General features: G+C 72.0%; 38 protein-coding genes. 18 read left to right on the forward strand and 20 right to left on the reverse strand.

What is annotated here, in order from left to right; all coding sequences use genetic code 11:
- The first annotated feature begins 172 nt into the window (after positions 1-172).
- The gene (locus LB823_RS17885; RefSeq protein WP_224649606.1) at positions 173-1,177 is read left to right on the forward strand and encodes a glycerophosphodiester phosphodiesterase family protein; all 1,005 of its coding nucleotides are present in this window, start codon (positions 173-175) and stop codon (positions 1,175-1,177) included.
- 13 nt (positions 1,178-1,190) lie between these two features.
- Here LB823_RS17885 and LB823_RS17890 read toward each other — a convergent pair whose 3' ends face one another.
- Positions 1,191-2,036 carry an alpha/beta fold hydrolase gene (locus LB823_RS17890; protein ID WP_224649689.1) on the reverse strand — a complete coding sequence of 282 codons (846 nt, stop codon included), beginning with the start codon at positions 2,034-2,036 and terminating at the stop codon, positions 1,191-1,193.
- Positions 2,037-2,095: 59 nt separating this feature from the next.
- Between LB823_RS17890 and LB823_RS17895 the strand changes: the two genes are divergently transcribed.
- Entirely contained in the window at positions 2,096-2,692 is a 597-nt protein-coding gene (locus LB823_RS17895) for a TetR/AcrR family transcriptional regulator (protein ID WP_224649691.1), read from the forward strand.
- 117 nt (positions 2,693-2,809) lie between these two features.
- Here the strand turns inward: LB823_RS17895 and LB823_RS17900 are convergent, their stop codons facing one another.
- Positions 2,810-4,141 (reverse strand): pitrilysin family protein, encoded by a 1,332-nt coding sequence (locus LB823_RS17900; RefSeq protein WP_224649694.1) that lies wholly within the window; start codon positions 4,139-4,141, stop codon positions 2,810-2,812.
- 3 nt (positions 4,142-4,144) lie between these two features.
- Positions 4,145-6,385: a polyribonucleotide nucleotidyltransferase gene (locus tag LB823_RS17905; RefSeq protein ID WP_224649608.1), complete on the reverse strand. Its 2,241-nt coding sequence runs from the start codon at positions 6,383-6,385 to the stop codon at positions 4,145-4,147.
- Between the two features lie 322 nt (positions 6,386-6,707).
- Here LB823_RS17905 and lysX point away from each other — a divergent pair, with 322 nt between their 5' ends.
- A complete protein-coding gene (gene lysX / locus LB823_RS17910) occupies positions 6,708-10,082 on the forward strand; it encodes a bifunctional lysylphosphatidylglycerol synthetase/lysine--tRNA ligase LysX (protein WP_224649610.1) in 3,375 nt (1,124 codons plus the stop codon).
- Between the two features lie 55 nt (positions 10,083-10,137).
- Positions 10,138-10,509 (forward strand): nitroreductase family deazaflavin-dependent oxidoreductase, encoded by a 372-nt coding sequence (locus LB823_RS17915; protein ID WP_224649613.1) that lies wholly within the window; start codon positions 10,138-10,140, stop codon positions 10,507-10,509.
- 181 nt (positions 10,510-10,690) lie between these two features.
- On the opposite strand, the gene LB823_RS17920 is transcribed toward LB823_RS17915, so the two are convergent.
- Positions 10,691-12,076 (reverse strand): serine hydrolase, encoded by a 1,386-nt coding sequence (locus tag LB823_RS17920; protein ID WP_224649616.1) that lies wholly within the window; start codon positions 12,074-12,076, stop codon positions 10,691-10,693.
- Positions 12,077-12,220: 144 nt separating this feature from the next.
- Between LB823_RS17920 and LB823_RS17925 the strand changes: the two genes are divergently transcribed.
- The gene (locus LB823_RS17925) at positions 12,221-12,970 is read left to right on the forward strand and encodes an SDR family NAD(P)-dependent oxidoreductase (RefSeq protein ID WP_224649618.1); all 750 of its coding nucleotides are present in this window, start codon (positions 12,221-12,223) and stop codon (positions 12,968-12,970) included.
- A 170-nt stretch (positions 12,971-13,140) separates the two neighbouring features.
- Here LB823_RS17925 and rpsO read toward each other — a convergent pair whose 3' ends face one another.
- Together rpsO and LB823_RS17935 are read right to left on the reverse strand one after the other, a co-directional pair.
- On the reverse strand, positions 13,141-13,410 hold the full coding sequence (gene rpsO / locus LB823_RS17930; RefSeq protein WP_224649620.1) for a 30S ribosomal protein S15: 270 nt from the start codon (positions 13,408-13,410) through the stop codon (positions 13,141-13,143).
- A gap of 90 nt (positions 13,411-13,500) precedes the next feature.
- Entirely contained in the window at positions 13,501-14,463 is a 963-nt protein-coding gene (locus LB823_RS17935; RefSeq protein WP_224649622.1) for a bifunctional riboflavin kinase/FAD synthetase, read from the reverse strand.
- Positions 14,464-14,497: 34 nt separating this feature from the next.
- On the opposite strand from LB823_RS17935, the gene LB823_RS17940 reads away from it, so the two are divergent.
- Entirely contained in the window at positions 14,498-15,196 is a 699-nt protein-coding gene (locus LB823_RS17940) for a metal-dependent transcriptional regulator (RefSeq protein WP_082791466.1), read from the forward strand.
- Here the strand turns inward: LB823_RS17940 and LB823_RS17945 are convergent.
- Positions 15,186-15,785 (reverse strand): TetR/AcrR family transcriptional regulator, encoded by a 600-nt coding sequence (locus tag LB823_RS17945; RefSeq protein ID WP_224649625.1) that lies wholly within the window; start codon positions 15,783-15,785, stop codon positions 15,186-15,188. The genes LB823_RS17940 and LB823_RS17945 overlap by 11 nt on opposite strands.
- 79 nt (positions 15,786-15,864) lie before the next feature.
- Here LB823_RS17945 and LB823_RS17950 point away from each other — a divergent pair, with 79 nt between their 5' ends.
- Both LB823_RS17950 and LB823_RS17955 read left to right on the forward strand, forming a co-directional pair.
- The gene (locus LB823_RS17950) at positions 15,865-16,620 is read left to right on the forward strand and encodes an SDR family oxidoreductase (RefSeq protein WP_224649627.1); all 756 of its coding nucleotides are present in this window, start codon (positions 15,865-15,867) and stop codon (positions 16,618-16,620) included.
- On the forward strand, positions 16,620-17,810 hold the full coding sequence (locus LB823_RS17955; RefSeq protein WP_224649696.1) for a Cmx/CmrA family chloramphenicol efflux MFS transporter: 1,191 nt from the start codon (positions 16,620-16,622) through the stop codon (positions 17,808-17,810). The genes LB823_RS17950 and LB823_RS17955 overlap by 1 nt, the downstream gene beginning before the upstream one ends.
- Here the strand turns inward: LB823_RS17955 and LB823_RS17960 are convergent.
- Genes LB823_RS17960 through LB823_RS17970 form a run of 3 tightly spaced genes read right to left on the reverse strand, consistent with a single transcriptional unit; the run spans position 17,797 to position 20,603 of the window.
- Entirely contained in the window at positions 17,797-18,465 is a 669-nt protein-coding gene (locus LB823_RS17960) for a DNA alkylation repair protein (RefSeq protein WP_224649629.1), read from the reverse strand. The two genes, LB823_RS17955 and LB823_RS17960, sit on opposite strands and share 14 nt — an antisense overlap.
- The gene (locus tag LB823_RS17965; protein ID WP_224649631.1) at positions 18,462-19,487 is read right to left on the reverse strand and encodes an ABC transporter substrate-binding protein; all 1,026 of its coding nucleotides are present in this window, start codon (positions 19,485-19,487) and stop codon (positions 18,462-18,464) included. Before LB823_RS17965 ends, LB823_RS17960 begins: the two co-directional genes overlap by 4 nt.
- 42 nt (positions 19,488-19,529) lie before the next feature.
- Positions 19,530-20,603 (reverse strand): citrate synthase, encoded by a 1,074-nt coding sequence (locus LB823_RS17970; protein WP_224649633.1) that lies wholly within the window; start codon positions 20,601-20,603, stop codon positions 19,530-19,532.
- A 54-nt stretch (positions 20,604-20,657) separates the two neighbouring features.
- Between LB823_RS17970 and LB823_RS17975 the strand changes: the two genes are divergently transcribed.
- From LB823_RS17975 to LB823_RS17995, 5 genes are all read left to right on the forward strand, one after another.
- The gene (locus LB823_RS17975) at positions 20,658-21,773 is read left to right on the forward strand and encodes a citrate/2-methylcitrate synthase (RefSeq protein WP_224649645.1); all 1,116 of its coding nucleotides are present in this window, start codon (positions 20,658-20,660) and stop codon (positions 21,771-21,773) included.
- A gap of 9 nt (positions 21,774-21,782) precedes the next feature.
- Positions 21,783-22,898: a GNAT family N-acetyltransferase gene (locus tag LB823_RS17980; RefSeq protein ID WP_224649648.1), complete on the forward strand. Its 1,116-nt coding sequence runs from the start codon at positions 21,783-21,785 to the stop codon at positions 22,896-22,898.
- 72 nt (positions 22,899-22,970) lie between these two features.
- The gene (locus tag LB823_RS17985; RefSeq protein ID WP_224649698.1) at positions 22,971-24,089 is read left to right on the forward strand and encodes a GNAT family N-acetyltransferase; all 1,119 of its coding nucleotides are present in this window, start codon (positions 22,971-22,973) and stop codon (positions 24,087-24,089) included.
- 104 nt (positions 24,090-24,193) lie between these two features.
- The gene (locus tag LB823_RS17990; protein WP_224649650.1) at positions 24,194-25,321 is read left to right on the forward strand and encodes a GNAT family N-acetyltransferase; all 1,128 of its coding nucleotides are present in this window, start codon (positions 24,194-24,196) and stop codon (positions 25,319-25,321) included.
- 128 nt (positions 25,322-25,449) lie between these two features.
- Positions 25,450-25,854 (forward strand): hypothetical protein, encoded by a 405-nt coding sequence (locus LB823_RS17995; protein WP_224649653.1) that lies wholly within the window; start codon positions 25,450-25,452, stop codon positions 25,852-25,854.
- A gap of 4 nt (positions 25,855-25,858) precedes the next feature.
- On the opposite strand, the gene truB is transcribed toward LB823_RS17995, so the two are convergent.
- Genes truB through LB823_RS18010 form a run of 3 tightly spaced genes read right to left on the reverse strand, consistent with a single transcriptional unit; the run spans position 25,859 to position 28,447 of the window.
- Positions 25,859-26,764 carry a tRNA pseudouridine(55) synthase TruB gene (truB, locus tag LB823_RS18000; protein WP_224649655.1) on the reverse strand — a complete coding sequence of 302 codons (906 nt, stop codon included), beginning with the start codon at positions 26,762-26,764 and terminating at the stop codon, positions 25,859-25,861.
- Between the two features lies 1 nt (position 26,765).
- Positions 26,766-27,434: a 4'-phosphopantetheinyl transferase superfamily protein gene (locus LB823_RS18005; RefSeq protein WP_308011468.1), complete on the reverse strand. Its 669-nt coding sequence runs from the start codon at positions 27,432-27,434 to the stop codon at positions 26,766-26,768.
- Positions 27,434-28,447 carry a metallophosphoesterase gene (locus LB823_RS18010; RefSeq protein WP_224649667.1) on the reverse strand — a complete coding sequence of 338 codons (1,014 nt, stop codon included), beginning with the start codon at positions 28,445-28,447 and terminating at the stop codon, positions 27,434-27,436. The genes LB823_RS18005 and LB823_RS18010 overlap by 1 nt, the downstream gene beginning before the upstream one ends.
- An 86-nt stretch (positions 28,448-28,533) precedes the next feature.
- Here LB823_RS18010 and LB823_RS18015 point away from each other — a divergent pair, with 86 nt between their 5' ends.
- The 3 genes from LB823_RS18015 to LB823_RS18025 all read left to right on the forward strand — a co-directional run bounded on the left by LB823_RS18015 (position 28,534) and on the right by LB823_RS18025 (position 32,151).
- On the forward strand, positions 28,534-29,475 hold the full coding sequence (locus LB823_RS18015) for an ABC transporter substrate-binding protein (RefSeq protein ID WP_224649669.1): 942 nt from the start codon (positions 28,534-28,536) through the stop codon (positions 29,473-29,475).
- Between the two features lie 70 nt (positions 29,476-29,545).
- Positions 29,546-30,358, forward strand: coding sequence for an ion transporter (locus LB823_RS18020; protein ID WP_224649671.1), 813 nt, complete (start codon positions 29,546-29,548; stop codon positions 30,356-30,358).
- A 95-nt stretch (positions 30,359-30,453) separates the two neighbouring features.
- A complete protein-coding gene (locus LB823_RS18025; RefSeq protein ID WP_374201349.1) occupies positions 30,454-32,151 on the forward strand; it encodes a cytosine permease in 1,698 nt (565 codons plus the stop codon).
- 15 nt (positions 32,152-32,166) lie between these two features.
- Here LB823_RS18025 and LB823_RS18030 read toward each other — a convergent pair whose 3' ends face one another.
- Positions 32,167-32,553: an HNH endonuclease gene (locus tag LB823_RS18030; protein ID WP_224649705.1), complete on the reverse strand. Its 387-nt coding sequence runs from the start codon at positions 32,551-32,553 to the stop codon at positions 32,167-32,169.
- Positions 32,554-32,681: 128 nt separating this feature from the next.
- On the opposite strand from LB823_RS18030, the gene LB823_RS18035 reads away from it, so the two are divergent.
- The gene (locus LB823_RS18035) at positions 32,682-32,966 is read left to right on the forward strand and encodes an FmdB family zinc ribbon protein (protein WP_224649674.1); all 285 of its coding nucleotides are present in this window, start codon (positions 32,682-32,684) and stop codon (positions 32,964-32,966) included.
- Positions 32,967-33,009: 43 nt separating this feature from the next.
- Entirely contained in the window at positions 33,010-34,266 is a 1,257-nt protein-coding gene (gene fmdA / locus LB823_RS18040) for a formamidase (protein WP_224649676.1), read from the forward strand.
- 103 nt (positions 34,267-34,369) lie between these two features.
- On the opposite strand, the gene LB823_RS18045 is transcribed toward fmdA, so the two are convergent.
- The 6 genes from LB823_RS18045 to infB all read right to left on the reverse strand — a co-directional run.
- Entirely contained in the window at positions 34,370-34,795 is a 426-nt protein-coding gene (locus LB823_RS18045; protein ID WP_224649678.1) for a hypothetical protein, read from the reverse strand.
- 41 nt (positions 34,796-34,836) lie between these two features.
- Positions 34,837-36,192 (reverse strand): MATE family efflux transporter, encoded by a 1,356-nt coding sequence (locus tag LB823_RS18050; protein WP_224649680.1) that lies wholly within the window; start codon positions 36,190-36,192, stop codon positions 34,837-34,839.
- Positions 36,193-36,214: 22 nt separating this feature from the next.
- Entirely contained in the window at positions 36,215-37,156 is a 942-nt protein-coding gene (locus LB823_RS18055; protein WP_224649682.1) for a bifunctional oligoribonuclease/PAP phosphatase NrnA, read from the reverse strand.
- Entirely contained in the window at positions 37,153-37,620 is a 468-nt protein-coding gene (gene rbfA / locus LB823_RS18060) for a 30S ribosome-binding factor RbfA (protein WP_224649685.1), read from the reverse strand. The genes LB823_RS18055 and rbfA overlap by 4 nt, the downstream gene beginning before the upstream one ends.
- Before the next feature lie 137 nt (positions 37,621-37,757).
- Positions 37,758-38,048: a DUF503 domain-containing protein gene (locus LB823_RS18065; protein WP_224649707.1), complete on the reverse strand. Its 291-nt coding sequence runs from the start codon at positions 38,046-38,048 to the stop codon at positions 37,758-37,760.
- A 27-nt stretch (positions 38,049-38,075) separates the two neighbouring features.
- Positions 38,076-40,703 (reverse strand): translation initiation factor IF-2 (gene infB, locus LB823_RS18070; protein ID WP_224649687.1); only part of this gene is annotated, 2,628 nt, incomplete at its 5' end.

Below are 40,703 nucleotides of genomic sequence, written 5' to 3' on the forward strand. Positions count from 1 at the left end.
GGTCCGTCCCCCGCGCTCCGGGGGCACCCGCCCCCGCCGGGCACACGGCGCCCGGCGCTCCTGCCGCACCGACCGCTCCTGCTTCACCGTCGCTCGCCTGACCGCGCCTCCGCGCGGCGGCGCGCACGCGCCCGTTCACCCGCGATTCATCGTGTGCGATTACGTTGCCGCCATGACCACCCGTTCCCGCATCCTGTCCCGCGCCGCCGCGCTCGCGGCGGCCGTCACCGTCGCCCTCGGCGGCGGGGCGGTCGCCGCCCCCGTGTGGGCGGCCCCGTCGGGCTCCTTCGACCTGCAGTCGCACCGCGGCGGGCGGGGCGAGCACACCGAGGAGTCGCTGTACGGCTTCGCGCGCTCGCTCGAACTCGGGGTGACCACGCTCGAGCTCGACGTCGTGCTCACCAAGGACGACGTGCCGCTGATCTGGCACGACCCGACGGTGCAGGCCGACAAGTGCACCGACACCGCGCCCGCGACGCCCGGGGACAAGCAGTTCCCGTACGTCGGCAAGACCATCCACGACCTCACCTACGCCCAGGTGCAGACGCTGGTGTGCGCCAAGAAGCTGGCGAAGTTCCCGACCGCGAAGGTGGTCGAGGGCAACCGCATCGCGACGCTGCCGCAGCTCTTCGACCTGACGGCGCAGTACCAGGGCAACCGCGTGCGGTTCAACATCGAGACCAAGATCGAGGCCGAGGAACGATCGAAGTCCGCGGAGCCCGCCGCCTTCGTCGCGCAGATCCTCGGTGCCGCGCGCCGGGCGGGCGTGCTCGACCGGATCGCGGTCCAGAGCTTCGACTGGCGTTCCCTGCCGCTGGTGCGGGCGCAGGCCCCGTCCGTGCCGCTCGTCGCGCTCTACGACGCGACGACCTGGAAGAAGGGCTCGGCGTGGCTCGGCCCCGTCGACTACGAGCGGTCCGGCGGCGACGTGGTCCGGGCCGTGAAGGCGGCGGGCTTCGACGTCCTCTCCCCCGACTTCGAGCTGTCCGACGCGAAGACCGTGGCCGCCGCCCACGCCGCCGGCCTGACGGTCATCCCGTGGACCGTCAACGAGGAGAAGGACATGCGCGCGCAGGTCGCGCTCGGTGTCGACGGCATCATCACCGACTACCCCACGCGCCTGCGCGGCGTGCTCGCTGCGGCCGGCAAGCCGCTCCCCCGGGCGTACGCGAAGTAGACGCGGCCGAGGGTCACGCCTGCGGCGACGTGGTCGGCGCGCCGAGGAAGACGGCGAGTTCGGCGGCGACGGCGTCCGGGCGGTCCATCATCGCGAGTACGTAGGAGTCCGGCAGCTCGACGAGCCGACCGCGCGGGAGCAGGTCGGCCAGCCGGCGGCCGTGCTCGCGCGGCATGACGATGCCGTCGGCGATCCAGAGGACGAGGGCGTCCCCGGTGAATCCGTGCAGCGCCTCGGTCTGCCGCGTCAGGACGGCGCGATCGAACGGCGCGCGGGCGTGTTTGAGCAGGTCGCGGCGGATCAGCGGGTCCTCGATCGCGGGCCGGGTCCAGGCCCGCATGGTCGCGTCCGGGATGTCGTGCGCCATGCGCCCGAACAGGATCGGCAGGCGCCGCACGGCGCCGATCCGCATGGCGCGCAACCCGAGAGTGAGGCCGGGGAGTCGGGCGGCGACGGTGGCCGCCTTGCCGGGGAGGCCGGGCGGGAAGTTGTCGAAGGTGGTGCTCGGCAGGATCACGAGGCGCCCGATCCGCTCGTCGCGGTCGAGCGCCGTCAGGAGCAATCCGCCGCCCCAATCGCTGTGCACGAGGGTGACCCCGCGCAGGTCGAGCGCCTCGAGGAAGTCCGCGATGAGGTGTGCGATCCCCTCGTTCGACAGGTCCGCGTCGGTATTCAGCGGGATCGGATGGGCGCCGAGCGGCAGGTCGGGCAGCAGGTAGCGGTGTCCCTCGGGAAGGAGCGGCAGCACGGCGTCCCACACCGTGTGGTCCATGAGCAGGCCGTGCAGCAGGACGACCGGCGGGCCGTCGCCGAACTCCTCGTAGTGGACCCGGCCCGCGGGGACGGAGACCTCCGGCATTCCCATCACCTCCATTGGAGCGAACGCTCTAGAGTGGATACTCTAGAATCTAGAGCGTGATGGTCGACCGGTCAATGCCCACCCGCGAGCGCCTCGTCGTCGCGATGGGCGAACTCCTGCGCCGCCAGGGCTACGGCGCGACCACCGTCAAGCAGCTGACCGAGGCCGCCGGCGCCACGATGGGCTCCCTCTACCATCACTTCCCGGGCGGAAAGCCCGAGGTCGCCGCGGCTGCGCTGCGCTCCTCCGGCGCGGCGTACATGGCCCTCCTACCCGCCCTGCTCGACGGTGCGCCCGACCTCGAGGACGCGATCCCGGGCGCGTTCGCGCTGGCCGCCGAGCACATCGCGGAGGCGGGCTGGATCACGATGTGCCCCGTGGGCACCGTCGCGGGCGAGGTCGCCGACTCCGAGCCCGAGGTCGCCGCCGCGGCGGCGGAGGTCTTCGCCGACTGGATCAGTGGCGGTACCGCGTACTTCGTGGCGCGCGGGCTCGACGACGTGGCGGCGCGCGAGTTGACGCTGGCGGTGCTGAGCTCGCTGGAGGGCGGGTTCATCCTCGCCCGGTCGCTGCGCAGTGCAGCTCCCCTGCTGGCGGCGGGTTCCGCACTGCGCGAGCACGTTCGGCGCATCGTCGTCGCCCCCGGAGCAGGCTAGCCGGCCCGAATCGGGTGCGGATGCCGCCGCGCACCCCGTGCGCCCGAGCGCACCCGGCGTAACGGGTGCGCTCGCGCATGTCGGGTGCGGACGGGTTCCCGCCCCCGTGCGCCCGGGTCAGCCCAGCCAGTTCCGGACCGGCGCGGGCACGCCCCGTCGGCCGCGGTGCGGACCGAGGACCGCGCCGCCGAAGGGCTGCGAGAGCAGATCCCGCGCGACGCGGTTCACGTCCGCTGCCGAGACCTTGTCGATCGTCGCGAGCGTGCGGGTGATGGTGCGCTGGTTCTGGTAGTTGATCTCGCTGCGGCCGATGCGGTGCATGCGGGACTGCGCGTCCTCCAGGCCCAGCACCAGCCCGCCGCGGAGCGAGCCCTTGGCGCGAGCCAGTTCCTCGTCGGTGAGGCCGTCGTCGCGGACGTCCTCGAGGACCTTCCGCGCGACCGTCGTCACCTCACCCAGACGGTCCGGGGAGCACCCGGCGTACACCGAGAACAGCCCCGTGTCGGCGTAGGTGTCGACGGCCGAATAGACCGTGTACGCGAGGCCGCGCTGCTCCCGGATCTCCTGGAACAGGCGCGAACTCAGACCCCCGCCGATCGCGGTGTTGAGCACGGACAGCGCCCATCGGTCCGGGTGGAACCGGCCGTACGCGCGGGTGCCCGCGACGAGGTGCGACTGCTCCCCGTCCCGGTTCACGACCTCGAGCGTCGGTGCACCCGGTCGGCGCCGGGCGCCTGTGCGGATCGGCGCGGAATCGGCGGCACCGTCGAGCCGGCCCGCGAAGGCCTTGCGCGCCAGCTTGACCACCTGCGCGTGCGTGACATTGCCGGCGACGGCCAGGACCATCTTCTCCGGCGTATAGCGACGGCGATGGAAGCCCCGCAAGCGAGCGGCGGTCATCGCGGACACCGATTCCTCGGTCCCCAGCACGGGCCGCGCCAGCGGGTGATCGCCCAACAGGGCCGCGGTGGCGGCCTCGTTGACCAGGTCCTCCGGATCGTCGTCGCGCATGGCGAGTTCCTCGAGCACGACCTCGCGCTCCACGTCCACGTCGGCGGGGCGGCACAGGCCGCCGAGGACCACGTCGGTCACCACGTCGACCGCGAGCTCGAGGTCGACGTCGAGCACGTGCGCGTAGTAGCAGGTGTGCTCCTTGCTGGTGAAGGCGTTGATCTCGCCGCCGACGGCGTCCACCTCGGCGGCGAGGGACGCCGCGTCGCGATGCGGCGTCGCCTTGAACAGCAGGTGCTCCAGGAAGTGCGCGGACCCGGCCGAAGTCGGGTGCTCGTCGCGCGATCCGACCGCGACCCACAGGCCCACGGCGGCGGACCGGGAACCGGGCACCGTCTCCGTGACCACCCGCAGGCCGCCGGGCAGGACGCTACGACGAACGGGGGCACCCGATCCGGATACCCCCGTCCGCGCAGCCCGTGATGTCAGGCTGCTCAGTTCCTACTCCTCGCCCGCAGGAGCGGCCTCGGCGGCCTTCTCCTCCACGACGGGGATCAGGCTGATCTTGCCGCGCTCGTCGATGTCGGCGATCTCGACCTGCAGCTTGCTGCCGACGTTGACCACGTCCTCGACCTTGTTCACGCGCTTGCCGCTGCCCAGCTTGCTGATGTGCACCAGGCCGTCGCGGCCGGGGACCAGCGAGACGAAGGCGCCGAACGCCGTGGTCTTGACCACGGTGCCCAGGAAGCGCTCGCCCACCTTCGGCAGCTGCGGGTTGGCGATGGCGTTGATCCGGTCGATCGCCGCCTGGGCCGACGGGCCGTCGGCCGCACCGACGAACACGGTGCCGTCGTCCTCGATCGAGATGTTGGCGCCGGTCTCCTCGGTGATGGAGTTGATCGTCTTGCCCTTGGGTCCGATGACCTCGCCGATCTTGTCGATCGGCACCTTGATCGTGGTGATCCGCGGGGCGTACACGCTCATCTCGTCGGGCGCGTCGATCGCCTCGGCCATGACCTCGAGGATCGTGGTGCGGGCGTCCTTCGCCTGGGCCAGCGCGCCGGCCAGGACCTGCGACGGGATGCCGTCCAGCTTGGTGTCCAGCTGCAGGGCGGTGACGAAGTCGGACGTACCGGCGACCTTGAAGTCCATGTCGCCGAAGGCGTCCTCGGCACCGAGGATGTCGGTCAGGGCCACGTAGCGGGCCTGACCGTCGACCTCGTCGGACACCAGGCCCATGGCGATGCCCGCGACGGGCGCCTTGAGCGGCACGCCGGCGTTGAGCAGCGACATCGTCGAGGCGCAGACCGAGCCCATCGACGTGGAACCGTTGGAGCTGAGGGCCTCCGAGACCTGACGGATGGCGTAGGGGAACTCCTCCACCGAGGGCAGCACCGGCACGAGGGCACGCTCGGCGAGCGCGCCGTGGCCGATTTCGCGGCGCTTCGGCGAGCCGACACGGCCGGTCTCACCGGTCGAGTACGGCGGGAAGTTGTAGTGGTGCATGTAGCGCTTCGACTTCTCGGGTCCGAGCGAGTCGATCTGCTGCGCCATCTTCACCATGTCCAGCGTGGTGACGCCCAGGATCTGGGTCTCGCCGCGCTCGAACAGGGCGCTGCCGTGGGCGCGCGGGATCACGGCGATCTCGGCGCTCAGCGAACGGATGTCGGTGATGCCACGACCGTCGATGCGGAAGTGGTCGGTGAGGATGCGCTGGCGCACCAGCTTCTTGGTCAGCGAGCGGAACGCCGCGCCGATCTCACCCTCCCGGCCCTCGAACTGCGGGCCGACGGCCTCAAGCACCTCGGCCTTGACGACGTCGGTGGCGTTGTCACGCTCCTGCTTGCCGGCGATCGACAGCGCGTCGTTGAGCTTCGCGGCGCCCGCGGCCTCGACGGCGGCGAAGACGTCGTCCTGGTACGGCGGGAACAGCGGGAACTCGCCGGTGGGCTTCGACGCCCCGGCGGCCAGCTGCTTCTGCGCCTCGCAGAGCACGGCGATGAAGGGCTTGGCGGCCTCGAGGCCCTCGGCCACGACGGTCTCGGTGGGCGCGGTGGCGCCGCCCGCGATGAGGTCGATGACGTTCTCGGTGGCCTCGGCCTCGACCATCATGATCGCGACGTCGGCATCCTTACCGGAGCCCGAGACGATGCGGCCCGCGACGACCATGTCGAAGACGGCGCCCTCGAGCTGCTCGACGGTCGGGAAGGCGACCCACTGGCCGTCGATGAGCGCGACGCGCACGCCGCCGACGGGGCCGGAGAAGGGCAGGCCCGCGATCTGGGTCGACGCCGAAGCGGCGTTGATCGCGACCACGTCGTACAGATCCTTGGGATCGAGCGACATGACGGTCACGACGACCTGGATCTCGTTGCGGAGGCCGGCGACGAAGGACGGGCGCAGCGGCCGGTCGATCAGGCGGCAGGCCAGGATCGCGTCGGTCGACGGGCGACCCTCGCGACGGAAGAACGAGCCGGGGATGCGACCCGCGGCGTACATGCGCTCCTCGACGTCGATCGTCAGCGGGAAGAAGTCGAAGTGCTCCTTCGGCTGCTTGCTGTGCGACGTGGCCGAGAGCAGCATCGTCTCGTCGTCGAGGTACGCGGCCACGGAGCCCGCGGCCTGCTGGGCGAACCGGCCGGTCTCGAACCGGATGGTGCGCGTGCCGAAGGAACCGTTGTCGATGACGGCGACCGCTTCGGTGATGTCGTCGTCGTACTCGACCTGAGTGTTGTCTGTCATGAAGAGTGAAGAAACCTTTCTTCGCGCGGACCGTCCCCACCTGGCGGCGCGCATGCTGCGCGCGGCCGGAGTCGTTCGACATGGCGGCGGGGCGCCGAGGGCGCGGTCATCGATCGAAGCCGCCGGACCCGCTCGTCGAGACGACGAGGTTTCCGGCAACCACTACCGAGGACCACCCCGCGGGGAGTGACACCGTGACGGCGCACCGCAGAAGTCGGGGACCGGTTCTACCGGCACCGACGTCGGACGGACCTGCACCAAGGCTATCATCGGGAGTCTTTTCCACGTGAGTCGCACACGCCGTGCACACCCCCCGAGGAGGATGTCCGTGTCGCAGAGCAGCCGGGAACGCGTGCAGGAGGCGACGGCGACGTGGCTGGCGCACATGATCACGGCCGCGGGAATCGTCTCCCTGCTCAGCGTGGTCATCCGCAGCGACCGGATCCTGCCCCTGGTGGCGGACCTCCTCGGCATCGTCGGCATCCCCTCGCACCCGAGCCTGCTGCTCGTCGCGGCGCTCACCGTGCTCCTGGGCGCGCTCCGCCGGCGCCTGCGCGCCGCGCACACGGTCGCCGTCATCATGATGTCGCTGCAGGTGCTGGTGAACATCGCGACGCTGGTGATCGTCGCGACCGACCAGCTCGACCCCGACGAGACGCGGCACCTCCCGCCCTTCATCGAGGCGTACGTGTCCGTGCGCTTCTCCCTGCCGGGCGCCGCGCTCACCGCGGCCATCAGCGCCGTCTGCCTCGCGCTGGTCATCGCCGCCCGCCCGCAGTACCCCGCGAAGCTCGCACGGGGTTCGCGCCGCGCCGCGTTCGGCGTCCTGGTCGGCGGCTTCGTCGGCGTCTACCTCGTGGTCGTCGCGCTCGCGTTCACTTTCCCGGGCCGAGGGTCGAATCGCCTCAACGGCACCGTCGAGATCCTCGTGTGGTCGCTCCGGTCCACGTTCGGCGTGGCGGTTCCGCGACGGATCGACGTCGCGCTCAACGGGCACTCCGGTCCGATGTGGCTCTACTCGCTGGCCGGCGTCCTGTCCGCGTCGGTGCTGATCCTCGCCCTCATGGCCTTCTGGCGGGCCGGGCGCGGCGACGAGCTGATGACCGAGCCCGAGGAACTCGAGGTGCGGCGGCTCCTGCTCGAGTACGGCGAGGACGACTCCCTGGGCTACTTCGCCACCCGGCGCGACAAGGCGGTGATCGCCTCCCCCGACCGGCGGGCCGTGGTGACCTGCCGCGCCGTCGGGCCCGTGTCGATGGCGAGCGCCGATCCGATCGGCCACCGCGACTCGTGGCCCGCCGCGGTCGCGGCGTGGATCGAGGACTGCCGCTCGCACAGCCTCTACCCCGCCGTGCTGGCGGCGAGCGCCGACGGCGCCACCGTCTACGAGGACGCCGGGCTGCGCACCCTGACCATCGGCGACGAGGCGATCATCCACGTCGACGCCTTCACCCTTAAGGGCCGGGACATGCGCGCGGTCCGCCAGGCCGTGACCCGCGTCGCCGGCGCGGGCTACACCCTCAAGGTCCGTCGGCACGGCGACCTGTCCGCCGCGGAGCTGGCCGAGGTGGCCGCGCTCGCCGAGCAGTGGCGCGGCGAGGAGACCGAGCGCGGATTCTCGATGGCCCTCAACCGGATCGGCGACCCCGTCGACGGCCGCTGCGTGCTCGTCTCCGCCCACAGCGCCGACGGGGTGGTGCGGGGCCTGCTCAGCTTCGTGCCGTGGGGCACGCGCGGCCTCTCCCTGGACCTGATGCGGCGCGACCGCGACGCCGAGAACGGCCTCAACGAGTTCATGGTCGCCAAGCTCATCGAGCACTGCGGCGAGATCGGGATCCGGCGGATCTCCCTGAACTTCGCGGTCTTCCGGTCCGTCTTCTCCGAGGCGGACCGCGTCGGAGCGGGGCCCGTCACCCGGATGGTCGACTCCGTGCTGAGCTTCGCGTCGAAGTTCTACCAGCTCGAATCCCTGTACCGCTCCAACGACAAGTACCGCCCGGACTGGGTGCCGCGGATCCTCTGCTACGACCCCTCGCTCAGCGCGGTTCGCGCCGGTATCGCCGTCGGCACCGCCGAGGGCTTCCTGCCGCAGATCGGCCCGAAGTTCCTGGCGGGACCGTCGATCCCGGACGAGTTCCCGCGCGACACCGAGTTCGTCGACCGGCTGCTCGCCGAGGAGGAGCGCCTCCTTCGTCGGGAGGCTCCGCCCGTCCGGCTCTCCGAGCAGCAGCGGGTGCGCCGGCGCAAGCTCCGCGCCCTGGAGGACGCCGGGATGCCCGGCTATCCCCCGTCGGTGCCCCGCACCACCTCGCTCGCGGCGGTCCGGGAGCAGGCGTCCGGCCTCGCGCCCGACGGTGCCGCCGGCACCGTCGTCTCGGTGACCGGGCGGGTGCGGGCGGTACGCGACTACGGCGGCGTCACCTTCGTCGACCTGCACGAGGACGGCGCCCACCTGCAGGTGATCGCCGAGCGCACCCGAACCCCGGACGACGCTCGGGCGCTGTGGCGCACGGCGATCGACATGGGCGACCTGGTGTCGGTGACCGGCGAGGTGATCCGCTCCCGCACCGGCGAGCCGTCCGTCCTGCTGGCGTCGTGGGCGATGGCCGGCAAGTGCCTCTCCCCCGTCCCCAAGACGCGCGCACGGCTCGGCGACGAGACCCGGGCGCGGAACCGCCCGCTGGAGCTCATCACCGACGACGGCGCCGTCGACCTGCTGTACCGGCGCTCGCGCGCGGTCGCCGCGATGCGCGCCGTGTTCATGGGCCGCGATTTCACCGAGGTCGAGACGCCGATGCTGCAGTCGGTGCACGGCGGCGCCGCGGCCCGCCCCTTCACCACGCACATCAACGCCTACGACATGGGGCTCTACCTGCGGATCGCGCCGGAGCTCTACCTCAAGCGCCTGGCCGTGGGCGGCATGGGCCGGATCTTCGAGCTGAACCGGAACTTCCGCAACGAGGGCGCCGACGCCACGCACAACCCGGAGTTCACCGCGCTCGAGGCCTACGAGGCGTATGGCGACTACACGACGATGCGGACGCTCACGCGCGAGGTGATCCTGGCCGCTGCCGTGGCGGTCAACGGGCGACCGGTCGCCGTGCGGCCCGACGGTGCCGGGGGCACGCGCGAGGTGGACCTCACGGCGGAATGGCCCGTCATCACGGTGCATTCCGCGGTCTCGACGGCCGCGGGCGTCGACCTGACGTCGGCGTCGACGCTCGAGGAGGTGTCCGCGGTGTGCGCGCGGCACCACGTGGCGGTGCCGCGCGGCGCGACCGCAGGCAAACTCGTGATGGAGCTGTACGAGGCGCTGGTCGAGAAGCAGACTGAGTTCCCGACATTCTACTGCGACTTCCCGGTCGAGGTCTCTCCGCTGGCGCGCAGGCACCGCGACGATCCGCGGCTCACGGAGCAGTGGGATCTGGTGGGCTTCGGCGCCGAGCTCGGCACCGCGTACACGGAGCTCACGGACCCGATCGATCAGCGCGAGCGGCTCACCAAACAGTCGATGGCCGCGGCCGCCGGCGATCCCGAGGCGATGGAGCTCGACGAGTCCTTCCTCGACGCCCTCTCCTACGCGATGCCGCCCACCGGCGGCCTGGGCATCGGCGTGGACCGCATCGTCATGCTGCTGGCGGGCGTGAACATCCGTGCGACACTGGCCTTCCCGTTCGTCAAACCGCAGGACCGCTGAGCGCTCAGACGGATTGGCCCTTGTCGCGGGCTGCTAGTGCGAGTTCGATGGACCCATGCAGCTGCCGCAGTCCCTCGCCAGGTTCAATCGCCGCGTCACGAACCCCGTCCAGCGCCTGTGGGCGGGCTGGGCACCGAGCTTCGCCATCATCGAGCACACCGGCCGCACGTCGGGGACGCCGTACCGGACGCCGGTCACCGCGTTCGCGACCGACGACGGGGTGGCGATCCTGCTGACCTACGGGCCCGATCGCGACTGGCTCAAGAACCTGCGCGCCGCCGGCGGGGGCCGAGTGATGCGCGGCGGCAAGACCCGCGCCGTCACCGCTCCGCGCGTGGTCTCGCGGGACGACGCGGCGAAGCTTGTGCGGAGCCGGACCTTCTCCCGCCTGCCCTTCGACGAGGCCGTCCTCCTGACCTACGCGTAGCGCGCCGCCCGCTCCCGCTACCGGTCTTCGCTCTTCATGCCGTTGCAACGTAATGAAGAGGAGGAACCGTTAGCGGAAGAGGGACTTGGTTGATCCGAGGATCGCACTGGACGTCAGCCGCGGGTTGCCGTGGCGCCGGCTGGCAGGCGTGAACGTCCGCGCATCGACGTCTTCCCGTCCGTCACACCGCACGCGAGCTGCGCCTCGGGGCCCACCGGACAGCGACCAGCAGGACCGCGAGGACTGCGGATTCGATCGCGACCACGGCGAGGAGGACTCCGACATCCGGCGCCCAGCGGGTGAGGACCGGCCGGGGATAGCCCAGTGCCGCGGGCCCGAACCACGCTGCAGCGCCGGCGAGCCCACAGATGCCGGCCCCGGCCGCTGTCATCATGCGAAAACGGCCCGCTGGAGCCGATCGCCGCCGCACGAGGCGCACCGCCGTCCATCCGACCGCAAGACCCCCGAGCCCGGCTCCAGCAGCGGCGCCGACGAGGACGAGGGACGGCCACGGCGCCGCGTGTGGCGGATCGCCCGCATCGCCGACGACGCCCTGCATGGCGTACCGCGCTACGTCCGCGAGTCGCTCCGCGTCGAGCTCCCCGTACCGGTTCGCGAGGAGGACCAGAGTGCGGCCCGATTCCGGGTACGCGGCGATGTGGGTGAAGTAGCCCGGTACGGCGCCGGAGTGCCACCACACCGTGCGGCCGGCGATCGTCTCGCGATAGAGGCCCGGTCCGTACTCGGCAGCGTGGCCGGTGGGCACCGTCGGGAAGCTCTGCCAGTTCGCGTCGCGTGCCAGCCACTGCGCGAACCGGGACAGGGCCTCGAGCGAGCCAGCGAGGTAGCCGTAGCCGAGGCCGGCGCCGTCGAAGACGGGATCGGTACGCCGCGGTCGAGTCAGGAAGGGGACGTGGCCGGGAGGGACCTCGGCGACGAAGGACTCCGCGCCTGACACGATGCGGGCACCCGAGGGCACACCGACCTCGCTTCCCACCGTGGCACCGTACGGCGATGCCGTCACTGCCTCGATGACAGCCTGGAGCAGGAGGTAGTTGAGGCTCGAGTATCGGAACGAGCCCCTCGGCCCGCGCGCGGGCGGCTCCGTGGCGCGCACCGCCTCCATCGCCGGCTCGGGGCGGGCGAGATCAGTAAGGGCGACGTCGTGCGGGAGTCCGCTGGTGTGCCGGATCAGGTCGCTGACGGTCACGTCGCCGCCGACCCAAGGCGCTGCAGCGGCGACCGCCGCAGCGACGGGGGCGTCCAGGTCGAGGAGGCCACGTCCGGCTAGGGCGAGCGCGGAGCGAGCGGCCAGGGACTTCGATACGGAGCCCCACACGAACGGCGTCGCGGCGGAGATGGACCGCCCGGCTCCGTCTGTTCCCCCGATCTGCTCGTCCTCGACGCCGCCCGGGCCGACGAGCCGCACCGCATAGCCTGGAACGCCGGCCTCCTTCAGGAGGTCCGCGACGCTCGCGACGTCGCCGGTGCCCGCGCCCGCCGGTCCCCCTGCGATTCCCCAGATCAGTGCGACGATCAGGCCGGTCACGGCCGCACGAGTTCGCATTCGTCCCCCTTTCGCCGGGTCGGGGTGGACACTATCGACGCTCTGCCCGGGGCCGCCTCACCCGTAGGGGTGAGATCGCGGGTCGCGCCGGCGGCCGTCGAGCTCGCCGCTGCGGGCTCGCCGAAATCGTGAGACATTCGAACGATGACGAGGCGTGCAGTGGTGACGGGCGGCGGAACGGGGATCGGGCGGGCGATCGCGCACCGTCTGGCCTCCGACGGGAACGACGTGGTGATCGTGGGCAGGCGCGCGGACGTGCTCGCGGAGACCGCGGCCACGATCAACGCCGCGCTCGGTGCGCAGCGGGTGTCCGCCGAGGTCGCGGACGTGTCCGATCCGTCCGCCGTCGACGCTCTCGCCGACCGGATCGGCGCCGGCGGCACCGTCGACGTGCTGGTGAACAACGTGGGTGGCAACCCGGCCCGCGACGGCGCGCCGGGCGGCCTCGCAGGGACGGCGGAGGCGTACGCCACGACGTTCCGGCTCAACGTGATCACGGCCGTCCTCGCGACCGAGGCGCTGCGGCCGCACCTCGCCCGCCCCGGCGGCCGGATCGTCTCGATCAGCTCGATCGCGGGGCTCCGCGGCCCCGGCGCGTACGGCGCGGCGAAGGGCGCGCTGCACGCCTGGTCGGCGGGGCTCGCCCTGCAATTGGCGTCCGAGGGCGTCACCGTCAACGTGGTCGCGCCCGGGTTCGTGCCGGCGACGGAGTTCTGGGCCGACCGACTCACGACCGAGCTCCACGACAGCCGCGTCGCGCAGATCCCGGCGGGCCGCCCCGGCACCCCCGAGGAGGTCGCCGCGGCGGTGGCCTACCTCGCCGCGCCCGACGCGGGCTGGACCACCGGCCAGATCCTGCAGGTCAACGGCGGCACCCTGCTGGGCCGCGGCTGACGCGCGCCTCGTGCTCGCTCACGATGTCGAGTTCTGCACGGACACAGGTGCGTGAGAACACGCGTACCCGCCGGAACCTCCACATCGTGAGGCGCCCGGGATCGGCGGACCCGGAAACGCCGAACGGCCCGCCCCCGGGGATCCGGGAACGGGCCGTTCGATGAAGGCTCTTAGCGACGCAGGCCGAGGCGCTCGATGAGCGCGCGGTAGCGGTTGATGTCGACCGAGGCGACGTACTTCAGCAGACGGCGACGACGGCCGACCAGCAGCAGCAGGCCGCGGCGGCTGTGGTGATCGTGCTTGTGCTGCTTGAGGTGCTCGGTCAGGTCGGTGATGCGCTTGGTCAGCATCGCGACCTGCGCCTCGGGGGAACCGGTGTCGGTCTCGTGGAGGCCGTACTCGGCCAGGATCGACTTCTTCTGCTCGGTGGTGAGCGACATGGAGGAACTCCTTGTTTCAGTATCGCGTCGTCATGGATCCGTGCCGCCACCGCGAACCGCAGCAGGCACGATCGACCACGTTACCAGGAGTCAGGGGATTCCCAGAATCGCGCGGGTCTTATCGACGTCCCCGCCCATCGCGATGAGCAGCGCATCGATGGAGTCGAACCGCTCCATGCCGCGCACCCTGTCCACGAAGTCGACGGCGACGTGCTGGCCGTAGAGATCGGCGGACGTGTCCAGTACGAAGGCCTCGACGGTGCGCGTACGCCCCGAGAAGGTCGGGTTGCTGCCCACTGACACCGCGGCCGGATAGCGCTCGCCGGGCGTCACCTGCCCCACCACGGGGCCCGCGCCGAGCACGGTGAACCACGCGGCGTACACGCCGTCGGCGGGGATCGCGGCGAACATGGGCGGGGCGACGTTCGCCGTCGGGAAGCCCAGCTCGCGGCCGCGGCCGTCGCCGCGCACGACGACACCCTCCACCCGGTGCGGGCGCCCCAGCGCCTCGGCGGCGGCCTTGACGTCGCCCGCGTCCACGCAGGAGCGGATGTACGTCGAGGAGTAGGTCACCGAGTGCTCGGTCAGCAGCGGCACCGCGTCCACGGAGAAGCCGAACTTGTGCCCCAGGCGGGCCAGCATCTCGACGTTGCCGAGGGCCCGGTAGCCGAAGGTGAAGTTGTCCCCCACCACGACCGCGGCGGCGTGCAGCCGCTCGACCAACACGGAGTGCACGAAGTCCTCGGCCGGTTGCGCCATGACGGTGGCGGTGAAGGGCATCACGCAGAAGACGTCGATGCCGAGCTCCTCGGCGAGCTCGGCCCGCCTGGTCAGCGTCGTCAGTTGCGGCGGATGCGATCCGGGCCGCACCACCTCCGCGGGATGCGGATCGAACGTCATGAGGACCGCGGGGAGGCCACGTTCGTGGGCCTCCGCGGTCGCTCGTGCGATCAGTTGGGCGTGTCCACGGTGAACACCGTCGAACACGCCGATCGTTACGACACACCGTCCCCAGTCCGCGGGAACGTCATCGAGCCCTCGCCAGCGAAGCACGCACTCACCCTATCGGACGGCCTATGGTGGGTGCGTGCCCAAGCCTCCCCTGCCCGATTCGCCGCGCCCCGTCGGCGAGCTGTCCGCGGTCACGCAGGACTACCTCAAGCAGATCTGGACCGCCCAGGAGTGGTCCGATGTGAAGGTCACGACGAAGTCGCTCGCCGATGCGCTCGGCGTCTCCGCATCCACCGCCTCCGAGGCCATTCGCAAGCTCGCCGACCAGGGCCTGGTCGACCACGAGAAGTACGGGGCGGTCACCCTCACCGACGACGGGCGCGCCGCGGCCACGGCGATGGTGCGCCGGCACCGGCTCCTCGAGACCTTCCTGGTCTCGGAGCTGGGCTACGGCTGGGACGAGGTGCACGACGAGGCCGAGGTCCTCGAACACGCCGTCTCCGAGCGCTTCCTCGCACGCCTCGACGAGCGGCTCGGCTACCCCGACCGCGACCCGCACGGCGACCCGATCCCCCAGCCCGACGGCACCGTCCCCACCCCCGACGCCTGCCTGCTGTCCGAGCTCGCGGCGGGCCAGTCCGGCACCGTCGCCCGGATCTCCGACTCCGACCCCGAGATGCTGCGCTACTTCCAGGAGGTCGGGATCGCGCCCGACGCGCGGATCGAGGTCGTGGAGCTGCGCAAGTTCCTCGGGACCGTCGCCGTCACCGTCGACGACGGTGCGCCGCTGGACCTGGGCGACGTGGCGGCGCAGGCCATCTGGGTCAGGAGCTGACGGGCCAGGCGCCCGCGGCGATCGCGGCCACCGCCTCCAGCTCCTCCAGCGGCACCCCCTCGCGCGCCGCCGCGGCGAGCCCGTTCAGGGTCGCGAAGACGAACCGCGCGAGCGCGAGCGCGTCGACGGTGGCGGGCAGCGCACCGCTGTCGACGTCGCGGGCGATGCGCTCGGCCAGCCGCGCGACGTTGGCGGACCGCATCGCGATCATGTAGCCCGTGACCTCGGCGTCCGCCGTCCCGGCGTCGCCGCTGACGACGAGGCAGCCGCGGGGCAGGCCGGCGCGCGTGTACCTCCGGGGCCCCTCGGCGAGGAGGCGGAGAACCACCGCCTGTGCGGTGGACTCCTCCGCGAACGCGAGGTCGATGAAACCCCCGTAGGTGCGGTCGTATTCGGCGACCGCCTCCTCGAAGAGGCGCCGCTTGTCGCCGAAAGCGCGGTAGAGGCTCGGCGCCTCGACACCGAGCCGCTCCGTCAGATCGCGGATCGAGGTGGCTTCGAAGCCCTTCTCCCAGAACAGCAGAGCGGCGGCGCCGAGCGCGGCGCCCCGGTCGAAGGAGCGCGGCCTGCCTCGGGTCGTCGTCGCCATGACCCCATTCTATAGCGATCGCTACGCATTGCTGCTAGATTCCTTTTCGTAGCATTCACTACGAAAAGGAGCGGAACACGTGAGCGACGATCTGGCAGGCAGGTACGCCCTGGTCACGGGAGCGAGTCGCGGGATCGGGCGCGCGATCGCGGACGACCTCGCGGACCGCGGAGCGACGGTGGCGGTCCACTACGGCGCCGACCGCGAGGCGGCGGAGGGCGTCGTGCATGCGATCGAGGAGCGCGGCGGCCGGGCGTTCCCGATCCGCGTCGACCTCGCCGACGAGGAAGCGCCGGCGCAGCTGTGGGAGCAGTACGACCGGGAGGCCCCGCGCGCCGACATCGTGATCAACAACGCCGGAATCCTGGGCGGGCGAATCCCGTTCGCCGACGTCGAGCCGGACGTCTTCGACCGGGTCATGGCGATCAACACCCGCGCGCCGTTCTTCGTCCTCCAGCACGCGCTCCCGCGGCTGACGGACGGCGGCCGGGTGGTGAACATCTCCACGCGCTTCACCCACGGCTCGTACAACCCCGCGCTGCTCCCCTACGCGATGTCCAAGGCGGCGGTGGACGCGCTGACCCACGCCCTGGCCAAGGAGCTGGCACCCCGGGCCATCACCGTGAACGCGGTCGGACCGGGCGGGACGGCGACCGACATGAACGCTGCCCGGCTCGCGACGCCGGAGGGGCGCGCGGCCATGGCGGCGGACTCGCCGCTCGGACGAGTCGGACAGCCTGCCGACGTGGCGGGGATCGTCGGCTTCCTGGTCTCCGACGCGGCCGGTTGGGTCACCGGGCAGTGGATCGACGCGAGCGGCGGGTCGCTGCTGTGATGCCACCGGCCGTCGTCGTCCTCGGATTCGGCATCTTCGCGCAGGGGACATCGGAGCTGATGCTCGCCGGGATCCTGCCCGACGTCGCCGCGGACCTGCAGATCTCGATCCCCCGGGCGGGCCTGCTCATCTCGGTCTTCGCGCTGGGCATGATGATCGGCGCCCCGATCCTCGCCCTCGCCACGCTGCGCTGGCCGAAACGGCGGGCGCTGCTGGTGTTCACCGGGATCTTCGCCGCCACCCATCTGGTCGCCGCGACCACCGACTCCTTCGCGGTCCTCCTCGCGACCCGGTTCGCCGGTGCCTTCGTCTACGCCGGCTTCTGGGCCGTCGCCGCGACGACGGCGATCGCCCTCGTACCCGCGGACCGTCGGGGGCGCGCGATGAGCGTCGTCGCCGGCGGGCTCACGCTCGCGACGGTGATCGGCCTGCCCGCCGGGACCGTGCTCGGCCAACACCTCGGCTGGCGCGCGACCTTCCTCGCGGTCGCGATCGCGACCGTCGTGGCGGGGGTGGCGATCGCGACCACGGTCCCGGCGGGGATCACGGCGAGCGGACCGGCGCGCCCCCGGGAGGAGGTGCGCGCGCTGCGGACCGGCCGGCTGTGGACGTCGTACGCCATCACCGCGTTCTCCATCGCCGCGCTGCTGATCAGCTTCGGCTACCTCGGCGCGATGCTCGTGGAGAGCTCGCACGCCGCCCCGGGCACGGTGCCGGTCGTGCTCGCGCTCTACGGCGTGGGCGCCGTGGCCGGGATCGCCGCCGGCGGGCGGCTGGCGGACCGTCGACCCGGCTCGGTCCTGGTGGGCGGCACGGCGGCGCTGGCGGTGTCCTCCGTGGCGCTCGCGGTGGCCCTGCCCCATCCGGCCGCCGCCGCGGTCGCGGCGGCGCTCCTCGGGGCGGCGGGATTCGTGACGAACCCGGCCCTGAACTCGCGGGTCTTCGCCCTCGCCCCGGGTGCGCCGACGCTCGCCCCGGCGTTCACCGTGGCGGCCTTCAACGTCGGGATCGCGGTGGGGCCGTGGCTGGGCGGAACCCTGCTCGACCTGGGGGCGTCGTACCGCGCTCTACCCCTCGCGGGCGCGGTCCTCGCCGTCGTCGCCGCCGCGCTCGCGGCGCTGGACGGCGCCGCCGCACGGCGGCCCCGGCCGCCCTCGGAGCGAGCGGCCGTGTGTCTCACAGGTTCTTGAGCGCCTCGCGGCGGGAGAGGCCGCTGAGCTCGGCCTCGTGAGCGGCCACGTAGGCGCGGACCCAGTCCGGGTCGGTCTTGGCGTGCTCGCGCAGCGCCCAGCCGATCGCCTTGCGCAGGAAGAACTCCGACTCGGGCAGGGCGGGTTCGATCACATCGGTGAGCAGCGCGGTGTCGAGTCTGTCCTTCCGGCCGAGCTGGGAGATGACGGCGAGCCGCCGCAGCCACAGGTCGTCGCCGCGGCTCCACGCGCGGACCACCGCCGCCGTGTCCTCGGGGTGTGCGTCGTGCAGGGCGGCGATGTGCCGGGCGGTCTCGTCGACGTGGTCCCACCAGGCCCCGGTGACGGCTATGTGCTCGTGCAGCTGGAGCAGCGCGGGGTCGCCCGTGCCGAGGCGGTAACGCAGGAGATTCTGCGCGGCGTAGCGCTCCTCGCGGTACTCCGCGTCGTCCCACAGCGCGAGGACGACGGCGCGCAACTCGTCGAGGTCGGCGGGCGGGTGCCGACGTCGCACGGCGGCGGTGATCGTGCGCACCTGTGGCGAGGGCACGCCGAGGAAGGGCATCGCGGACTTCATGTACGCCTGCATCTTCGGCGCCCGCGCGGGGTCCGCGGCGGCGCGCAGCTCCGTCCGGATCCCGTCGACCAGCTTCACCTCGTCATCACGCGCGCGATGCTACTCGCGAGGGTGTCGACGACGGTGGGAATACTGAGCACCGTGCCCCACGTCCACGCACCCGACACCACGGGGTCGTCGATGAACACGGAGCGGCCGGAGCGGACCGCGGGCACCGTGCCGTAGATCGGCAGTCCCTCGATCTCGTTCCGGATCGCGGGGGTGCTGCCGATGTTCCACACCAGCACGTCCTGGTTCAGCTCGGCCATGCGCTCATCGGGCAGGTTCGTGCCGTCGTTGCCGCCGGATCCGCTGCCCGCGACGTCCGGGACGGTGAAACCGAGCTCCGTGAGCAGCCGTGACCGCGGGTCACCGGGGGAACGCACGAAGGTGGATCCCGGCTGAAAGCGCTCGACGACCACGGCCGTCCGCCCGGCGAACTCGGGATGCGCGCCGCGCACCTGCGCGACCTTCGCGTTCACGGCGTCGACGGCACGGTCGGCGCCGTCGCGCCGACCGAGAGCGTCGCCCGCGAGGCGCGTCGCGACGTCCCACGGAGCGGTGAACTCCTTGTACCCCACAGGCGGGCCGACGGTCGGCGCGATGCGCGAGAGCCGTTCGTACTGTTCGGCGTTCATCTCCGTGTACAGGCCGAGGATGAGGTCGGGGCGGAGCGCGGCGATCTCCTCGTACCTGTAGTCCGGGGTGCCGGTGAACTTCCCCTTGTTCAGCACGGCGGGGCGCTGCGCGCCGAGCGCCTCCTGCGCCCACGGCCACGTCGCGAACTCGTAGTCCCCGTACCAGTCCGTGACGCCGGCGAGGGACCCGCCGAGCGCGAGGACGGGGTCCTGGTCGCTGAAGCCGACGGTGACGATCCGGCGCGGATCGTCCGGCACGACGGTGCTCCCCCGCAGGTGTTCGACGGTCCGCTTCCCGGGCGCGGCCGGGTCCGGCTCCCCCGCGCCGCAGGCCACGGCCAGGGTCGCCGCCCCGAGGAGTCCCGCGCCGCGGAGCAGATCGCGGCGGGTGGCGGGGCGGGCGAGCGGCGCGGCGACGGGCATGCGATTCTCCTAAGGTTTGGCTAACCTAGTGAACCACAGGCGTCAGCGCACGCCCCCGCTGTTCGTGCCCCGCCAGCGCAGCGGCGCCTCCTCGTACTCCTCGGCGATGTGCGCCGCCATCCCGACGGTCCGGCCGTACTGGAACAGCACCTCGGTGGCGCGCGCGGGGAGCCCGAGCGTGTGCGCGACCGCCGCTCCCGCGAGGTCGATGTTGACGGACCGGCCGGTCCGGGCGGCGAGGTCCGCGACCGCCCGCAGCGCCGGTGCGTCGGGGCGGTCCGCCCTCATCAGGCCCAGCACGACGGTGGCCCGCGGGTCCTCGCCGGTGTAGACGATGTGGCCGAAGCCCGCGAGGTGCCCGCCCCACGCCGCGTCCGCGATCGCCGCGTCGATGTCGCCGCCGTCCAGCACCCGCCCGAGCATCGCGTGGGCGGCTGCCGGCGCGCCGCCGTGCAGCACGCCCGCCATCGCCCCGTACCCGGCCAGCAGCGCGTCGTAGAAGCCCGCGCGCGCCGACGCCGCGACCCGCGCGGCCGTCGTCGACGCGGCCAGGCCGTTGTCGATCAGGCACGTGGCGAGCGCGTCGACCCAGTGGTGATCGAGGCGGGCCTCCGGTACCAGCCCCGCGAGCACCGGCAGCAGGCCGAGCGTGCGCTCGGCGACGTGGGACCGGTCCGCCCGCACTGGATCCCGCGCCGCGAGCAGCGCGACGGCCAGCGGGATCCTGCGCTCGAGCGCTACCGTCCGCGCGACGTCCAGGTCGACGGCCGGCGGGGCGGCGACCTGGTCCGCCTCCAACGCGAAGCGCGCGGCCGCCGCGAAATCCATCGTCGCGCAGACCTCCGCGATGGGACGGCCGCGCAGATACAGCGCGTCGCCGCGGAGCGCCGAGACCCGCGTGGTCACGGCCCGGAACCGGAGCAGGCGGTCGGCCTCCCGCCGGCCGTCGTGCTTGACCGCGGCGAGGGAGTCGACCTCGGTGCGGTCGAACAGCGACTCCGCTTGCCCCGGCATGCGCCGCGAGTGCAGCACGCCGCGACTGACGTAGGAGTACAGGGTGCCGCGTTTGACCCCGAGCCGCTCCGCGGCCTCCGAGGTCGTGATCCACCGGTCCACGAGTTGATTGAATCAACATTGCGGGTATTGATCAACATCGCCCACACTCGGGGCATGACCACACCGCTCATCGCCCCGGCCGGGCTCAAGAACGTCATCGTGACCGACACCGAGATCGGCGACGTCCGCGGCGAGGAGGGCTACTTCCACTACCGCGGCCACGACGCCACGCGCCTCGCGGCGGAGGTCACCTTCGAGGACGCCTGGCACCTCGTGCTGTTCGGCCGCCTGCCCGGGCCGTCCGACGGTGCCGCCTTCGCCCGTCGCGCCGGCGCCCTGCGGGTCCTGCCGGGCGGCGTGCTCGACCTGCTGCGGGCCACCGTCGGGCCGAATACCGAGCCGATGCACGCACTGCGCCTGGCGCTCGCCGGCCTCGGCCTCGGCGACCGGCCGCTCATGGACGTGCCGGAGGCCGAACGGGCCGAGGCCGCGCTGCGGTACGCCGCGGCGACTCCGGCCATCCTGGCCGCGGCGCACCGTCTGGCCCGGGGCGAGGTGCCCCTCGATGCCGACCCGGACGCCGACCACGCCGCCGACTACCTGCGGATGGCGACCGGGACCACGGACGCGGCCGCCGCGGCCGCGCTGCAGACCTACCTGGTCGCGACGATCGACCACGGCTTCAACGCCTCGACCTTCGCCGGCCGGGTGATCGCCTCCACGGGCTCCGACATGTCCTCGTGCCTGCTGGGTGCGCTCGGGGCCTTCCTCGGGCCGCTGCACGGCGGAGCACCGAGCCGAGCGCTGGCGGCGCTCGACGAGATCGGCGATCCCGCGAACACCCGCGCCTGGGTGCGCGGGAAGATCGCCCGCGACGAGAAGATCATGGGCTTCGGGCACGCCGTCTACCGCACGCACGACCCGCGGTCGGAGCTGCTCAAGGAGGTGGTGACCCGGTTCGACTCCCCGCTGGTGCGCCGGGCGCGCGCGGTCGAGGCCGAGATCGAGACGGGGATCAACGAACTCAAGCCGGGCAGGCGGCTGTACGCGAACGTCGAGTTCTACGCGGGCGTGCTGATGACCGAGGTGGGCCTGCCGCCGTCCATGTTCACGCCGACGTTCGGCGTCGCCCGCGTGGTCGGTTGGACCGCGAACATCCTCGAGCAGGTCCGCCAGGGCAAGATCATCCGGCCCTCCGCGCAGTACGTCGGGCCGGAGAATTTGCAGTAACACCGTCTGGTGGGCATCGATCCCGCATCCGGTCGCTACCGGATCGGCGACCACGTCCTCGAGCTCCGCGCTCCGCGGCTCGGGGACGCGGACTCCTGGCGCACCACCAACCTCCTGTACGAGAAGCGCCTGCGCCCCGCGTTCGGCACCGCGACGACGGACTGGAGCACGGAGCACTCCGCCGCCGCCTGGGCGGACCGGTGGTGGCGGGCGCGCACCGACCCGTTCGTCGTACACGCCCGGGTGCTCGTCGCCGAGGACGGTCCCGTAGCCCATGTGGTGGGACAGGTCGACCACGTGGGGCCGGACCGGCGCACCGGTCACGTCGAGAGCTCCATCTGGCTCGCCGGCGTCCCGCATTCCACCCCGGTGTCCCGGTGGGCGCTCGCGACGACAGTGCTCGACGTCCTCCGGACGCACCCGGAGGTGCCGCGGGTCGTCGCCCCGGTGTACGTGCACAACCGCCCCGCGATCGCCCTCCTCGGATCGGTCGGCTTCCACCACGTGCAGACCCTGTTCCAGCTCCGCGAGTACGCCGGGGAGCCCGTCGACCACGACGTCTTCGCCGTCGAGAACTCCGCGGCGAGCCGGGTGGAGCTGGAACGGATCCTGGACGCGCTCGCCGCGCAACCCCTGCCCGCACGGCGGGCCGAGAAGCCGTCCGTGTCCGCGGCGTTCGGCGCGGCCCACCTCGCCGTTCGCCGCCTACGTGCGCGCACGACACCCTCGCGGCCCGCGGACCCGCTCCTGCCGGCCGTCACCCACACCGCCGACCGGCACACCGTCGCGTTCGATGCCGGTCGCGATGCGAGGTATCGGGTGCACATGGACGGCGCCCCCATGGGCGACCTGGAGGTGACCGTCGACCTGGGGACCTCGACCACCGAGATCGTCGACCGGCTCGCCCCGAGCGCGGTTCCCGAGGCCGGCGGCGTCGTCGCCGCCGCGTGTCGCGCGGCCGCGGCACGCCAGAGGACGCGGCGCCCCACGATCGCGCTGGCCGATCGGCATGCCACCGCCTCCCAGGAGCTCGTCGCCCTCGGCTTCCTCTCCGAAGGGCCCGCGCTCCCGTCCCGCGGCGACGAGCGCACCCCACGAGAGTCGTGGACCCGGCTCCGGGAGTGAGTCGTCGATCACTCGATGCAGCCGCCGCAGCGCATCACAACACTGTTTGCAGTAGCATCGCCGGGCGTGACGATGCCCTCGCACGCCGGCCGCTACAGGATCGGCGACCACACCATCGAACTCCGCGCTCCACGCCTGTCCGACGCCCGATCCTGGCGGAGCACGGTGCTCGAGCACGAGGAGCGACTCCGCCCCGCGTTCGCCACCCCGGACACGGACTGGGCGACGGAGCACTCCACCGCCGCGTGGGCGGAGCAGTGGTGGAGCTCCCGAAACGCCGAGACCACCGTGCTCTCACGCGTGCTCACCGTCGACGATGGCGCGGGCCAGCGGGTCGTCGGCCAACAGGCGATGCTCGGACCCGACCCGCGCGCCGGACACGTCGAATCCCTCACGTGGGTCGTCGGCCTGCCCGAGTCGAAGGCGGTCACGCTCTGGATGTCGGCTGTGAACGTCCTGGACACGTTCGCGCAGTCCCCCCATGTCTCGGCGGTCCTGGCCGTGCAGCCCGTGGAGAATCGTGGCTCGCTCGCGCTGGCCAAGGCGCTCGGCTTCACCTATCTCCAGACCGCGCGCTCACTGCGCATCTACGAAGGCGAACCCGTCGATCACACCATCTACGTCATGCACAACACCGCCGAATCCCGGCGTGACCTGCAGCGGATCATCGACTCGGTCGACCCACAACCCTTGCCGGCGAGCCGCGCGCCGCTGCCACCCGCCCACGCGGCGGTCGACCTGGCCCGGATCGGCGTCCGACGCCTGCGTGCCGGTCGCGCGGCGGGACGGGCCGTCCCCACCCGCGCGTTCCCGTCGCTCGCGCGCACCGACGACGGACTCGACATCGCTTTCGGGGCTCCGCGCGACGGACGCCATCCCGTGACCGTCGACGGTGCGCCGCTCGGTGCACTCGAGATCGACGTCGACGGCGGGAGCTCGACGACCACGATCATCGACCGGCTGCGCGCCGACGCGCCGTCCGCCCTCGCGGCCGCGGTCATCGTCGCCGCCTGCCGCGCCGCGACGGAACGCCAGCACACCCGGCGCCTCACCGTGGCGCTGGCCGATCGGCACTCCCCCGCTCGCGACGCGCTCGCCGCGATCGGCTTCGCCTCCGAGGGAAAGACCCTACCGACGCTCGGGGACGAGGGCACGCCGCGCGAATCGTGGACCCGCCTCCGGGCGGAGTGACCTTGACCGCTCGGGCGGCGGGCCGGACCACGAGGACGGAGTTCACGCACTTCCCCTACTTCTTCGCGCGTCACTGCAGAGAGTATTTGCAGTAGCATTGTCGGGTGAGAACTCAGTCGGCCTCCGGCCGCTTCCGCATCGGCGAACACGTCGTCGAGCTCCGTGCGCCCCGGCTCTCGGATGCCGACTCGTGGCGCCGCACCTGCTTGGAGCACGAGGAGCGGCTACGCCCCGCTTTCGGCCAGGCGAATGCCGATTGGCGCAAGGAACACTCGTCGACCGCGTGGGCCGACAAGTGGTGGTCCGCCCGTACCGACCCGTTCGTCGTCCACTCCCGGGTCCTGATCGCCGGGGACGGAGCCGGCGCACGCGTGGTGGGGCAGGTCGAGCACGTCGGACCGGACCCACGGACGGGCCACCTCGAGTCCTCGATCTGGATCGCAGGAATGCCGCGCAGTTCCCCTTCCATCGCGCAATGGGCACTCGCGATATGCGTGTTGGACATCTTCCTCGCGCTCCCGGATGTCCCGCGCATCATCGCACCGGCGTGCGTGCAGAACCGCGCCGCGGCCACCCTCGCAGAATCGGTCGGTTTCCAGCACGTCCAGACTCTGCGCCGGCTGCGCGAGTACGCCGGAGAGCCCGCCGATCACGCGATCTACGCGATCGAGAACACCTCCGAGGCCCGCGCTCGACTGGCCGCGACACTCGACGCGATCGGGGCGGTGCCCCTGCCTCGACGGAGGGCGGCCGCACCATCACCGGCGGCGACGTTCGGAGCCGCCCGCCTCGGCGCACGCAAGGTGCGTGTTCGCATGCGCCCGTCGAGGCCGGAGGAGGCACTCCACGCCCTCCCGCGAGTCACGGGCACCGGCGATGCAACCACCGTCGAATTCGAGCCAGGGCGTGACGGGCTGTACGAGGCACACGTCGACGGCCGTCCAGCCGGCGCGGCCCAGATCTCCGTCGACCTGGGGACCTCGACGACCGAGATCATCGACCGCACGGCACACGAGGTGCCCGACGGAACGGCCGACGCCGTGATCATCGCCGCATGCCGGGCCGCTGCGGAGCGCCAGGACACCCGGCGGTTGACGATAGCCGCGGCCGACCCCAGCCCACATCTCACGGACGCGCTCGCAACCATCGGCTTCCGCCGCGAAGGCACCACCTGGCCCACCCGCGGCGACGAATCCACGCCGCGGGTGACATGGACCCGCCTGCGCGAGTAATCGATCCGGCGTTGCCGTAGGACGATGCGCACGGCCCGGGCCTGCCACTCACCGGGGCTAGTTCGCCTAGAAAATCACCCCAAATGAGTGATTAGTCACATTTTTGCGGTACCATCGCGGTCATGACCATGACGCCGACCGCCGGTCGATTCCGCATCGGCGAGCACGAGAACAGCACTTGCGCAGTGACGTTCGAGGCGGTGAGCGACGGGCTGTATCAGGCGTTCACGGATGGCCGGCGAGTCGGCGACGTACAGGTGTCCGTCGACCTGAGGACCTCCACGACGGAGATCATCGACAGGATCCCACCCGACGCGGCGACGGACGCGGCGGTCATCGTGATCATCGCCGCCTGCCGCGCGGTCGCGGAGCACCAAGCAACCCGACGGCTGACGATCGCTGTGGCCGACCGGCACGTGTCAGCTGCGCCCGCGCTCGAAACTCTCGGATTCGCCTCGGAGGGCCCTACGTGGCCCACGCTCGGCGACGAGTCCACGCCCCGCGCATCGTGGACTCGATTCCTGGACGGCTGACCGCTCAGGCGGCGGGGCGGACCACGAAGACCGAACTCGCGCGCTTCCCCGACTCCTGGAGCAGCGCGAAGACGCGGCCATCGGCGGTCGCCGCGGCGTAGACGCCGGGCAGGCCGACCGGCTCGAGCCATCGACCCAGCGCGAGGTCGACGGACTGCTCCTCGGTGATCTCGCGGATGGCGAAGCCCGCGGCGATCGCCTCGTCGATGCCGTAGGACAACCGCGGGGTCTCGAAGAGGTCGTCGAGGGTGATCGCGTGATCGAGCCCGTACGGCCCGACCCTGGTGCGACGCAACGCGGTCAGGTGCCCACCCACGCCGAGGCTCGCGCCCAGGTCGCGGGCGAGCGCCCGGACGTACGTGCCGGAGGAGCATTCGACCGTCACGTCGACGTCGAGGAAGCCGCCCTCGCGCCGGAAGGCGTGCGCCGCGAACTCGTCGACGGTGACCGGGCGGGCCTTGAGCTGCACGTCCGCCCCCTCGCGCACCAGCTGGTGGGCCCGCTTGCCGTCGACCTTGATGGCGCTCACCGAGCTCGGGACCTGCTCGATGTCACCCGTCAGCGGCGCCATCGCGGCGCGCACGGCGTCCTCGTCGAGGCCCGCGGCGGGGGCGCCGCCGGTGACCTCGCCCTCGGCGTCGTCGGTGGACGTCGACGCGCCGAGCCGGACGGTGGCCGTGTACGCCTTGCTCGTGAGAGCGAGGTGGCCCAGCAGCTTCGTCGCCCGCTCGATGCCGATCACCAGCACGCCCGTCGCCATCGGGTCGAGGGTGCCGGCGTGACCGACCTTGCGCGTGCCCATCGCGCGCCGGCACCGCGCGACGACGTCGTGGCTGGTGAGGCCCGCAGGCTTGTCGACGATGACGAGTCCGGCGCCGTCGGGCTCGAGAAAGGTCCTGGCGGTGGTCATCTCACACCACCGCGATCGAGGTCACGATGAGGCCGTCGGTGATCCGCCACCGGCCGTCGAACGCAGCGACCGGCGCGCCGCCGTCGACGGTCCTGCCGTCGATGAGGATCCGCGAGTGGAAGGTGCCCTCCGCCGCGTCGTCGGCGCGCTCGGCGAGGTCGAAGGTGATCTCCGCATCCTCGAAGCCCAGCCAACGCCCGGTGATCGGGTTCCACGCCTTGTACGTGGCCTCCTTGGCGCAGAACAGCAGGCGGTCCCAGTGCAGCCCGTCGTCGGGGCGCGCGGCGAGCACCTCCCGCTCGGACTCCACGGAGACCGTGGGCAGCACCTTGTCGGGCAGGGCGAGATGCGGCTCGGCGTCGATGCCGATCGTGCGCACCCCCATCCGGTAACCGACGACCGCGCCGCGAAAGCCGTCGCAGTGCGTGAGGGCGCCCACCACGTTGCGCGGCCAGTCCACCCCGCCGCCCTCGCCCTTGACGAGGACGGCGTCGCCGATGCCCAACTCGCCCAGGGCCTCCCGGGCCAGGTGGCGCACCGTCGCGTACTCGGCCTGCCGCTTGGGCACGGCCTTGGCGATCTGCGCCGCCTCGCGCGGATGCAGGGGCGCGTCCAGATCGGCGTGCGCCTCCCGGGCGACCACGCCGCGCGGCAGCATCGACTGCAGGATCACTTCTCCCCCTCTTTCGCCCGCGCCGCCCGGCGCTCGGCGATCCGTTCCCGTGCCGCCACCCGGCGGTCGCCGAGGCGGGCCTGGGCCTTCGCGCGCTCGGCGGCGAACTTCTCCGGGTCGTCCCGGTACTTCGGGTCCACCTGGAAGTGGACGCCGTAGTGCCCGAGCGACTCCTCGGTGTAATCCGGCGCCGGCAGGATCCGGCGCAGCAGCGGCTCGGGCAGGCCCCGCTCCTGCCATTCCCGCGGGTAGCCCACCGAGACCTCCTCGAACCGCACCCCGTCGTACCAGGTGGTGCGCGGGATGTGCAGGTGGCCGTACACGACGGCCTCGGCGTTGTAGTCGACGTGCCAGTCCGCCGTCGCGGTGGTGCCGCACCACAGCGAGAAGTCCGGGTAGAAGAGCACCTCGGTGGGTTCGCGGCGCAGGGGCCAGTGGTTCACGAGCACAGTGCGGGTGCCGGCGGGCAGGGCGGCGAGCCGACGGCGGGTGTACTCGAGCCGGGCGCGGCACCAGGCGTCGCGGGTGGCGTAGGGCTCGGGCGAGAGCAGGAACTCGTCGGTCGCGACGACGCTCTTCTCCTTCGCTCGGGCCAGCGCCTGCAGCACGGTCAGCCCCTCGTCGCGGAAGCTGTAGTCGTAGAGCAGGAACATCGGGACGATCGTGACGGGCCCGGCGTCGGCGTCCTCGAACACCGGGAACGGGTCCTCCGGCGTGAGGACGCCGTGGTGCCGGCAGATCTCCACCAGGTGGTCGTACCGGGCCTCGCCGAAGACCTGCATCGGGTCCTTCGAGGTGGTGTAGAGCTCGTGATTCCCCGGGACCCAGATCACCGTTGCGAACCGCGGAGCGATGGCGGCGAGCACCTCGTCGAGCTGGTCGGTGCGTTCGCAGAGGTCGCCCGCGAGGATCAGCCAGTCGTCGGGCGACTCGGGCCACACCTTGTCGACGACGCCCTCGTTCCCTCGGTGCCCGACGTGCAGGTCACTGATCGCCCAGAGCTTCGCCACCCCTCCACGCTACCGGGCGGCGCCGGGGAGATCGCACACCCCGACCGAACACCAAGGCAAGCCTAACCGAATGCTATCTTTCCGGCATGACGATCGCATCAGGACCGAACCGCCGCCGATTCCTCGCCGCCACCCTCTCGGTGGCGACCGCCGTGACGCTCACCGCGTGCGGATCCGGCGGCGGCGACGCCGCACCCGCCCAGACGCGCACCGTCGCCCACGCCATGGGCGAGACCCAGGTACCGGCGAACCCGCAGCGCATCGTCGTCATCGACTCGCCGCACACGGACGCCCTGGTCGCGCTGGGCATCAAGCCGGTCGGCGCCGCCGTCGCGGCCGCGAACGAGGGCTTCCCCGGATACCTGCGCGACAAGCTCGACGGCACGGAGAACGTGGGCCTGATCGCCGGTCCCGACATCGAGGCGATCGCGAAGCTCCGGCCCGATCTCATCATCGGCTCGAAGGTCCGGCACGAGAAGCTCTACCAGCAGCTCTCCGCCATCGCCCCCACCGTGTACTCGGTGGACACCGGCACCAACTGGAAGGAGCAGGCGAACATCACCGCACTGGCGGTGAACCGCACGGATCAGATGGCCGCACAGCTCGCCGCGCTCGACGCGCGCGCCGCCGAGGTGGGCCGCAAGGTCGGGGCCCCCGGCAAGTCGGTCTCGATCGTGCGGTGGCGGGCGAACGGCACGTTCCGGATCTACGGCCCCGGCACCTTCTCCGGGAGCGTGATCACCGCGATGGGCTTCAGCATCCCGCCGAAGCCGTGGGGCGAGTACTCGATGATCGAGCCGTCGCTGGAGAACTTCGCGGAGATCAACGGCGACTACGTCTTCCACACCCCCGGCGCGAACTCGTCCGCCACCCAGCGGACCGTGACCGACCGCTGGGGCGCGCTGCCCGCCGTGGCCGCGAACCGCGCGTTCGCGGTCGACGACGAGACCTGGATGGTGGGGATCGGCGTGCTCGGCGCGGGCCGCATCATCGACGACGTGCAGCGGCACCTGCCTCCCGCGGCGTGATCGCGTCCCCGGGGGCCGGTCCGTGCGGACCGGCCCCCGGGCGCGCGGCCGCTCAGTAGTGTCGGACGCGATGAACGCCACGACCGACGCCCGACTCGCTCCGTACCCGCGGAAGCCGCCCGTCCTGTGGACCGACTGGGCCATGGTCGCGCTGGCCTTCGTCTCCGTGGGGCTGATCGTGTGGATCACGTTCTTCGACGTCTCCCCGACCACTCTCCGGACGGTCCTCATCGTCGACGCCGTGATCTGTGCGGTCTTCGCCGCCGAGTTCCTGTGGCGGTGGCGCCAGGTGGGCTGGCATCGCCGGTTCCTCCTCGTCAACTGGTACGAGATCCTCGGCATGATCCCCGCGCTGATCGTGCCGAGCCCCGCGCCGCGACTGTTCCGACTGATCCGCATCGCGGTGGCCCTGGCCCGGCTCGCGCGGGCGATCGACCGGCTCTACGGCGACCGGATCACCGCGGCCGTCGTCAACCGCGCCACCGACACCGTCGTCGACGCCGTCAAGCGCCCGATCACCGTCGCCGTCCTCGACGAGGTCGCCGAGGTGCTCAAGTCCGGGCACTACACCAAGAACATCGCGGCCGCGCTCGAGGAGAACAAGCCCGAGATGACGGGCATGATCCTGGAGACGATCAAGAACGACCCGCAGACCAGGCGGGTCAAGTACATCCCGTTCCACGACGAGATCATCCAGCTGATCGTCGACACCACCTTCCGGATGGTGCTGCAGGTGCTCGCCGACGAGCGGACGGACGAGCTGGTCGCCGACATGCTGCGCGAGAACATCGACCAGATCCGGGACTCGGTCAAGCGCAAGGAGGACGCGGTGGCGAAGGCGAACGCGGGCAACACCGCCGTCACACGCCGCCCGGCGCCGTAACCGACCCGTTACGACGCAGTCACCCCCGCTGAACGCCGCGGCAGCACGATTTCCCCAACCCCGCACCGGGTGGTGCGGGCCGGAAGGGAACAACCGTGACCGCACTGCAACCCGCGGAAGCCGACGGCGCACCGTCGACCGCGCTCCGCGACGCCGCCGCGCGCGAGACGCTCGAGGACTACACCCTGCGGTTCGCGCCGCGCAGCTATCGCAAGTGGGGGCCCGCCGTCGTCGCCACCTCGGCGCTGGGCGGCATCGCCTACCTGGCCGACTTCGCCATCGGCGCGAACATCGGCATCGCCAACGGCACCGGCAACGCACTGTGGGGCATCGGCTTCTTCGCGCTGGTCATCGTGCTGACCGGTTATCCACTGGCGTACTACGCGGCGCGGTACAACATCGATCTCGACCTGATCACCCGCGGCAGCGGCTTCGGCTACTACGGTTCGGTACTCACGAACGTGATCTTCGCGTCGTTCACGTTCATCTTCTTCGCCCTCGAGGGCTCGATCATGGCGCAGGGCCTCGAACTCGGCCTGGGCATTCCGCTCTGGCTCGGATACCTCCTGTCGTCCGTGCTGATCATCCCGCTGGTGATCTACGGCATGAACACGCTCGCGAAGCTGCAGGTGTGGACCACCCCGCTGTGGCTCGTGATGATGGTGCTGCCGTTCGGCTACCTGCTGTTCAAGCATCCCGAGGCCATCGGCGACTTCTTCGCCTTCGGCGGCATCGACACCGCCACCGGCGAGCCCCTGCACAAGGGCGTCAGCTTCGCGGGCACCATGCTCGCCGCGGGCGTCTGCCTCTCCCTCATCGCGCAGATCGCCGAGCAGATCGACTACCTGCGCTTCATGCCGCCCAAGACCCCCGAGAACTCGCGGCGCTGGTGGACCGCCGTGATCACCGCGGGCCCCGGCTGGGTCTTCTTCGGCGCCATCAAGCAGATCGTCGGCCTGTTCCTGGCCGTCTACCTGATCGGGATCACCATCGACAACGCCGGCATCGCCAACCAGCCGGTGCACCAGTTCGTGGAGATCTACCAGGACTTCCTGCCGCACTGGCTCGCGCTCACCCTCGCCGTGATCCTCGTGGTGATCAGCCAGATCAAGATCAACGTGACCAACGCCTACTCGGGCTCGCTGGCGTGGACCAACAGCTTCACCCGCGTCACCAAGACCTACCCCGGCCGCCTGGTCTTCCTCGTGTTCAACGTGGTCATCGCGATCGTGCTCATGGAGGCCGACATGTTCAGCTTCCTCAACAACCTGCTGAACTTCTACGCCAACTGCGGCATCGCCTGGATCGTCGCCGTCGCCAGCGACATCGCGATCAACAAGTACCTGCTGAAGATCTCGCCGAAGGTCCCGGAGTTCCGACGCGGCATGCTCTACGACATCAACCCGGTCGGCTTCGTCTCGGTGATCGTCGCTGCCGGGCTCTCCATCGCCGCGTTCTTCGGGCTCCTCGGCTCGGGCCTGCAGCCCTACTCGCCGCTGGTCGCCCTGGTCCTCGCCCTCGTGCTGCCGCCGGTCCTCGCCGTCGCCACGCGGGGCAAGTACTACCTGCGTCGCGGCGACGACGGCATCGACCTGCCGATGTTCGACGAGTACGGCAACCCGTCGGGCGAGAAGCTCCTGTGCTGCGTGACCGGCGTCGAGTTCGAACGGCCCGACATGGCGGCCTCCGCGGTGCCCGGCCCCGACGGCGAGAAGCAGTACATCAGCTCGCTGGCCCTCTCGACCGACAAGTCGGGCGCGCACGTCCTGCCCGCGGATCCGCCGGTGAAGTAGGGACGCGTCTCCCGCTCAGGCGTCCGACGGTGCGCCGACCTCCCCGGTCGGCGCGCCGTCGTCGGCGTTCCGCTCGCGCAGGTGCATCAGGATCTCGGCGTGCCCCTGCAGGAAGGCCCGCTCGTCGAGCTTCTTGCGCCGCATCCACCCCGTGACCTCGGAGTTGCACTTGCTCGCATTGCACGAACGGCACGCGGGTACCACGTTCTGCTGGGTGTAGCGACCCCCGCGCGAGATCGGGAGCACGCAGTCCTTCTGGTAGGGCCCTGCTCCCCCGCAGTAAGCGCACACGCCCCACAGGCCGACGAGCTCGTCCCACTGCGCGCCGGTCAGGTCGTTGTCGGCGGCGGCGACGCGCTTCGCGCGACGGCGGGCGATCCGCGCCTTGCGGGTCCGCGACACGGGCGGCCTCGCGCGTTTCGGCGGCGGCGTGGACGACTGGGCTGGCACGGACTCACGATACCCACCAGATTCACTACCGATTCGGTAATTACCCTCCGGCGGCCCCGCGAAAGGAATACCGTCCACTCATGCCTACGTATGAATTCCGCTGCGCCCGTTGCGGACCGTTCGACGCGACCTTCAGCATGCGCGACGTCCCCGACGCGACGGCGTGTCGCTGTGGCGATCCGGCCCCGCGCGGGGTCACCGCGCCGCAGATCGGCCGCGCCGACCGCGGCGCCATGCGGCTCCTCGACGCCACGAAGGCCACCGCCGAACGACCGGCCGTCGTCGGCTCCCCCGCCGGCGCGCCGCGTCCGGGCCGGGGGCCGGCACCGTCGGACCCGCGGCACGCGCGCCTGCCCCGCCCCTGAGTTCCCACCCGAGAAGGTCCACCGAAGAAGAGAGGTCCGTCCCATGCCAGAGGTCGTATTCCCGCTCGACTCCTCGAAGAAGTTCACCGATCAGGAGAAGATCGGGCACAACCGGTGGCACTACGCCATCCCGCCGGCGGTCACCGTCAAGCCCGGCGACACCTTCCGGGTGCACTGCCGCGAGTGGTTCGACGGTGCCATTCACAACGACGACTCCGCCGAGGACATCCTCAACGCGCCGCTGACGACGGTGCACACGCTGTCCGGGCCGATCGCCGTCGAAGGCGCGAAGCCGGGCGACCTGCTCATCGTGGACATCGTGGACGTGGGCCCGATCCCGCAGGAGGACAGCGGCCCGCTCGCCGGGCAGGGCTGGGGCTACACCGGCATCTTCGCCAAGGAGAACGGCGGCGGATTCCTGACCGACCAGTTCCCCGACGCCTACAAGGCCGTCTGGGACTTCACCGGCCACACCGCCACCTCGCGGCACGTGCCGCACGTCAGCTTCACCGGCATCATCCACCCGGGCCTGATGGGCACGGCACCGTCGAAGGACCTGCTGGCCCGCTGGAACGCCCGCGAGGCCGCGCTGATCGCGACCGATCCGGACCGCGTGCCGCCCCTGGCGCTGCCGCCCGAGCCGAACGACGCCATCCTCGGCACCCTCACCGGCGACGCCTTCGCCGCGGCCGCCGCGGAGGGCGCGCGCACCGCGCCGCCGCGCGAGAACGGCGGCAACCAGGACATCAAGAACCTCACCCGCGGCACCCGCGTCTTCTACCCGGTGTTCGTGGACGGCGCGAACCTGTCGGTCGGCGACCTGCACTTCAGCCAGGGCGACGGCGAGATCACCTTCTGCGGCGCCATCGAGATGGGCGGCTTCATCGACCTGCACGTCGACATCATCTCCGGCGGCATGGAGACCTACGGCGTCAGCGAGAACGCGATCTTCCTGCCCGGCGGCGACGTGGGCCCCCGGTACGAGCAGTTCCTCGCCTTCTCCGGGACGTCGGTGACGCTCGACGGCGAGCAGCGGTACCTGGACTCGCACCTGTCGTACCAGCGCGCCTGCCTGCACGCGATCGACTACCTCACCAAGTTCGGCTACAGCCCGGAGCAGGCCTACCTGCTGCTCGGTGCGGCGCCGATCGAGGGCCGACTGTCCGGCGTCGTCGACATCCCGAACTCCTGTGCCACGGTGTACATCCCGACGTCGATCTTCGACTTCGACGTGACCCCGGGCAAGGACGGCCCGGTGCAGATCGATCCCGGTCAGGGGGCGCCGCGCGCCTCGCGCTGATCCGCCCCTCCCCCGGCCCCGAGTGCACGGCCACGGCGAACCGCCGCCCGCGCCCCGGGGCCGAGGCGTGCCCGGGCGGCGCGAGGGCCGTGCCGAGGCGCGGTCAGCGCGGGAAGGGCAGGCCCGGGGGGATGGTGATGGTGCGCGGCGCGCCCGGCGGCAGGTCGATGCCGGGCGGGATGACCACGGTCGTCGGGTACGGCTGGGTGGTCGTCGGGGCGGCCGTCGTCGTCTCCGCCGTCGGATAGGTCGTGGTGGGCGCGACGTACGGCGTGCCGCCCGCCGGCTGCTCCTGGGTGGCCGTCGGGGCGGGCGCCGTGGTGGTGGCCGCCGCCGAGGCGGAGGACGACGCGCGGGACGACGGGCTCGCGGGCGCGCTCTGCGCCGCCGAGGGATTCACGGTGAAGGAGGGCACCGACTCGGGGTCCGACGGGGTGCAGGCGACCGCCGCGCCGCACGCCGCGAGGACCGCCGCACCGGCGAGGGTCTTGCGGAACGCGGCCGTGCTCGTGATCACAGTGAATGCCATATGCGCTATCCGATCGTATTCGGGGCCGCATTGCAAGCCGGTCACGCCGGCGCGGTGCCCACCCGTTCCCACCGGTGCCCCTGGAAGCGGACGACCACGGCGGCGCAGCGGAGCACCATGAACGCCGCCAGGCCCGACCAGATCCCGGCCAGTCCCCAGCCGAAGGCGTACGACAGCCAGATCAGCGGCAGGAAGCCGACGAGCGCCGCGGCCATCGTCGCGGACCGGAGGTAGGCGGCGTCGGCGGCCCCGAGGAGCACCCCGTCGAGCGCGAAGACCACCCCCGCCACGGGGATCATCCCGACGAGGAACCACCACGGCACGGTGAGGGCGTCGAGGACGGCGGCGTCGGTGGTGAACAGCCGCGGCAGCACGCCCTGCAGCGCGGCGAGCGCCGCGGCGATCCCCACCGCGAAGACCGTCGACCACGCGGTGACCCGGCGGCCAAGGGACCGCGCCGCGCCGGTGTTGCCCGCCCCGAGGGCGGCGCCGACGAGCGTCTGCGCGGCGATGGCCAGGGAGTCCAGCACGAGTGCCACGAAGTTCCACAGCTGCATCGCGATCTGGTGTGCGCCCACGTACTGCGCGCCCGCCCGCGCGGCCACCGCGCCCGCCGAGATGAAGCAGATCTGGAAGGAGAGGCTGCGCACGATCAGGTCGCGGCCCAGCACGAGTTGCGCCCGCACCAGATCCGGGCGCGGCTGCAGCGCCGCGACCGAGCCGCCCCCGCCCGCCCGGGCCGCTCGCACGACGGCGCCGAGGAAGAGCAGCCCGCTCACGATCTGCCCGGCGAGGTTCGCCCACGCGGAGCCGACCAGGCCGAGCTCGGGCGCACCGCCCCAGCCGAAGACGAGGGCGGGGCACAGCACCGTCGACAGGCCCAGCCCGACCAGTACGAAGACCAGGGGCGCGCGGGGCCGCTGCACGCCGCGGAGCCAGCCGTTCCCGGCCATCGTGATCAGGATCAGCGGGATCCCGAAGGAGGCCACGCGAAGCCACGACTCGGCGGCCTCGGCGATCTCCGCGCGGCCGGCGATCACCCGTGTGATCGGGCCGGCGAAGCCCTGCACGAGGGCCAGTAGGACGGTGCCCACGGCGAGCGCGATCCACGTCGCCTGCACGCCCTCGACGACGGCGCCGCCGGGGTCGCCCGCGCCGTAGCGGCGGGCCGAGCGCGAGGTGGTGCCGTAGGAGAGGAAGGTCAGCTGCGTGGAGACGGTGGCGAGGATGAGGCCGCCGACCGCGAGGCCGGCCAGCGGCAACGCGCCCAGGCGACCGATGACGGCCGTGTCCCACAGCAGGTACAGGGGTTCCGCGGCGAGTACCCCGAGGGCGGGCAGTGCCTGGCCGACGATGCGCCGGCCGAGCCCGGTGGGCACGGCTGCGGTCTCGGTCACGCGGTTCCCGTCATACGGGAGATCAGACCCGGGCGAGGAAGGCGACGACCACGTCGTCGCTCGTCCCGGTGGCGGAGTAGCCCGCGGCGAGCCGGTGGCCGCCGCCGCCGAAGCCGCGCGCCACTTCCGAGACGTCGAGATCGGTGCGCGCCCGCAGCGAGGCGGACCATTCGCCGCTGTCGCTCTCCTTGAAAAGGGCGGCGACCTCGCAGTCCTCGGCGGTGCGCAGCAGGTCGATGAGCGATTCCGCGGCGTCCCAGCCGAGCGGCCCGCGATCGGCCGCGCGGCACACGGCGTACACCGCGCCCCGTCCGCCGAAGGCCTCGGGAACCGCGGTCGCGGAACCCAGCACCGCGGCGACCATCGAGAACCATGCGCGGGGGTGGCTGTCGAGCAGGTCGCGCGAGAGCTCGCGCCCGCGCGCGCCCGCGGCGAGCAGGCGGCCCGCCACGACGTGCCCGGCGGGCGTCGCCCAGCGGAACGAGCCCGTGTCGGTGATCAGCCCGGCGTACAGGCAGTCGGCCGTCCCCGCGTCCAGCTCCGCGCCGAGCGCGTCGATGACCGCGAGCACGAGCTCGGTGGTGCAGTTGGCAGCCGGGTCGATCAGGTCGACGGTGCCGAATCCGGTGTTCGTCGCGTGGTGGTCGATGACCACCCGCACGGGGTGGCCGTGGAAGGACTCCTCGAGTCCCGCGAGCCGCTCCGAACTGGCGCAATCGACCGCGACGGCGACCTCCGCATCCGCGTTCGGCGCGGTGAAGCCGTCGACGCCGGGGAGCAGGCCGATCCCGGACGGCAGGTCCGGGCCCGGATGGCTGACGGTGACGTGGGCGCCGCGGGCGCGCAGCACCCGCGCCAGGCCCAGTCCCGAGCCGAGGGTGTCCGCGTCGGGGCGCACGTGGCAGTACACCGCCACGCTCCGCGCACCGTCCAGCGCCGCCGCAGCGGCGGCGGCGTCTGTCACCGCTCGGCCCCGTCCGGTTCGTCGTCGGCGTCCTCGTCGTCGTGCTTGTAGGGGTCCGCCTCGCCCGCGGGCTTCGCGGTGGCGGCGACGGCGGCGACCCGCTCGTCCTGCTCACGGGCCTTGGCGAGCAGCGCCTCCATGTTCGCGACGGCGGCGGGCACCCCGTCGAGCTCGAACCGCAGGGTGGGCGTGAACCGCACACCCGTGCCCGCGCCGACCTTGCTGCGGAGCTGGCCGCGGGCCTTCTCCAGGCCGGCGGCGGCCGCCTCGTAGTCGGGCTCGACGTCGAGCGTCGGGCCCATGACGGTGTAGAAGACCGTCGCGTCGTGCAGGTCGTTGGTCACGCGGGTATCGGTGACGGTGACGTAGTCGAGCCGCGGATCCTTGATGTCGTGCTCGATCGCGGTCGCGACGATGGTCCCGATCCGCTTGGCGAGCCGAGCGGCCCGTGCCGGGTCAGCCATGGCCAGTCCCTCCCTTACGCGTCGAACGGTCGATCAGTGGAACGGTGTGATCAACCGATGGAACAGCGAGCATATCCCGGTGTGGGACTGCAGCGTCGGCACCTGCGTCCACCACACTCAATCCCGTGTCGGGCGCTTCAGTCCTCCGGCCCCCAGAGGCGCCGCCGCACCGACAACAATTCCACCTCGGGGTGCCCCGCGGCGGTGCGTTCGCACCGATCGAGGACCTCCCCGACGTGGCCCGCATCCGGCCCGACGAGCCCGACGCCGATCAGGGCGCGTCGATGCAGGTCCTGGTAGCCCACCTCGGCGGCGCTGACGGAGAACCGGCGCAGCTCCGCGAGGATCGGCCGGAGCACGGAACGCTTGTGCTTGAGCGAGTGCACGTCGCCCAGCAGCAGATCTATCTCAATGACACCTGTGAACATCTGTCGGGCCACCCGGCCGAAGGAACATCAGTCGCGCGGCTTCTCGACCAGCTCGTAGGTCTCGATCACGTCGCCGACCTTGATGTCGGAGTACGAGAGCGTCAGACCGCATTCGTAGCCCTCGCGGACCTCGGTCGCGTCGTCCTTCTCGCGCTTGAGCGAGGTGACCGTGAGGTTCTCGGCCACGACCTTCGAATCGCGGAGCAGGCGCGCCTTCGCGTTGCGGCGCATGATCCCGGACTGGACCATGCAACCCGCGATGTTGCCCACCTTGGACGACTTGAAGATCGCGCGGATCTCGGCCTGGCCGAGCTCCTTCTCCTCGTAGACCGGCTTGAGCATGCCCTTGAGCGCGGCCTCGACCTCGTCGATCGCCTGGTAGATCACCGAGTAGTACCGGATCTCCACGCCCTCGCGGTTGGCGAGCTCGGTGGCCTTGCCCTCGGCCCGCACGTTGAAGGCGATGATGATCGCGTTCGACGCGGACGCCAGGTTGATGTTGGTCTCCGTGACGCCACCGACACCGCGATCGATGACCCGCAGCTGCACCTCGTCGTCGATCTCGATCCCCAGCAGGGCCTCCTCGAGCGCCTCCACGGTGCCCGAGTTGTCGCCCTTGAGGATGAGGTTGAGCTGGCTGGTCTCCTTCAGCGCGGCATCCAGATCCTCCAGCGAGACGCGCTTGCGCGACTTGGCCGCCAGGGCGTTGCGCTTGCGCGCCGCGCGCCGGTCGGCGATCTGCCGGGCGATCCGGTCCTCGTCGACCACGAGCAGGTTGTCGCCTGCGCCGGGCACCGAGGTGAAGCCGATGACCTGGGCGGGACGCGAAGGCAGTGCCTCCGTGATGTCGTCGCCGTTCTCGTCGACCATGCGCCGGACGCGACCGTAGGCGTCGCCCGCCACGATCGAGTCGCCGACCCGCAGGGTGCCGCGCTGGATGAGCACGGTGGCCACGGGGCCGCGGCCGCGGTCGAGGTGCGCCTCGATCGCGACGCCCTGCGCGTCCATGTCGGGGTTGGCCCGCAGGTCCAGCGAGGCGTCGGCCGTCAGCAGCACCGCTTCGAGCAGCGCCTCGACGTTCGTGCCCTGCTTCGCGGAGATGTCGACGAACATCGTGTCGCCGCCGTACTCCTCGGGGATCAGGCCGTACTCGGTGAGCTGGCCGCGGATCTTCTCCGGCTGCGCGCCCTCCTTGTCGATCTTGTTCACCGCGACGACGATCGGCACGTCGGCCGCCTGCGCGTGGTTGATGGCCTCCACCGTCTGCGGCATGACGCCGTCGTCGGCCGCGACCACGAGGATCGCGAGGTCGGTGGCCTTCGCACCACGGGCACGCATGGCGGTGAACGCCTCGTGACCCGGGGTGTCGATGAACGTGATCAGACGCTCGTTGCCGTCGAGCTCGGTGAGCACCTGGTAGGCACCGATGTGCTGCGTGATGCCACCGGCCTCGCCCTCGCGGACGTTCGCCTTACGGATCGTGTCCAGCAGTCGGGTCTTACCGTGATCGACGTGACCCATGACGGTGACCACCGGCGGGCGCTGCTCGAGGTCGTCCTCGTCGCCCTCGTCCTCGCCGTAGGTGAGGTCGAAGCTGTCGAGCAGCTCGCGGTCCTCGTCCTCGGGGCTGACGACCTGGACGACGTAGTTCATCTCCTCGCCCAGCAGCACGAGGGTCTCCTCGTTCACCGACTGGGTGGCGGTGACCATCTCGCCCAGGTTGAACAGCGCCTGGACCAGCGATGCCGGGTTCGCGTCGATCTTCTCGGCGAAGTCGCTCAGCGACGCGCCGCGGGCGAGACGGATCGTCTCGCCACCGCCACGGGGCAAACGGACGCCACCGGCGATCGGCGCCTGCATGCTTTCGTACTCGGCGCGTTTCGCCCGCTTCGACTTACGGCCACGACGCGGGGCGCCACCGGGACGACCGAAGGCACCCGCGGTGCCGCCGGGACGGCCACGACCGCCGCCGCCACCGGGACGACCGCGGAAACCGCCCGCGGGAGCACCCGTGCCTGCACCGGCACCGCCGCCGGGACCACCGCGGTAGCCACCGCCACCGCCGCCGGGACGACCACCGGGCCCACCACGGCCACCGGGGCCGGGACGGCCCTGTGCCGCCGGACGCGCAGCGCGCGAGGGCATGGCACCGGGGTTCGGGCGGGGAGGCATGCTGCCCGGGGTCGGACGCGGGCCGCCGGGGCCGGCCGCCGGGCGACCGCCCTGGGGACGGGGACCGCCCTGGCCGGGAGCCGGACGGGCGCCGCCCTGCGGACGGGGACCGCCCTGGCCGGGAGCCGGACGGGCGCCGCCCTGCGGACGCGGGCCACCGGGGCCCGGCTGCGGACGCGGCGCACGCTCGACGGGAGCCTGCGAGGAGAACGGGTTGTTGCCCACCTTCGGGGTGCGCGGACCGGGCTTGGGGCCGGCCGGGCGCGGGCCCGGACGTGCCGCCGGAGCGGCGGGCGCCGCCGCCTCGGGCGCCGACGGTGCCGCGCTCGCGGTGGGAGCCGCGGGTGCGGTGGGCGCCGCCGGTGCGGCGGGCTCCGGGGTCGGCTCCGGCGCGGCCGGCGCCGCGGGACGCGGGCCGGGTCGAGCCGAAGTGGGACGGGGTGCATCCGCGGCGGGTGCCGAGGGCGCGGGGGTGCTCGCGGC

Source organism: Tsukamurella sp. M9C (assembly GCF_020169415.1).
GTDB lineage: Bacteria > Actinomycetota > Actinomycetes > Mycobacteriales > Mycobacteriaceae > Tsukamurella.

Bases quoted from the DNA above. Each gene is read 5' to 3' on its own strand.
- LB823_RS17885 (WP_224649606.1), top strand. From the start codon at position 173: ATGACCACCCGTTCCCGCATCCTGTCCCGCGCCGCCGCGCTCGCGGCG.
- LB823_RS17890 (WP_224649689.1), bottom strand. From the start codon at position 2,036: ATGCCGGAGGTCTCCGTCCCCGCGGGCCGGGTCCACTACGAGGAGTTC.
- LB823_RS17895 (WP_224649691.1), top strand. From the start codon at position 2,096: ATGGTCGACCGGTCAATGCCCACCCGCGAGCGCCTCGTCGTCGCGATG.
- LB823_RS17905 (WP_224649608.1), bottom strand. From the start codon at position 6,385: ATGACAGACAACACTCAGGTCGAGTACGACGACGACATCACCGAAGCG.
- lysX (WP_224649610.1), top strand. From the start codon at position 6,708: ATGTCCGTGTCGCAGAGCAGCCGGGAACGCGTGCAGGAGGCGACGGCG.
- LB823_RS17915 (WP_224649613.1), top strand. From the start codon at position 10,138: ATGCAGCTGCCGCAGTCCCTCGCCAGGTTCAATCGCCGCGTCACGAAC.
- LB823_RS17920 (WP_224649616.1), bottom strand. From the start codon at position 12,076: ATGCGAACTCGTGCGGCCGTGACCGGCCTGATCGTCGCACTGATCTGG.
- LB823_RS17925 (WP_224649618.1), top strand. From the start codon at position 12,221: ATGACGAGGCGTGCAGTGGTGACGGGCGGCGGAACGGGGATCGGGCGG.
- rpsO (WP_224649620.1), bottom strand. From the start codon at position 13,410: ATGTCGCTCACCACCGAGCAGAAGAAGTCGATCCTGGCCGAGTACGGC.
- LB823_RS17945 (WP_224649625.1), bottom strand. From the start codon at position 15,785: ATGGCGACGACGACCCGAGGCAGGCCGCGCTCCTTCGACCGGGGCGCC.
- LB823_RS17955 (WP_224649696.1), top strand. From the start codon at position 16,620: ATGCCACCGGCCGTCGTCGTCCTCGGATTCGGCATCTTCGCGCAGGGG.
- LB823_RS17965 (WP_224649631.1), bottom strand. From the start codon at position 19,487: ATGCCCGTCGCCGCGCCGCTCGCCCGCCCCGCCACCCGCCGCGATCTG.
- LB823_RS17975 (WP_224649645.1), top strand. From the start codon at position 20,658: ATGACCACACCGCTCATCGCCCCGGCCGGGCTCAAGAACGTCATCGTG.
- LB823_RS17985 (WP_224649698.1), top strand. From the start codon at position 22,971: ATGCCCTCGCACGCCGGCCGCTACAGGATCGGCGACCACACCATCGAA.
- LB823_RS17995 (WP_224649653.1), top strand. From the start codon at position 25,450: ATGACGCCGACCGCCGGTCGATTCCGCATCGGCGAGCACGAGAACAGC.
- truB (WP_224649655.1), bottom strand. From the start codon at position 26,764: ATGACCACCGCCAGGACCTTTCTCGAGCCCGACGGCGCCGGACTCGTC.
- LB823_RS18015 (WP_224649669.1), top strand. From the start codon at position 28,534: ATGACGATCGCATCAGGACCGAACCGCCGCCGATTCCTCGCCGCCACC.
- LB823_RS18020 (WP_224649671.1), top strand. From the start codon at position 29,546: ATGAACGCCACGACCGACGCCCGACTCGCTCCGTACCCGCGGAAGCCG.
- LB823_RS18035 (WP_224649674.1), top strand. From the start codon at position 32,682: ATGCCTACGTATGAATTCCGCTGCGCCCGTTGCGGACCGTTCGACGCG.
- fmdA (WP_224649676.1), top strand. From the start codon at position 33,010: ATGCCAGAGGTCGTATTCCCGCTCGACTCCTCGAAGAAGTTCACCGAT.
- LB823_RS18045 (WP_224649678.1), bottom strand. From the start codon at position 34,795: ATGGCATTCACTGTGATCACGAGCACGGCCGCGTTCCGCAAGACCCTC.
- rbfA (WP_224649685.1), bottom strand. From the start codon at position 37,620: ATGGCTGACCCGGCACGGGCCGCTCGGCTCGCCAAGCGGATCGGGACC.
- LB823_RS18065 (WP_224649707.1), bottom strand. From the start codon at position 38,048: ATGTTCACAGGTGTCATTGAGATAGATCTGCTGCTGGGCGACGTGCAC.